This is a genomic window from Pseudomonadota bacterium, assembly GCA_011049115.1.
Taxonomy (GTDB): domain Bacteria; phylum Desulfobacterota; class Anaeroferrophillalia; order Anaeroferrophillales; family Tharpellaceae; genus DSCM01.
Map to the genome: position 1 here is coordinate 1 of DSCM01000020.1, position 42,872 is coordinate 42,872.

The window sequence follows — 42,872 nt, forward strand, 5'->3', positions numbered from 1 at the left end:
AGCGGTGTCATTAGGGAATGAGCCTCGGTTTTTGGTCACTTTACGCAGTGACATGTTCAACGATTCGATGGCATTGGTCGTGTAAATGACCTTGCGGATATCTTGAGGGTAGGCAAAGAACGGAGTGATTCGCTCCCAGTTGCGCCGCCAGGACGGGGTGGGCTTGTTGCGCTTTGTGCGGCACTCGCCTCCTTTCTCGCGTCGGAGCCTTTGCCGCGATCGGCTTTATGGACCATCGGGAGTATCGTAAAATGCGGGACGTAAGAAGGGCCGGTATGGGGTTGCGGGACCCACTCCCGCACAGGTGAGGTTGTTGTTTTCAATTGAACGACAAACTCAGTCCGGGCGCGGGCAAGCGCGGCGGAAAAGCAGAAAGGGAGGAGCATTATGTACATCGTGACGAATCGTATTGTGGATGAAAGCAAACATTCTGAGCAGGAGGCTTTCGGCAAAATCCCCGCCGCCGGCCCCAATCAATTGCGCCTGGCTGAAGTTACCCGCAAGGGGGAAGCCTGGCATGTCGATGTTTTGCCGGATCTGCTTACTTCCCCGATGGCGACCAGCGTTGGACTTGACCCCGGCAAAACCTATCCCGCCAGCGCCTATGCGGCGCGCAAGCTTCTGGAGCGCTGTTCCGGCCATGGCGGGTCGGCAAAATCACCCACGGCCGGCAAGAATCTGTTGTTGTTTGTGCATGGCTACAACAACGATATGACCGCTGTGCTGAACCGGGCCGAACAGCTTGAGACGAATTATGGCGTGGAGGTGGTCTGCTTCAGCTGGCCGGCGAACGGCGGCGGACTGCACGGCCTACTGAGCTACAAGAGCGACAAACGCGATGCGCTGGCGTCCATCGGCGCCTTGGACCGGGTGCTGGAAAAAATGGAGGAATTGCTCAAGGAGTTCAACAATCAGTATGTGGCCGAGCTGGAAGCCAAAGCCGAAAAAAAATTCGCCGATAATGCGGAAGCCTGGGATCGCTACTTTGCCAAAGAGGTCCACAAGCGCTGTCCGTTCACCGTAAATCTTATGCTGCACAGTATGGGTAATTACCTGTTCAAGCATTTGCTTGAGAGCTCCACCTACAGCGCGGACCATCTGTTGTTCGATAACGTGGTGATGGTGGCCGCGGACACCAACAACAAGGATCATGCCGCCTGGGTGGACAGGATTCAGTGTCGTAACCGCGTGTATATCACGATCAATGAAAGAGACAGCGCGCTAAAGGCCTCGCGCATGAAAATGGGCGAGAAACAGCAGGCGCGGCTCGGGCATTATCTGAGAAAACTTGATTCCAGAGTGGCCACCTATGTTGATTTCACAAATCAGCCGCATGTCGGTGATTCCCATGCTTACTTTGAAGGTTCCGCGCTCGCCAACCAGAAGGTTGAGACGTTTTTCAGGACTGTATTGAACGGCGGAATCGGGGAAAACCCGGCTCGCTTTGATTTTGCTCGAAATGTCTATCGCTTGTGAACCCCAGCCGACAGGGCCGCGCCATCACGGTAGAGGCGCGGCGGCGCTAAGTGGGAAAAGTTCAGGGGGCGGCTGCCGGAGGTCGGATATTCGACTGGTTGGGCCGTGGTCAGGTACCTGGAAATGCGATTGAGGTTCCCGACAGCAGTCGGACCGGGCCCCGGGCCGGTCGCGGCGCCGGGGCGTGCGCGGCGGGCAGAGCGCGGAGAAAGATGTCGGTAACCTTCTCCCAGGTAAAATCCGCAGCCTGAAGCCGGCAGTCCCGGCGCTTGAGTTTGAGACAGTCGAGGGCGGCCTGGCGGAGATCGTGGCTGAGAAAACCGGTAATCCCGGGCTTGACGATAGCGGCCGGACCGGTCACCGGATAGGCGGCGATCGGCAGGCCGCAGGCCATGGCCTCGAGCATGACGACCCCGAAGGTATCGGTTTTCGAGGGAAAAACAAAAACATCGCCGCCGGCTACATGTCGGGCCAATTTCTCACCCTCTTTGAAACCGCAGAAGATTGTTCCGGGATAGTTTTTTTCAAGCCGGGCCCGATCGGGGTGGCCGCCGTTATCACCATGGTTATCCTGGGCAGCGGCGCGACCCTAAAGGTCTCAAGCGATATTTCCCGACTGGGCAGTAACCTTCTATATGTGCGCATGGGCCAGTTCATGCGCGGGATGGGCGGCGCTAGCACCAGCGCCCCGGCCTTTGTCGCCGCCGATGTCACGGCCATTGAAAACAGCGTTCCCGGGCTGTTGGCGGTGGCGCCGACGGCGACGGCCACGGCGCAGGCGATTGTCGGCGGCGCCAACTGGTCGACTTCGATTACCGGGACCTCCAACGCCTTTTTCACCGCGCAGGATTGGCAGCTCAAGGAGGGGCGGGTTTTCATGGAAACTGAAATGAAAGCCGGGAAGAGCGTCTGTCTGCTGGGCCGAACGGTGCGCCAGTCTCTTTTCGGTAATGAAGCGGCGGTCGGTCGGGTGATCCGTCTGGGAAAAATTTCCTTCAAGGTGATAGGCGAGCTGCAGGCCAAGGGACAATCCACTTTCGGTAATGATCAGGATGATATCGTGGTTATTCCTTTGCGTACGCTGCAGCGCCGAATCATCGGTAATAGCGACGTGAAGTCGATCATCGTGGCCGTCCGCGACGGCGTCGCCACGGAAACCGTCAAATATGATATCGAAAGTCTGATGCGTGAACGACGGCATATCACGGAGAGGCGGGATGACGATTTTAATGTGCGCGACATGAAGGAAATCATTGATACCCTGACCGGAACGACGACGGTCATGACCGCGTTGCTGAGCGCCGTGGCCGGCGTCAGCCTGCTGGTGGGCGGCATCGGCATCATGAATATTATGATGGTTTCGGTGACCGAAAGAACCCGAGAAATCGGCATTCGTCTGGCTATCGGCGCCCTGGAACGGAATGTGTTGCTCCAGTTTCTGGTGGAGGCCGTGGTGCTCGCCTGTTTCGGCGGCCTGATCGGCATCGTTGTGGGTTTGGTCGCCGCCGGTCTCGGCTCCCGCCTGATCGGCGTGCCCTTTGTTTTGCGAACCGGAGTCGTGGCCGCGGCCTTTTTCTTTTCCGGAGCCGTAGGGGTGGCTTTTGGTTATTTCCCCGCCCGGAAAGCCGCGCACCTGAATCCTATTGATGCATTGCGCTATGAATAAACCGCTTGCGGATGTTTCCGGTGCCCGCCGCAGGTCGAAAATCATAGCCGGGCGGAAACGTTGAATGGACAAGCTGTGGTCGATGGTTTGGTGTTCTCCCGCGGGAGTGGCGGCTGTATTGTCGCTGCTCTGTCTGCTGCTGTGGTTTCTGGTCTGGTGGCGGCTGGGCCGACGCCAGGATCTGGAAGCTCTTTTGGGCCGGGAGTTTCGCTTGCATCGCGAAGAAGCGGCGGCCGCGGCCAGACTTTTACGTGAAGAACTGGCTGCCGGGCAGAGCCGGGCCGGAAAAACTGTGCTGGCTGCCGTCGGCGAGCTCGGGCGTTTGCAGGGCGAGGGTCTGGGCGCGGTGGAACAACGGGTGCGGGAGTTGGCCGCGGCCAATGAAACGCGACTAGAACGGTTGCGCGAAGCCGTGGCGCGACAGCTGCAGGGACTCCAGGAAAATAACGATAAAAAACTCGAAGAAATGCGGCGCACGGTCGATGAGAAGCTGCAGAGCACCCTGGAAAAGCGCCTGGGCGAGTCTTTCCGACTGGTCAGTGAGCGTCTGGAGGCGGTGCAGCGTGGCTTGGGCGACATGCGTAATCTGGCGAGCGGGGTCGGCGATCTCAAACGCATGCTGACCAATGTCAAGGCCCGGGGCACCTGGGGTGAGTTTCAGTTGGGCGATATTCTCGGGCAGATTCTGACTCCGGAACAGTACGCTCGTAATGTTCAGCCCAAAGCCGGGAGCGGAGAGATCGTCGAATATGCCGTGCGTCTGCCGGGAAGCACCGCCGAGGCGGTGGTCTGGCTGCCGATTGACGCCAAGTTTCCCCAGGAGGACTATCAGCGTCTGCTCGAGGCGGCGGCGTCTGCCGATGCCGAGGCCGAGGAGAAAGCGACCGGGGCCCTGCTGCGCTCGCTGCAGGGGTCGGCCCGCGAAATCGCCTTAAAATATCTGGATCCGCCCCGGACCACCGATTTTGCCATCATGTTTCTGCCCACCGAGGGGCTGTACGCGGAGGCTTTGCGCCGGCCCGGACTGGTGGAAGCCCTGCAGCAGCAGTTCCGTATTGTGATTGCCGGGCCGACCACCTTGGCGGCGTTGCTCAACAGCCTGCGGATGGGATTTCGCACCCTGGCCATCGAGAAGCGTTCCAGTGAGGTCTGGAAACTGCTGGCTGCGGTCAAAACTGAATTCGAGCGTTTCGGCACAACTCTGGAACGGCTCAAGAAACAACTGGATACGGCCTCGACGACGATTGATAAAACCGGGGTTCGCACTCGGGCCATGGCCCGGGTGCTGCGCGAGGTGGAAGCCTTGCCGGAGACGGAAGCGGAACGTCTGCTTGCCCTGGAAAACGAGGGCGGGGCAGCCGAGGTTGACCGTGAAGGCCTTTAGCCCACAGCGGGCAAGCGGGGTTCCGGTTAGGAAAAATTAATCATTTGGGGTGGCCTTGAGGCTTGACATTTATGATGATTTGATTAAAATCGGCCCTTTCCCGAGAAGGGGCGCGGGAAAATTTGATGCAGGGTGGTGGGGTTTCCGGTGGGTGCTTTCGGGAACCTCAATTATTTTGTCTGCTCAGGGATGGGCATTTTTGTTTTTTATTGCTTTAGCGGAGGTTAGCTGTATGAGTGGAAAAGGGAGAACGGTAAAGTGATTGAAATTCAGAAATTAAATAAAATCTATGGCGATTTTCAGGCCTTGAGCGACCTTGTTTTCACTATCAAGCAGGGCGAGATTTTAGGTTTGCTCGGGCCCAACGGCGCCGGTAAGACCACGACCATGCGGATTCTGACCGGTTTTCTGCAGCCGACCTCGGGCAATATCACGGTTGGTTCATACAATGTGGTGGAGCATTCTCTGCAGATTCGCGGCCTGATCGGTTATCTGCCGGAATCGGCTCCGCTCTATGGCGACATGCTGGTGTATGATTATCTGGCCTATGTGGCCGCGATGCGGGGGCTGGAAGGCTCCGCCAGGGTCACGAGAATCGGCTCTCTGATTGAACTTTGCGGTCTGAAAGAGGTGGCCCACAAGGCCGTGCACGAGCTTTCCAAGGGCTATAAACAGCGGGTTGGACTGGCGCACGCGATGATGGGCGATCCGGAGATCCTGGTTCTCGACGAGCCGACCTCCGGGCTGGATCCGAACCAGATTATCGAAATCAGAAATCTGATCAAGGAGATCGGAAAACAGAAAACCGTGGTTTTTTCAACCCATATCCTGAGTGAGGCCGAAGCCACTTGTGACCGGGTCGTGATCATCAATCGCGGGCAGATTGTCGCCGACGGCGCGACCGCCAGTCTGGTGCATCAGTTCGGGGGCGGGGACGTAGTCGAAATCGTGCTTGAAAATGTGACCGCTGACGGAGTGCGTGAAAAGCTCGGTCGGGTTGCCGGGGTGGCTCGGGTCGAGGAATCGACGGATGAGGCCGGGCAGCTGAAGTTTACGGTGTTAAGCCAGGAGGCTCAGGATATTCGTGCCGCTCTTTATCAGGTGATTCGCGAGCAGGGCTGGAATCTGCTTGATTTTCATCGCCGGACCGAGACTCTGGAGAATATCTTTGCGCAACTGACAAGGGGAAATTGATCATGAACCGGACCATAACCGTTTTTCAGAAAGAGCTTCAGGGTTATTTCTTCTCTCCGATCGCCTATATCGTGATTACCACGTTCCTGCTGCTTTCGGGGTGGTTTTTCTTTTCCACGTTCTTTCTCTATAATCAGGCCGAGCTGCGCAATTTTTTCAGCCAGCTGCCGATTATTTTTGCCTTCGTGATTCCGGCCGTGACCATGCGTCTGTTTGCCGAGGAACTTAACAGCGGTTCTTTTGAGTTGCTCGCCACCCTGCCGATAACCAGGGCCGGGATCGTTGTGGGCAAATTTCTCGCGGCCCTGGTCTTTGTCGCCCTGATGCTGCTCCCGACCCTGGCCTACGCCTTCAGCGCGGCCCTGCTTGGCGATCTCGACTGGGGGCCGGTTTTCGGTGGTTATTTCGGGGCCCTACTGTTAGCCGGGGCCTACACCGGTATCGGCTTGTTGGCTTCTTCCCTGACCAAAAACCAGATTATCGCGTTTATCATCGGCATGGCTTTTTGTTTCATGCTGACCATTTTTGACCGCATGTTGTTTTTTGTTCCGGAAGGGGTTCTGCCGGTTTTTGCTTATCTGGGGGCGACAACCCATTTTCAGAACATCGCCCGGGGCATCGTTGATACTCGGGACCTGATTTATTTTCTCAGTGTTATCTTTCTCTCCCTTTATGTCACGGCGTTTGTGCTGAAAGAAAGAAATTAGCGCCCCGGCCGACCGTCTGCCCGGTTTGAAAGCCGAAGCCCCGGCCGGCCAGGAGCCCTTGCCCGCGGGTTTTACCCGCGTTAGGAGCTTATGATCGTGAAAAAAAATCCACAGTTTCCTCAAAACGGCCCTTTGGGCCGCTATGGTAAGGTTTTGCTGTATGTTCTGGTGGTGGTTCTGATCAATCTGGTTGGGGTTAATCTCTTTACCCGCTTTGATCTGACCGCCAACCGGGTTTACTCCCTGTCTCCGGTAAGCCGCGAAGTGGTGGCCACCCTTTCCGAGCCTCTGACCTTCAAGGTTTTTTTCAGTGCCAATCTACCGGCTCCCTATAACGGGGTGGAACGCTATGTCCATGATCTGTTGCAGGAATATGCCCTGGCCGGAAACCAGTATTTCAACTATCAGTTCTATAACCCCGGCGGCGACGACGAGTCCGCTCTGATCAATCAGGAGCAGGCGCGTAGTTACGGCATCCAGCCGGTGCAGATTCGCGCGATTGAGCAGGATGAGGTTAAGTTTCAGAAAGCCTACATGGGCCTGGTCATGATTCATGGCGATCTGGTCGAGACCCTGCCCGCGATCACTTCGACCGAAGGACTGGAATACCGGTTGACCACCGCGATCAAGCGTATGAACAACAAGATCAGCCGTCTGCTGGCCTTGCCGGAAAAGGTTAAAATCGAGTTGTTTCTCTCGTCTTCGCTGCAGGCGGTAGGTCCTTATCTGAATCTTAATGGTCTGGAAGACGTGCCTCGGAGGGTGGCGGAGCTGGTCGGCCGTCTCAATGGGCGGCTCTACGAGCGACTTGATTATGAATTCCTTGATCCTTCAAGCTCAACGGCCGCGGCCACCGCCGCCGTTGACAAGCAGATTATGGAACTCAAGTGGAAAGAGTTTCGGAACCGTCAGGGGCAGATCATTCCTGAAGATCATGGTTACGCCGGGCTGCGAATCTCCCTGTCCGGCGAAAGCCGGAGTCTGCCTCTGATTTCAGCGGTCAAGGTTCCGATTTTCGGTACCCAGTACATGATGGCTTCGGTTGAGGAACTCGAGGAAATACTCAATGTCGCGGTCGAGGATGTGATCGGGATCAATGAAAAGATCGGCTACCTGAGCAGTCACGGCACCCTTCCCCTGGAAGCGATGGCCATGCCGGGGCAGCCGCGTTCGGAAGCGGCCTCGCATTTTAACGTCCTACTCAGCCGCGAGTATGCCCCGGAGTCGGTGAGCCTGGAAAAAATGAGTTCGCTGGCCGGAATCCGAACCTTGATTATCGCCCGGCCGACGGAAAAATTTTCTGATTATGAACTGTACCTGCTGGATCAGTTTCTTTTGCGGGGCAATAAACTGGCGGTCTTCTATGATCCCTTCGATGAGCTGAAGCCCTCTCAGCAGCAGATGATGATGGGACAGGGCCCAAGCTATGTGCCGGTGCAGACCGGTCTGGAAAAACTGTTGGCGCACCATGGCGTAAAGATCGAGCCGGCCTATGTGCTTGATCAGGAATGCTTCAAGCAGCAGCTGCCACAGAACCAGGGCGGCGGAGAACAGCCCATCTATTTTGCCCCGTTGATTCAGAGCCGTCATATCAATAAGGACTATCCTTTTATTAGTAACATCAAGGGCCTGGTGATGCTCAAGGCGGCGCCTCTGGAGCTTGACGCAGACGCCCTGAAGGCCCGTGGCCTCACGGCGACTCGACTTTTTTCCTCATCGGATAAATCCTGGCTCATGCGGGGGCGGGTCGATCTCAATCCGATGTTCATGCAGCCCCCGGCTGAAGCCGACGCCTTTGCTTCCCACACCCTGGCCGCTTTACTGGAGGGCTCCTTCGGCAGTTATTTCAGCGGGCAGCCGCTACCGGAGAAACCGGCTGAGAAGATCGCTGAAACTCAGGATGAAGCTGAGAACCAGGACGACAGTGCGGCGGCTAAAGCACCGTCGCAGAATCCGCTGCTGACCGAAGGGCTTTTGGAAAGCCATGGCGAACGGCTGGAAACGGGTCGGCCCGGCGCCCTGCTCGTGGTCGGCTCCGCCGATATTCTGCGGGATAATATTGTTGATGAGGCGGGTTCCACTCCTAATGCCCAGTTGCTGATGAATATGATCGATTACCTTAATGGGCGCGAGGAGCAGGCGGTGATGCGCAGCAAAACCCAGAGCTTTAATCCTCTGGTCAAAATTTCTCCGGAAAATCGTGCCCTGATCAAGGGGGCCAATCTCATTGGCCTGCCTCTGCTGGTGGTTCTGGCCGGCATCATGGCCTGGCTTAAACGCGGGGCCCGCCGCCGTAAACTGAAACAGAGGTTCAGTTAAGGGAAACAATCTGAGGCGCGGGGGTTGTTCTCCGCCTCGGTACTTCATTCAGGGATCATTTTCGTGTTGAAAAAAACAGGAAATGATCTGATGAAACTTATTTGCAACCCTCGGGAGTCGTCAGGTACGGGTCGAAAGCTTCGCTTTCGGGTTGCGGGGGCAGCCTCCGTATGAGATAACTTTAACTCTGAGCAAATCAAGGTGAAAACCATGAAAAAAGAATTTTTGCTTTTGCTGGCGGTGATTGTCGGGCTTGGCGCACTGCTTTTTTATCAGAAAAAGGGCAAAACCAATTATCAGTTGCCTCAGCTGTCGGCTTTCAGCGAGGTCGCGGACCGCTTGCTTCTGGAAAAGGGTAAGGAACGGATTGAGCTGCGCCGGGAGGATGAAATCTGGTTGATCGGCGCGGAAAAGTATCGGGCCGACGGCACCCGGGTTGCCTCGATGCTTGATAAACTGAAAGAGCTGCAACCGGTGGCCCTGATCTCTGAAAAAGGCAACTACCAGCTGTATGAACTTGATCCGGAAAAAAGAATAAGCGTGGCCCTGTATGCCGGGGATAAACTTCTGCGGCGGCTGGAGATCGGCAAGAGTAGTGCGTCGTTGCGCCAGAGCTATATACGGTTAGGTGAAGACCCCAGGGTTTATCAGGTGTTGGGCAACCTGCAAAGTAATTTTTTTACCACGCTTGATGACCTTCGGGATAAACAGGTGCTGAGCATCACCCCGGAACAACGGGAAAGCCTGAATGAAATTGTTCTGGAAAGATTTGCGGACGGAAAGTTTGAAAGTTTGAAAATGATTCGCCTGCCGCTGGAAAACCAGCCTGTGGACGAGGGCCGGACCGAGTCGGAAACCCCGGCTGAGACCGGGGCCGCAGACCCGGCCGGCGGGCTTTCCACCGCCTCCGCCCCGGTACCGGGAAGCCCGGAGTTAAGCGGTTGGCAGCTGCCCGATGGCAGCCCGGTGACGGCCTCGGCGGTGGCGGAATTGCTTGATGGCCTGGCGGGGCTCAAATGTGAAAGCTTTCTGGCTGAACGCTCCGGTGCCGAATTCAGCCGGCCTTGTTATGAATTCATCCTGCGCGGCGCGCAGGATGAATTCAGACTCGCTCTGTTGGCGTCGGAGGATGGCGGATATCCCGCCGTTTCTTCGGCCGTGGCGGAGCCGTTTCGCCTGTCTTCCTGGAAAGGGGAGCGCCTGATCAGGGATTTTGCCGTTTATACCGGGCCGCGGCCGCAATCGTCCGGCCGTTGACGGGGCCTGGGCTTTTGTCGGTTCAGAAGGGGCGCCCGCAGTTCTGCGGGCGCTTGATTGTCGGTTGGTCAATCTTGCCGCGGCCCGAATTTGAGTGATCTTGTTGCGAAATAATCCCTGGTTAATCTGGCGGGCCCGACTGGCCGGCGCAGAGTTGCCTCGATTCTGGGCTCTGGGAGCTTGGGGCGGGGTGGTTTTTCTTCTGCTTCTAGGCCTGGGGTTGTACCGGATGGGACTGCCCCTGAAAAAAGTTCCCTTGTTGCTGGCTGAAGATTTCAGCTCTCCGCTTGAACCGGCGGTCTGGCAGCAGGCGGTCACCGCAACCGAACTGGCCCAGCTGGTTCCAGACCGTTATTTCTCGGCTTCCGAATGCAAAACCACCCTGCCCGCGATTTCAGCCGCGGGTCTGCCCCTGACGGTTTACACTAGTATTGATCCTGAATTGCAGAAATTATTGCAGCTCTTGCTGCACCGCTACAAGCCTCAGATCGGCGCCGGGGTACTGCTTGATCTGGAAAGCGGAGCGATCAGCGCCATGGCCGAATATCGGCATGCGGACGAGGCCGGGCGGATTGTTGATGCCGATGTGGGTCCACTTTGTCTGACTCCGATTTTCCCGGCGGCTTCACTGTTTAAAATCGTCACTGCTTACGGGGTCATGGAAAAATCCGGCGTGGCCGGTAACGCCCGTTATCCGGTGATCGGCCGCTATCATACCCTTTACAAATATCAGCTGGGTCTGGCCACTTCCCGCTATCGTTTCCGTGAGCAGCACCTCTCTCTGGAAGAGGCCTTTGCCCGGAGCGTCAATCCGATTTTCGGGCGTTTCGGGGTTGATCTTTTCGATGCCGAAGAACTGCTTGAACTGGGCCGTAAATTTGCCTTTAACCGCCCGCTTGAGTTCGATCTGGAGCTTCCGGCCAGCAAACTGGCGGTCACCTCGAATCCCTACCGCCGGGCCGAAGCCGCCAGTGGTTTTATCAAAAGCACGACAATTTCGCCTCTGCATGCCGCCCTGCTGGTGGGGATGCCGGTTGCCGAGGGGCGACTGTTGCGTCCTTATCTGGTCGAACGGGTGGTTGCCGCCGACGGCGGCGAAATGTTTTATCGCCAGGAGGAAAGGCCGCAGGTTTGTCTGGAGGATCAAAAGGCCTGCGTCGAGCTTGTCGGGATGATGCGGGCCACGGTCAAATACGGTACCGCCAGCAAATCCTTTCAGCACCTGAAACGGAAAAAGGTTTACGCTGACTGGGATATCGGGGGTAAAACCGGCAGTCTGGACATGCCCGACAGCGGACGCCGCTGTGAATGGTTCGCCGGTTTCGGTAAGGATCCGCGCCACGGTCGGTCCGTAGCCGCGGCGGTGGTGCTCGTCCATGGTGAATTGCGCACCATCAGCTCGGCTTTCATCGCGGCGGAGATGCTGGCGGCCGCCCTGCAATGAAAAAAAGCCGGAGCTAACTCCGGCCCTTAAACCTGCAGAGTTTTAATCATGGCGATTTCGTCACAGTCGGGAAATTTGACGCAGCTCAGGCAATCGCGCCAGACCTTGTGAGGCAGGAGGTTTTTGTCGGTCACCTGATAGCCCTGACGGGCGAAGAAGTTTTCCTGGTAGGTCAGCGTGAAAACCCTTTGCAGGCCCAGACGCCGGGCCTCGGCCTCGCAGGCGCTGACCAGCCGGCTGCCGATCCCCTGCTTCGTTGCGGGCGGCAGGACCGCCAGGGAGCGGATCTCTCCGAGATCGTCCCAACAGACATGCAGCGAGCTGACCCCAAGAATGCCGTTTTCGGAATCGTCGACCACAAAATCGCGGAGATTGTCGTAGAGGTCGTTGAGGGAACGGGGCAGCAGCAGCCCTTGTTTGGCATAGTGATCAAGGGCTTTCTGAATGATTTTGACATCTTTGATCAGGGCTGGTCGAATCATTTCCGTCCTCCCTTGCCGGCTTCTGCCCGCAGAGCCCGGGCGTGGTCGAGGGCTTCCCGAGTGATCTTGCCGCTGCTGCCCATGCGGGCCAGCTCTTCAATGACGGCGGTTTCCGATGCCAGACTGATTTCGTTGAGCATGATGGTGGTTTTCTCCTCCTCGGGGCAGCTTTGTTTATTGATTACATAATGCTGGTCGGCGTGGGCAGCGACCTGGGGCAGGTGCGTGATGGTAATGACCTGGCAGTTGCGCGCGATGGCGGCGATCTTGCGTCCGACCGCGCCGGCCGCGGCGCCGCCGAGACCGGTATCGATTTCATCGAAAATCATGGTGGGCAATTCAGCGCGGGCGGCCGCGGCCGTGCGCAGGGCCAGCAGCAGGCGGGAGAGCTCCCCGCCGGAGGCGATCTCTCCGAGCGGTGCCGGAGCGCTGCCGGGATTGGCGGAAAAAAGAAAATTGACCTGGTCGGCGCCCGTGGCGCTACAGGTAGTTTTTTCCAGGCTGATTTGAAATCGTGCCTGGGCCAGATTGAGATCGCGCAGATGGCCGCTCACGGTTTCTTCAAGCAGTTTCGCTTGCGCACTTCGAGTCTGGCTTAAAGCCTCGGCCGCCGCCTCCATTTTCCCCTGCTTGGCGGCCAGCTCCCGCTGCCGGCGCCCGCTTTCCTGGTCGCGCTGTTCCCAGCGGCTAAGTTTTTCGGTAAGTTCCTTTTCCAACGCCAATAGACCCTGAATGTCGGTGGCGAATTTTCTTTTCAGACGTTCGAGCTGAGCCAGACGGGTTTCGGTTTTTTCTATGGTTTCTTCGTCAATCTCCAGACCGGCAAGATATTTCTGTTGGTCCCGGTTGATTTCCTGCAGGCGATCAATGATGTCGGTAAGCAGTTCCCGGGTGACCGGAGCCTGCTCATCCCGGCGGGAAAGTTCATCGCTGATTTCCTGCAGCCGGTAGCAACGGTCCAGGATCGAGCCCTGACCACTGTAGCAGAGCTGATCGGCTTCCCGGGCCAGTTCCTGCAGCCGGCCGATCTGCTGGTACTGGCGGCGTCGGTGCAACAATTCGGTCTCTTCTTCGGGATCAAGCTGGGATGCATTGAGTTCCGTCAGCTGATGGCTCAGATAATCCATCTGCCGGGCGGCTTCCTGGAGTTCCTGTTGCCATTGGGTAAAAGCCTGCCGCTGCCGGCGAAAATCCTCAAAAAGAAGCTTGTATTCCCGGCGTTGGCTGGTCAGGCCGCCGAAACTGTCGAGTAATTTCAGGGGTTGGCTTGCGGCCCGTAGTTCATGCTGTTGATGCTGGTCGACAAATTCCAGCAGCCGGCCGGCCAGGTCGGACGCCGTGGCGCCGGTGGTCGGTTGATCGTTAAGGTAGATGCGGTTGGTAAGCCCGCCGTCGCGCCGGCGCCCGATCTGCCGGCGCAAAATGATTTCCTCCGGCTGCTCGCCCAGACCGCTGGCTGCCAGACGTTGATGGAAGGCCGGGTTTTGAGGCGCGGAAAAAATCGCGCTGATCGTGACCGGCCGCTCTTCGGCCAGGAAAATATCAGATTCCGAAAGGCCTTCGAGCAAGGTTCTCAGGGCTCCGATGATGATCGACTTGCCGGCTCCGGTCTCGCCGGTCAAAACCGTCAGTCCAGGGCCGAATTCACATTCGATATGATCAATCAGTTTGTAGTTGCTGATACTCAGTTGTTTTAGCATGGCGTGTAGGGATGATTTTGAATGTTTATTTCAGGTTTCCAGATTCTGATAGCGTTCTCCCCATTTGAGCTTGTTACGCAGGACCTCGAAATAGGTTTTGCTGGGGGAGGTGACCAGCTTGATGTTATGCTCGGCCCGGGTGATGGTGATGCGGTCCAGAGACCGCAGGGGAAATCCGGTTTGTCCATCCAGGGTGACAAAGACATCGTCACTGTCGATTGAGGTCAGAGTGGTTTCGATGGTGACATTCGGGGCGACAATGAGAGGCCGATTCGAAAGGGTATGGGGACAGATCGGGGCGATCGTGATGCAGTCGAGGGTCGGATAGACAATGGGACCGCCGGCGGACAGGGAATAGCCGGTCGAACCGGTCGGGGTTGAGAAAATCAGGCCGTCGGCTTTGAAATTGTTGACCAGGTTGCCGTCGATGACGGTTTCAAGGTCAATAATCCGAGCCATGGCTCCCTTGTTGATGACCACGTCATTGAGAACGTTGTGAGTGGATGGCGGCAGACTCCGACGATGGAGGACCACCTTCAGAATCATGCGGGTGCTGAGGTTGAAATTGCCGTTCAGAACCTCCTGCATCACCGGAAAGAGCTCGTCCAGGGTGATCGCGGTCAGGAAGCCGAGCCCACCCAGGTTCACGCCCAGCAGCGGCAGGTCGCGACGTGAAATGTGTCGGGCGATGCTGAGCAGGGTGCCGTCGCCGCCGAGAACGACAATCAGGTCGGCGTTCCCGGTGATCGAGTTTTTGTCGGCCTTTGCCAGGTACAGCTCCGCCGCCAGTTCCTCTTCGCAGAGAACTGCAACTTTTCGCTCGCGCAGCCAGAGTCCCAGTTTGACCCCGATTTCCAGGGCCCGGGCGCTTCTGCGCTTGGTGACAATCCCGATTTTTCGCATGCCTGCTTCATAGCACAGGCCGAAAAGCGAGTAAAGCGGAAAGGCTGAACCTGAGGCTAGCGGAGATATTCAAAGGTGATGACCTTTTCCCGGTTGTCGAAAAAAAACTCAAGCGGTCCGTTGTTTTCCCGTTTGACTTCGTAAAGCTCCTGGCCGATCTTGATGACGGTTCCCGGGTAGACGCGTTTTCTGATCGTGACCCTGGATTGGAGACCGAGTTCGATCATCTTCTCAAGTTCATGCTTTTTATGTTTCAGGCGGCTGATATCGTTTTCCAGGGTTGCGTACTGCTGAAAAAGCTTTTCGGCCTGGGCGCGGCTGGCCTCCGGTACCAGGGAAATATCCTTTTTTATGAGCGCCTGCAGCCCCATTTGATCAATGATGGCGAATGACCGACTAGTCAGAGGTTCCATGAATTCCTCGATCTTTTTTATTCTGCCTTTGAGTTCCTTGTTGCCGCCGACCTCAATGCGGACGTTGCTGCCTTGGTCGCTGCCGAGTTCTGTGCAGGTGACCCCGTTAAAAGCCGTGATCCAGCAGTCGCCGGTAATCATTTCCCCGCAGGTCACGTTCTTGGCGGCGACTATCCGGCTGTTGATAATGTGTTTGTTGACGTTGAGGTTGCCGCCGGTCTGCAGATGACTGACCCCGGAAATAAAATCGCAGGCCAGATCGCCGGCCACCGCGATTTTCTGATGGTCGGCGCCGATGATGCCGCCTCGGACGAGCAGGTTACTTCGGGTGCGGACCGAGCCGCTGAGGGTGTTGCCGATGGTTACATCCGAGTTGGAGATAACATGGAATCCGGCCAGCAGATTGCCGCCGATTCTGATCGGGCCTGCGAATTCGATGTGGCCGGTTTCGAGATCGACATCGCCGTCCACGGTAAGGCTGTTTTCGATGCTCAGGACTTTGTTGTTGAGGAGCGGGCGGCCGCAGGTTTCGGCCTTGAAGAGTAGTCGATGTTCCTCGCTTTCCAGCCCAACCCCGGTGCCGGCGCTGTATTTGATCAGGGGTTGCAGGGGGGCGCAGGCGACAATGGTGCCGTCGACCAGGCGTCCGGGTGCGCCCTCACGGCCGAGAGTGACGATGAGCAGAGGGTCGCCGATATCGAAGTATCTGATGGTTCCCTTCTTTTTGTAGTCGATCTTGTCGTTACCTCGCAGTTGACCGATATTCTTGCCACTGGAAAAATGAAACTGATATTGGTGTTGAATGGTTTCTCTGACCGGTATTTCCATGGCGATGATGGTTGAGGCAGGTTGTTCCGGATTCTGATTGAAACGCACGATGATGTCTTGAAGATTTTTCTTGCTGATTCCCGAGACGATGTTGTTTAATTTAAGGGCTCCGGCCAGTTGCCCGGCGCTGACTTTCGGTTCTCCCTCCTGGTCGGGGAGGATGGTCAGCCGGGCTTCGGTTTTTGTGGCATTAACCTCGATCTTGATCATGATCGTGTTCCTTGTTCTGTCGTAGGTATACCGGGCTCTAAGCTTTATCGGTCCGGGCACCGGAAGCTAAAATATTGACATCTGGGCTGGATTTTGCTATTAATGGCCGTTATTCTGCAAAAGATTTCTCTGCGCCTTTTTCGGCCGCGGTCAAGATGGAGATATGTCGTTTCGATGAACCGAGAAGATCAATATACGCTGGTTGTTTTTCGCAGTGGCAAGGGTGTGCACCGCAAGCTGACGCTTCCGGTCAGGCAAATTAAAAGGTTTTTCTGGCTGGCGATGCCGCTGGTCAGCGCGGTTTTTATCGGGGCCCTGGTGGCGATCGCCCTGTATCTTGTCAATCTGCACAATATCAATGATTACGCTCGTTTGGCAAGTAAAAATCGAGAGCTTGAAAAACAGGTTGTTTTTTTCTCCCAGCGCGTGGCCGATCTCAACGACAAAGTTCTGCATCTGCGCCAGAGTAATGCTAAAATCAAGGTTCTGGCCAATCTCGCGGTGGTGCCGGAAAGCCTTGATCTTCGCGGCGTCGGCGGCCCCGATCCGCTGGCCAGCGCGCTGACGGTTTCCAGCCTCGACGAGGAACGCAAGGCGCAGCTTGCCGCGATGCATCGCGAACTGCAGCGGCTGGAGCTGGAAATTGCGGCGGAGGAGAATGCCCTCGGTTGTCTCAATAACCATTTAAGCGAACAACAGTCGCTGCTTAATTTTACCCCGTCAATCTGGCCGGTACGCGGCTGGATCAGCTCTCCGTTCGGTTATCGTTCCTCTCCCTTTACCCAGCGGCGGGAACTGCATAAAGGGGTTGATATCGTCAACCGGGTCGGCACGCCAGTGGTCGCGACCGCTGATGGACGGGTGGTTTTTGCCGGTCATCAGAGCGGTTACGGCAAGCTGGTCACAATTGATCATGGTCTTGGTAAAATCACCAGGTATGGACATCTCTCGCAGATCGGCGTGAAGAACGGAGATGCCGTGGTGCGTGGTCAGGAACTAGGTAAATTGGGCAATACCGGGCGCAGTACCGGTCCTCACCTTCACTATGAGGTGGTTGTGGACGGTAAGGCGGTGAATCCGGTTGAATTTCTTCTGGATTAGTAGCTTGCAGGTTATTTTCTGGTTTTTTTAACGTTTTTCAGATAACAAACACAAGAAAATGTTAAGTGCTTCACGGGTTATCCCCGAAGGGGATGTCCTGATGAAGAAACTTATCCAGCTCTGCTGGGTCTGGTAAGAGTACTTATTTGTAACCAAAGGAAATACCTTTAGGTACGGGCCGTGAAGGTCCCTTTGGGTTGCGGGATTTATTCCCGCATTAGGGCTTGACCTGAGAGACGCGCCTGGTTTTCGGGCCGCGTACAGTTGTCCTCGTGAAGCGTCGTCAGGCGTCTTTTCGCGGGGATTTTTTTTGAAAGGTAAGTGATTTAAGATGAATATTCTGAAAAAGATCTTTGGCAGCAAGAATGATCGGGAAATCAAGGGTATGCAGCCCTTGCTGCATTTGGTAAATCGCGAGGAAGCCGGCCTGAAAACCCTTTCCGATAGCCGGCTGCAGGGCAAAACCGGTGAATTCAAAGAGCGCCTGACGCGGGGAGAGGAACTTCTTGATCTGCTGCCCGAGGCTTTTGCTGTGGTGCGGGAAGCCGCTTTACGAACCTTGGGGATGCGTCATTTTGACGCGCAGATCATGGGCGGTATCGTGCTCCACAAAGGTAAGATTGCCGAGATGAAAACCGGCGAAGGCAAGACCTTGGCCGCGACGCTGCCGGTGTATCTGAACGCCCTGTCCGGAAAAGGGGTGCATGTGGTCACGGTCAACGACTATCTCGCCCGGCGGGACGCCGCCTGGATGGGAAAGGTTTATGCGTTTCTCGGGCTTTCGGTCGGAGTTATTCTGCATGAGCTCGATGACCGCGAGCGCCAGCAGGCTTATGCCGCGGACATCACTTACGGGACCAATAACGAGTTCGGTTTTGATTATCTGCGTGATAATATGAAATTTTCTCTGGAGGATTACGTCCAGCGCCCGCTGCACTATGCGATTGTCGACGAGGTTGACAGTATTCTCATCGATGAAGCCCGGACGCCGCTGATCATTTCCGGGCCGACCGACGACAGCACCGATAAATACTATGTTATCGACAAGGCCATGCGCAAGCTGGTGCAGAGCAACCGGGAGCAGGAACAGATATCCGACTACGATGTTGATGAAAAAAGCCGTTCCGTGACCCTGACCGAGGCCGGCGTCGCCCGGGTCGAGGCTTTGCTCAAGGTCGGCAATCTTTTTGAGCCGGGCCAAATTGAAACCCTGCACCATGTCAATCAGGCCTTGAAAGCGCATGTCCTGTTCAAACGCGATGTCGACTATGTGGTCAAGGATGATAAGGTGGTGATCGTCGATGAGTTCACTGGTCGTCTGATGGATGGGCGGCGCTACAGTGACGGTCTGCATCAGGCCCTGGAAGCCAAGGAAGGGGTCAAGATTGAGCGGGAGAACCAGACCCTGGCCTCGGTTACATTTCAGAATTATTTTCGCATGTATGAAAAACTGGCCGGTATGACCGGCACCGCCGATACCGAGGCGGTGGAGTTCTCCCAGACCTACGGTCTCGGAGTGGTCGTGGTTCCGACCAATCGGCCGATGATCAGGAAAGATAACCCCGATGTGATTTTCAAGACCTCCAAAGAAAAATATAATGCCGTGGTCGAGGAAATCGTCGCTTGTCACAAGACCGGTCAGCCGGTTCTGGTCGGGACGATTTCCATCGAGGATTCGGAGTATCTGGGCACCGTTCTGCGCCGGCGCGGCATCAAGCATGAGGTGCTTAACGCTAAATTCCATGAAAAAGAAGCGGAAATAATCTCCCAGGCCGGGCGCTATGGAGCGGTGACCATTGCCACCAACATGGCCGGGCGCGGCACCGATATCGTGCTGGGGGGGAATCCGGAAATGATGGCGAAGGCCAAGCTGCGGGAGGAAATGACCCCGGAGGAACGGGAGCAAGTGCTTTCCGCTTACCGAAGCCAGTGTGAAACCGAGCGTCAGACTGTACTCGCGGCCGGCGGTCTGCATATTCTGGGCACGGAACGGCATGAATCGCGGCGGATCGATAATCAGCTCAGAGGGCGTTCCGGGCGTCAGGGCGATCCCGGCTCTTCTCGTTTCTATCTCAGTCTGGATGACGACCTGATGCGGATTTTCGGGTCCGAGCGGATTGCCAAGGTGATGGATACGCTGGGTATCGAGGAAGGCGAGCCGATTGAACACGCGATGATCTCCAAAGCCATCGAAAACGCGCAGCGGCGGGTTGAAGGGCATAACTTTGATATCCGCAAGCAGCTTCTCGAATATGACGATGTCATGAACAAGCAGCGCGAGACCATCTATTCACTGCGCCGCGAGATTCTGGGTAATGATGATCTGCGGTCCCTGGTTCTCGAATATATCGAGGATGTCGTCACGGAAATGTTGCATGCAGCGACCAGTGGCTCCCGGAATGCGGGAGAGTGGGACTTCAATTCGCTCTCGTTGGGGCTGTTGCGTTCCTTTGCCCTGTCGGTGGATCTTGGCCCGGAGTCGGAACTGGCCGGGATTCAGGATGAAGAGCGTCTGCGGGAACGTCTGCAGGAACTGGTGCGGGTAAATTATGCCGCCCGGGAAGCCCATATGGGGCCGGAAACCATGCGCCAGCTGGAAAAAATCATTCTGCTGCATACCCTGGATAACCTCTGGAAGGATCATCTTTACGCGATCGATCAGCTCAAAGAAGGCATCGGTCTGCGTGGTTACGGTCAGAAGGATCCGCTGCGTGAATATCAGCGCGAGGGTTTCGAGATGTTCTCGAATATGATCGAACGAATCAAGGAGGATGTGGTCGGCCAGCTCTTTCATATTCAGGTAACTCGCGAAGAAGAGGTGGAAGAACTGGATCAACAGGCCCGCCATGAACAGGAAATGGTGCTCTCGCATGGCGGGCGCACCGAAGATGGTAAACGCAAGCCGGTGGTCAGCGGAAGCAAGGTCGGGCGCAATGATCCCTGTCCCTGTGGTAGCGGGAAAAAATATAAAAAATGTTGCGGCCAGTAAGCCCCTCCGTTTATCTTTCAGGTGAATCTGTTTCCGGCAGGCAGTGGGGTCTGTTTGCCCGGCAAGCTGCGCGTACGCAGCGGTCGCGGTCGGATTTGCCGGGCTCGGCCAAGGATCAGTCTTGTCTGTAACTTCTGGAGATAATTAATTGTCATGGAAAAAAAGATGCAAATCTGTCTGGGGTTTAAATTCGCCGGAATTCATTGCGGTCTGAAAAAGGCCGAGGATGCTCTTGATCTGGCCCTGATTCTAAGCCAGACGCCGGCGACTGCGGCCGCAACCTTTACCACCAATCGTTTTCCGGCGGCACCGGTGATTTATGGTCGTCGCCAGCTGGCGGCCGGGGAGAGTCTGCGGGCGGTGCTGATCAACAGCGGCAATGCCAACGCCTGTACCGGTTCTCAGGGTGAGATCGATGTCCTGAGCGTGGCTGAATTTCTGGGCGCGGCTTTAAATATCAAGGCGGCCGAGGTTTTTATCTCTTCAACCGGAGTCATCGGCGAACCCTTGCCGGTAACCAAGATTCTCAAAGGGATTGAAAAGCTGGTTGACGGCGTTAAGATTCCTGGCGATCCGGTGATAACCTTCGAACGGGCCGTGCGGGCGATCATGACCACCGACCGGTTTCCGAAAATGGTCGCCTGTCAGCTTGAAACCAGTCAGGGACGGGTGACGATTAACGGTTTCGCCAAGGGAGCCGGGATGATTCATCCGAATATGGCGACCATGCTGGCGTACCTGCTGACCGATGCCAAAATTGAAAAGAATACCTGGCAGGCGTTGCTGAGCCGGGTCGTGGAGCATAGCTTTAACCGGATCAGTGTCGACGGGGATATGAGTACCAACGACACGGTCCTGGCGCTGGCCAATGGGGCCTCGGGTAGTTTCCTGACGACGGCCGCCGATCTGGAATTGCTGGAAAACGCGCTTTTGCAGATGACGCAAGAACTGGCTTATATGATGGTCAAGGATGGCGAAGGGGCCACCAAGGTGGTCAAGGTTATGGTTACCGGGGCGCCTTCGCCGACGGCGGCGGAAAAAATCTGCCGCGCAGTGGCTAATTCGTCCCTTGTGAAAACCGCTTTTTTCGGTCAGGATGCCAACTGGGGACGGATTATCGCCGCGGTGGGTTACGCCGGGGTCGATCTGCGGCCTGAACTGGTTAATATCGATTTCGATCAGGTGCGGGTTGTCAGCGGCGGGGTTCGCGATCGGGATTATCGTGAGGAAATGGGGGCTGCGGTCCTGCGTTTGCCGGAGTTTTCGGTGAAAATTGACCTGCAGTCAGGTGAAGATGAGTTCCTGCTGCTGACTTCGGACCTGACCCATGATTATATCTCGATCAATGCTGATTACCGGAGTTAGGTGGTGACCTCGGTGTGGGTTGCGGCGGCGTTTCGGCGTGACGACAAAAAATACCGGTGCGGTGAAAAAATAAATAACTTTCTGGGGGTATATTTTCGCGGTATACTTTTTGCTTAGTACAGGTTCATTTGATCTGGTGGATTTTTGAGCAAACAGCGGTTTTGAGGGGGCTTTCGGCCGCAAAAAAATCGGAAATTTAACCTGAGGAGTAAGAAGAGATGAATTATGCCAATTACGCCTGTCTGCATGCCCGGCATCTGCCGGAAAAGATCTGTCTGATTGAGCGGACGCCGGCGACCGGGGCTCGTCGCACCCTGACCTGGAAAGAATTCAATCAGGCGATTAACCGGGTTGCCAATTACCTGAAGCATGAACTCGGGGTGAGGCAGGGTGACTATGTCATGCACCTGCAGAACAACAGCCTGGAATGGTTAGTCAGTTACTATGCCGTTATCAAACTCGGAGCGGTGGTGGTGCCGCTTAACTTTCGATTTGTCGGGGCCGATATCAAGTTTGCGGCCGAAGTCTCCAATCCCGTGGTTTTTATTCTGGGTTCGGAATTCCTGTCTGTGGTTGAACCAGTTCGGGAAGCTTTGGGTACGATCAGACATTACATCTGTGTCGGTGATAAAATCGGCGCCGGCATGATTGATTTTAAGCTCCCGGCCGCTTATGCCGATACGTCCGAAGCCCTGGTCGAGGTGGCAGCGGATGCCGCTCTGGCCATGATGTTTACCTCCGGGACCACGGGCAAGCCAAAGCCGGTTCTGCATACCCATTTTTCTCTGAACAGCACGGCCATCGGCAACGGCATGAGTTATTTTGTCGAGAAAAATGATAATTATCTCTTCTTTCTGCCGCTTTATCACAGCGGTACGATGTTTCTCTGGGCTCCTTTCTATGCCACCGGCGCAACCGGCACTATTCTCCGCGATCTGCGCGACCCCAAATGGATTATTGAGGCTCTGGCCGAGGAAAAAGCCACCGATGTGCTTTTCGTCGTGCCGATCGCGGTGGCGATTCTTAATGCTATTGATAAAGGTGATATCAGGTTGGATGACTATGATCTTTCCGCCTGGCGTTATATGGAAATCGGGGCGCAGCCGGTGCCTTTCGAAGTTATGAAGCGGCTGGTCGAGGTTCTTCCCTGCGGCGTTTCCAATATCTACGGGATTACCGAAGGCGGCGGCGGCGGTACCTTTAACCTCTATCCGGACGAGGTCCTGGCGCGGCCCGGTTCGATCGGCAAGCCGACCTTCGGGGTTGAGGCCCGGTTGGTTGATTTTGCCGGCAATGAGGTCGGGCCGGAAGAAGTCGGCGAACTTATCTTCAGGACTCCGCGCATGATGAAGGGGTATTTCGCCAATCCCGAAATGACGCAGGAAACCCTTAAGGACGGCTGGCTTTATACCGGGGACCTGCTGAAGACCGACGCCGATGGTTATTTTTATATTGTCGATCGCAAGAAGGACATGATCACCAGCGGCGGGGAAAATATCTTTCCGGTCGAGATTGAGGATGCCCTGATGGAACATCCGGATATTGATGATGTGGCTTGTATCGGGGCGCCGGACGATCGTCTGGTGGAAATCGTCATGGCGATTGTTCAGCTCAAGGAAGGACGGACCATGACTGAGGATGATCTTCTCAACTTCGCCAAAACCAGGCTGGCAACCTATAAATTGCCGCGGGTGATCAAATTCGATCAGGTGATGCGCAATCCGACCGGAAAACTGATGAAACCTCAGATGCGGGAGCGTTATACCGGTCGTAAGGAGGCCTTCAAAAGTCTGGTCTAGACAGATCCTTTGCGGGTCCACGGACTGGCGGGATTGTTGTTGCCGGTGTGCGGGATAAGTTTTTTGTCCGGTTTGAAAAAACCAGGAAAGCCCGGTTGTTTTTCCCGGGCTTTCCTGGTTTCAGGCGCTGCAAACGGTCCGAAACTCAATGAATGACGAGGTTGATGTCGTCGTCAAAGGAGAATTCCGGGTCGGTGTTGGGCGTGTGGCAGATGGTACAGGTTCGCAGTTCGATCTTTTCGCCATACGGCAGAGCCGGATTTTGCCGGTGGGCCTCGGCCGGGCCGTGGCACTCCTCGCACTGAACATTGAAAAGATGTGGGGTGGCGGCCGGTGAAATGAAGCCTTCCTTGTCATGGTCGCGGCTGCCGGTGACATGACAGGGAAGACAGTCAGGGCAGAAATCCTTGCATTTTTTCTGCAGGCTGGCGTAGGCCTGGGCATGGCGGGAACGGCTCCAGGCGGCGACTATCTCGGAATGGCAGGGTTCACAGCTCAGGTTGCCGATATAAGGCACCTTGATTGTCGCCTGATTCTCGTGGCTCGCTTGAAGCTGTTCCTTCTCGATGTAATGCTGACGAAGCCAGACCTCGTAGTCGGCAACCAGATTGGCGACTTTCTGGTCGGCGGCGAAATCTTCCCTGTTGACCTTAATGATCTGGTGGCTTGCCGGTTTTCGGGCGGCGAAGTCCCAGTCCAGGCAGCCGATGGTTTTGCCATGGTTGTTATTTTTGAGCAGCCAGCAGTCGTTAATCTTTTCGGCCTCTGCGAAGGTGCCGCGTTGCGTGCCGAGAATGGCGAGGTCGAGTCCGGAATGTTCGCGCAGCAGATGGCGGGCTTTACTGTCGGAAAAATGCAGTACGGCCAGCGCGAGGTCATGAGGGATTTTTAGGATTTTTCCCAGGCTGGGAATCGGATCTGTAACGAAGAGGCCATGGACGGCCTTCTTTTCGAGGTCCGGATCAACCAGGGCGGTAATCAGGATCTTGCGCCCGTCAATCTCCAGGAGCCTGTGGGTTTCAATTCCCGGAACCGGCGCTCCTCCGAGGTTGGCGCAGACAATGGCGCCTCCGGGCACGCTTTCCTTGAGGGAAAGGATAAGTTGGCGGCCGTAGATCAGTTCCTGGTTGCCGGGAGCAAAGATCTCGGCCCCCATCATCTCATAACCTTGAAGCGCGGTCTTCAGAATGCGGCGGTTGACCTCGAAGTCATTTTTCGAGTTGCCCTGGGTCAGATTGCCGCAGTTGATGAGTAAAGCCGGCCCGGCTTCCCGGCGAAGCTGGTCAACCACCGTTTTTTGCCGGGCCAGACCGCCCGCCTGTTTTTTGTGTCAGCCGCAGAGTTTGACATAGCCGGAAAGTGATCCTATATAGATCAGGCGGAGACTGCTGGTTTCAGCCGGGCATCCGGAGGGAATCAACCAGCTGCAGGCAACGGCAATTAAGAGCGTGAGGAAGAATCCTTTTTTTCTCATAGCCTACCTTCAAAGGTTGCAACGCCCGGGGCGTTTTCCCGCAAACCCGGGTTTATGAAATAGCTATGGTTTCCCGGCTGAAAGCGCGATAAAATCGTTGATTTTGTAATGCATTGAAGGACAATTTTCAAGATAAATTATTCCGGGTTGGTTTCGGGGTGTCACCTGTATCAACCTCTGCGGTGCTTTGCCGGCGGAAAACCCCGGCAACGGGCCGAGATTTTCCGTTGTCATCAAAAAAAAGCCCCTTGCGTGATATTTGCAGAGGTGATTTTTGGGGAAATACTGCTTGCTGGGGGCGCTCAATGGCATTGTGCCTCAGCCCGTTCAACCAGAAAAATGCAGAACATTATGTTGTTTCTTTATTTGCTTCTTGCAGCTGGATGTTGTGACAGAAAATCGAAACAAATACTTTTTGCGAGTCCATCACCTGAAATCTCATGAAAACGTCGCCTGAATTTCTATCTTTAAAGAATTTCCGCCTGAATTCCGTTGCCAGTTTTGCCGGGAAGCTAAGTCAGAAGGCGCAAGCGGAAGAGAGGCTTAAGCAAGTTGTGGCGAGACTGAAGGCCTTGGAGGCCGAAAAACAATGGCAGATCAAGAACGGAACCTGGGCCCACAGCTTCGATGATCTTCCCCGTACCAAGAAGGCCGGCCACCCCGGAACCCTTAGAGCAAGCCTCCAAGGATGGAAAAGAGTTGGGGAAAAGCTGAGAAACAGCCAGATGACTATGGACTAGGTGCGTCAGGCCACCCAGGCCGCCTACGGCCGCTACCAGAACAACGAAAAACTGAAAAAGGCGTTCAGGGAAGGCTTCAGTGAAGGCTCCCGGTAACGTTCAACAGTTGATGGGTGATTTCATCGAATCCATTCCGGCGGAAATCGAAGAAGGTGCCGAATGACCCTTGAAAACAAATTGAATATTACCGATCAGATGGAACTGGCCCAGGCCGAAGAAAGAATCAGCAAGCAAAAAGCCCGGCAGATGTTTGAGCTGACGATAAATCGCAGCGGTTGTCTTGATAGTCGAGAAACGGTTCAGGAAGAACCATACGCAACGGAACTTGCAGCTAAATTAGGGCAGGGGGTAAAAGAGGATGGAATCTGCGGGGCGCTGTTGGCGCTTGCGGCCTTTGCTAAAACCCAGGGATTGCCTCCGGCAATGCTGTTCTGGCGTGATTTCGCCGCGGAAATCCTGAATCGCATCTGCCATACGCCGGAGAACGCTGCATTTATTGATGAGATTGAACCGTTAACTAAAACCCAGGCCGCCGTCTACAGATTGTCACTGCCGCCGATGACCGGAGCGGAATATGTAACTGAAGCCACTTTTATCGACATCTGGAACGGCTTCAGCGCTTATCTGGGTCAAGCGGTTGCCAAAGCCGGTTCGCTGGCGGTTTTTCTTGAAAGCCGGGCCCCGCGCTGGCGGCAGGTCGGCCGGGTCTGTTTTCATCTGGCGGAAAACAAGGGTGATGGTGAGTATCCATTCGCCTTTCTGGCGACCTACGCCTCCGGCCTTGGCAAGGCCGATAAACTGCGTTTTCTGCCGATCAGCCAGGCCCTGACTGAATATGCCGGTACGAAAAACAAAAAAGCCCTGTTGCATTTGCTGGTGCTGGTCAGCAATGCCGCCAAACAAAGCGAGCTGATCAAAGACTTGCTCGAATCCGGTGAGATTTACCACCCCTATCCGCTTACCGACGGCGAAGCCTATACTTTTTTGCAAGAAATTCCCCTGTATGAAGAAAGCGGCCTGCTGGTTTGCATGCCGGACTGGTGGCGCAAACGTCCCAGAGTTCAGGCCCGGGTCAACCTCGGCGCTAAGGTACCGGGGCGTTTTACCGCGGACACCATGCTTGATTTTAATGTCAACGCCGCCATCGGTGACGAAGAGCTTTCCGCGGAGGAGCTGAAAGCCCTGCTGGCGGCGGGCAGCGGCCTGCGTTTTGTCAAAGGCCAATGGGTTGAGGTGGACGCGGCAAAACTCAACCAGGTATTGACGCACTGGCAGCAGGTCCAGGCGCAGGCGGGGGATGGAATTTCCCTGGTCGAGGGCCTGCGGCTGTTGGCCGGGGCCGCGCTCAATATGAAAGGCGGTAAAGAAAACGAAACCGTTCATGAGTGGTCTTTTATCGCGCTGGCCGCAGGCTTCAAGGAACTCATCGAAACCCTGCGGGCGCCGGCTAACGCCCGGGCGGTTTCTCCCGGGAAACTGCTGCAAGCCACCCTGCGCCCCTATCAACAACAGGGGCTTGCCTGGCTTAACTTTCTGGCGGAAGTCGGCCTGGGGGCCTGCCTGGCCGACGACATGGGGCTGGGTAAAACTATTCAGGTCATTGCTTTACTGCTCATCCGGCAAAAGCAGAAAAAATCCTCAACCCAGCCTGCGCTGTTGGTGGTTCCCGACTCGCTGTTAGGCAACTGGCAAAGTGAAATCGAACGCTTTGCGCCCAGTCTGCAATGTCTTTACCTGCATCGTGCCATGATGGACGACAAAAGTTTTGCCTCCATGCCGGATGATCAACAGGCGAAATTTAAGGATGCAGACGTCGTTTTGACCACTTACGCCATGTTTTCGCGGCAGCCGTATCTCAGCGACTATCAATGGAATCTGGCCGTCATTGATGAAGCCCAGGCGATCAAAAATCCCGGCAGTAAACAGACCATCAACATCAAGAAAATCAAAGCCCGCGCCCGGATCGCTCTGACCGGAACCCCGGTTGAAAACCGGCTCGGAGACTTGTGGAGTCTGTTTGATTTTATCAATCCGGGTCTGCTTGGCAGCGCCAAAGTCTTTCAGCATTTTGTCAACAACCTGGAAACCCGTCGGCGCGATCAATACAAACCCTTACGCGCCTTGACCGCTCCCTACATCCTGCGGCGGCTCAAAACCGACAAGTCGATAATCTCCGATCTGCCGGACAAAACCGAAGTTACCGCGTATTGCCGGCTGACGAAAAAACAGGCGGTACTTTACGAGCAAAACGTTAAAGACCTGGCTGCGGCGCTGGCTCAGGAAGCTGAGGGGCTGCAGCGCAAGGGCATGGTGCTTTCCTCCCTGATGCGCTTTAAACAGATCTGCAACCACCCTTCCCAGCTGCTCGGCGACGGTCTCTTTACCCCTGGAGACAGCGGTAAATTCGAGCGCTTAAAGGAGATCTGCGAGGAGATCGCCGCACGTCAGGACAAGGTTTTGATTTTCAGCTAGTACCGCGAAATGACCGAACCGCTCAATGATTTTCTCAGTTCGGTCTTTGCCTGTGAGGGACTGGTGCTGCACGGCGCTACCACAATCAAAAAGCGTCGGCAGATGGTGAACGCTTTTCAGGATGAACACGGCCCGCCCTTTTTTGTGATTTCGCTTAAAGCCGGCGGTACCGGCCTGAACCTGACCGCGGCCAGTCACGTCATTCATTTCGACCGCTGGTGGAACCCCGCGGTTGAAAACCAGGCCACCGACCGGGCGTTTCGGATCGGACAAAATAAGAATGTGCTGGTGCATAAATTTGTCTGTCCCGGCACCCTGGAAGAGAAAATCGACGAACTTATCAGGGAGAAAGATCGGCTGGCCGTCGATGTCCTTGATGGCTCGGGGGCGGAAACCTCGTTCACGGAAATAAGCAGTGAGGAAATCATGAAAATGGTAACGCTGGATATCAACAAGGCAATGGCGTAAGGAATTTTACTATGTCGCGCTATGGCGGATGGGCTCCCTATGTTCCGGTGGCGGTAAGAAGAGCAAACGCAATCAAAAAGATGGCGGCCAAACGTAAAAAGGGCCTGGTCGTTGAAGGGATAGAGGCATGCAAAGGCAGGAAAATCGCCGGAACTTTCTGGGGTTCGAGCTGGTGTGAACATCTCGAGGCCTTCCGTGACTTTGCCAATCGCCTGCCCCGCGGTAAAACCTGTTTGCGTAACGGCTCCGTAGTTCATCTGGGCATCAGTAAAGGCGAGGTCGAGGCTTATGTCGCGGGCAGCGGCCTCCATAAGGTTGAAATTAAAATCTCAACCCTGCCCAAATACAAATGGGCTGCCATCAAACGCAAATGCACCGGCCGGATTTCTTCGCTGGTAGAACTCCTGCAGGGACGTTTTTCCGATGAGGTAATGGCGGTGGTTACCAACCCTGGCCACGGCCTGTTTCCGCTTAAAGGTGAGATCTCCTTTGTCTGTAGTTGCCCTGACTCGGCCGGTATCTGCAAACATGTGGCGGCAGTTTTCTATGGTATCGGTAAACGGCTTGATGCCCGGCCGGAGCTGCTTTTTAAATTGCGCGGTGTCGATTCCGGAGAGCTGGTCGATGCCGAGGCTCTGGCGTCGGCAACCAGCGGGGCGGTGGTCGAGGCCACGTCATCACGCCGTGGTGCCAGCCGCCGGCGGCTGGATAATAGCTCACTGGGCGATATTTTCGGGGTTGAGATTGACGAAACAGCGGCTAAGCCTGAGAATCTGACCGGAAAAACCACTAGAAAAACCACCAGAGCAGCCGCCAACAAACCAGTAGAAAAACCGGCAGAAAAATCGGCCCCTGCAGTTGGTAAAACCCGGCCGCCAGACCCGGCCGGACACCTGACCAGTAATCGTCTTGCCGCAGGCCGTCGGCAAATGAAGCTCAGCGTTGCGGCCTTTGCCGAAAAAGTCGGAGTGACCGCGGCCACCGTTTACAATTGGGAAAGAAAACCCGGCCAATTGACCATCCGGGATGGGAAAACCGAGAAAAGGTTAATCTCTCTGTTAAAAAACGTGGCCTGGCCGGCGGTGACTCCAGCATGATTGGAGCCATGGCCGGTGATATTATCGGATCGGTTTATGAGCGGCGACCGGTCAAGAGCAAGGATCTTCCGTTGATGTTTCATGTCAGGGTTCGGTGCCGGAGGCGATCATCGCTTTTTTTGATTCTCAGTCGTATGACCTGCCTTCCCGGAAATTATAACGATGAAAATGAGATAAACAACTAAAATTTAAGAGAATAAACGCAATTTTCCCTTGCAATATTCATCGTTATACTTTGTATTGTTATAACGAGAAAAGGAGGAATTGCAAATGGTTGCCATTGTGTATCAGATAAATCAAAAAACTGGCGTTACATATGCGTATGAATCGATTTCTTGCTGGGACAAAGTCAAGCAGCAGTCCCGGGCCAAGCGCAAATGTCTTGGTAGGGTAGATCCCGAGACAAAAGAGATCATTCCCACCCTCAAACGAAAGGCTCCGATTTCTGAAAAAACCAGAAGAAGGCCGGTTTTTATTGCAAAGGCAGCCCGAAGCTTTTACGGGGCCACTTACCTGTTCGATCGTCTCGGGGAAGATATGGGGGTTGTCAATGATCTACAAAGCTGCTTTCCAGACAGCCGCCGCCAGATCCTGTCCCCGGCCTACTACCTGATCATGGAGGATAAAAACTCTCTGCGTCGCTTTCCCCGCAGGGCTACCGCCCTTCGCCATCCTCATGGCGAAGTCATATTCTCCCAGAGAAGCAGTGAATTATTTGTCCGCCATCTCTGAAGATGCCGGACAAAAGTTCTTCCACCTTCAAGGCCAACGCCGGGTGGAAAAGGAATATCCGGCCTATGACACTACCTCCGTATCCAGTTATTCAAGATGCCTGAGACAGGTCTGCTACGGCAGAAACAAGGACCATGATCCACTGCCGCAAATCAACCTGGCCCCCTACAATAGCTCGGGAATTCAGGAGATTAGCTGCCTGATCCGACTCAGAAAGTTGAGCAAGGAATATTATTATCATGTTAGATGGTAAAGATGAAATCGTAATCAGGGGGGCGCGAGAGCATAACCTCAAGAATATTTCCCTGACTCTGCCCAAGCACCGCCTCGTGGTGATTACCGGAGTCAGCGGCTCAGGGAAATCATCCCTGGCTTTTGACACGATTTACGCCGAGGGCCAGCGGCGTTACGTTGAATCCCTGTCGTCCTATGCCCGGCAGTTTCTGCAGCTCATGGAAAAACCTGATGTCGATGAAATCACAGGCCTTTCCCCGGCAATTTCGATCGAGCAGAAGAGGGTTTCCCATAACCCCCGGTCAACCGTCGGGACGGTCACGGAAATTTATGATTATCTGCGTCTGCTCTACGCTCGGGTCGGGGAAATCTATTGTCCCGGTTGCGGCCGGCCGATTAGCTCGCAGTCGGTCGACCAGATCGCCGATCTGATTGAAAACCTGCCCGTCGGGACCAAACTGTTGATCATGGCTCCCATGGTGCGGCGGCGCAAGGGAGAATTTAAGAAACTTTTCGTCGAGCTTCAGAGTCAGGGTTTTTTGCGGATTGAGGTTGATGGTGAGGTCTATCGCCTGGATTCCCCCCCGGAACTGGATCTCAAACGTTTTCATGATATCTCGCTGGTGATTGATCGCCTGGTGGTCGATTCCGAAAACCGCGCCCGTCTGGTTGATTCGCTGGAACTAGCCATGGATAAGGCTGAAGATCTGGTGGCGGTGCAGGTGGTTGACGGCCGGCGTCTGCTTTTTTCCCGGCGTCTGGCTTGCGCGGAATGCGGTATCAGCTTCGCCGAGCTTTCTCCGCGCCTGTTTTCCTTTAATAATCCGCATGGGGCTTGTCCGGCCTGCGGAGGTCTCGGTCGCGATCTGACTTTTGATGCCGACCTGATTGTTCCCAACCCCGCTTTGAGTCTGGCGGCCGGAGCGATAGCTCCCTGGCGGCGTTCGCTTTCGTTTTATGTAAGCGAGGTGCTGGAACCGCTGGCCAAACATTATGATTTTTCACTGTCCCGGCCCTTTGCCGAGCTTCCGGAGAAGATCAAAGAGATTCTGCTGCATGGTTCCGGCCAGGAAAAGATTCCCGGTTTGCTTGTCGAAGGGCGCTATCACCAGTCGTCTCGACGGTGTTACGAGGGCGTGGTGCCGAGTCTGAAGAGGCGTTACGAAAAGGCCGATGGTGAAAATGACGGTGAACTTCTGCGCTATCTTTCGGCCAAGCCCTGTCCGCTTTGTCACGGCAGTCGTCTGCGTTCCGAAAGTCTTCAGGTCAAGCTCGGAGGGCTTGATATCTATGAACTGACCTGTCTATCCTTGCCTCGGGCGCAGGATTTTTTACAGAAACTGGAGCTTTCTCCGGCGCGTCGGGCCATCGCCCGGCGGATTCTGGCGGAACTTTTCTCCCGGCTTAAGTTTCTGCTCGATGTCGGTCTCGACTATCTTACCCTGGAGCGGAGCAGTGCTTCCCTTTCCGGTGGCGAGTCGCAGCGGATTCGTCTGGCCAGTCAGATCGGTTCGGGTCTGACCGGGGTTCTCTATGTTCTGGATGAACCCAGTATCGGTCTGCATCAGCGTGATAACCGGCGCTTGCTCGAAGCCCTGTTGCGGCTGCGGGATCTGGGCAATTCCGTGGTCGTAGTGGAGCATGATCAGGAAACCATCCTGGCGGCCGACCAGGTGATCGACATGGGGCCAGGAGCCGGGCGTCTGGGAGGGGAAGTGGTGGCTCAGGGTAGCCCCGGGGAAATTCTGGCCGGGGATTCTCTGACCGGACTTTATCTTTCCGGACGGCGCAACATCGAGATTCCGGTGCGGCGCCGGCCCGATTCGAAACGGCAAATCGTTATCAGGGGGGCTCGGCGGCATAATCTGCAGGAAATCGACGTGGCTTTTCCTCTGGGACTGCTGCTCTGTGTGACCGGAGTTTCCGGTTCCGGCAAAAGCAGTCTAGTTAATGAGACCCTGTTTCCCGCTTTACATAATCATCTTTATGACGAGCGTTTCCCCGGGGGCGCCTATCACAGTATTGAAGGGCTCGAGTTGTTGGATAAGGTGATTAATATCGATCAAAGTCCGATTGGCCGGACACCTCGTTCCAATCCGGCGACCTATACCGGAGTTTTTACCCCGATTCGGGAGCTTTTTTCGGGACTGCCCACGGCGCGAGCCCGAGGTTATAAACCGGGCCGCTTCAGTTTCAATGTCAAGGGTGGACGGTGCGAGGTGTGCAAGGGGGATGGCTCGACCCGGGTCGAAATGCACTTTCTGCCGGATATCTTTGTTAAATGCGACGCTTGTGGTGGTCGGCGTTTCAGCCGGGAGGTCCTGGAGGTTCGTTATAAAGGAGCGAATATTTCCGAGGTGCTGGCGATGACGGTTAATCAGGCGGCTGAATTTTTTGCCGCGGTGCCCAAGGTGGAACACAAACTTCAGGTGCTGCGGGATGTCGGGCTCGGTTATATCACCCTGGGGCAGGCGGCGGTGACCCTTTCGGGGGGCGAGGCGCAGCGGGTGAAACTGGCCAAGGAACTCTCGCGAAGATCTACCGGGAGAACCCTGTATCTGCTGGATGAACCCACGACCGGACTTCATTTTGACGATGTCCGGCAGCTGCTCACGGTTCTGCGGCGCCTGGTGGATGAAGGTAATTCGGTCCTGGTTATCGAGCATAACCTTGATGTGATCAAGGCCGCCGACTATCTGATTGATCTCGGTCCGGACGGCGGCAGCGGCGGCGGGAGGTTGGTCGCCTGCGGTCCGCCTGAGGAGGTGGCCCGAGTCGAGGCTTCGGCCACCGGCCGTTGCCTGCGGGAAATCCTTCCGCTCAATGTCTCTTCCGGGTCAGCAGATACGCCAGGTTGTCAAGTTCACTCGTAATCGAAACGTTGCGCAGGACAATTTTCTCCGGAACTTTGACCTTGATCGGAGCGAAATTGAGAAGGCCCTTGATGCCGCCGGCGACCAGCTGGTCGGCAACGGCCTGGGCGCTTTCGGCCGGGGTCGTGATGATGCCGATGGTAATTTTTTCCCGGCTGACGGTTTTCTCGATGTCTATAGTCGGCAGAATGGTGACCCCTTCCACGATTTCACTGCCGATCTTGTTGAGGTCGCTGTCGAAAGCCGCGATGATACGAAAGCCGTGTTTGCGAAAAAACGCAAAATTGAGCAGGGCCTGGCCCAATTTCCCGACTCCGACAACTGTGCTGGGCCAGTTGTGATTGAGACCCAGAATATCCTTGATTTCATCTTCCAGTTTCTTGGTGTCGTAACCGACGCCGCGCACGCCGAACTCACCAAAATAGGACAGATCCTTGCGGATCTGGGCCGGGCTGACCTGGCAGGATTCACCCAGCATTTCTGAAGAAATCACGGGGTTGTTTTCCGCCCCGAGTCTTTCCAGACAGTTGATATAGGTGGAGAGGCGCTTAATCGTGGCCTCCGGAATCTTGTTTTCCTTGGTCTTCATGCTCTCGCCCTTTGTTATCGTTTCCGTTCCATAAAATCACGTCGTTGAACAGATCATTTTAACTGTATATTTTACAGCCGTGTGGGGGTTATCACATTGTCGTTGTATCTTCAAGTTCTATTTTAAGGATCAGCCTTGTCCGCAAGATATTTTTTGACAACTTTGTTTTTTTCCACTAGATAACCGGGGCCGGGTTCTGATTTTAATTGCGGGCCCCGGCCCCGCAATTTCGAGGCGGCCTCGCCGCCCGCAAAGCCGAGCTCGCGTCAGGCCGTTTTCTGGTTCTTCAAAATAAGGATGATCTGTTCGGGACGAAGATAATTGGTTGGGGATGAAACGGCGCGGCGTCGGGGCCGAGTGGTTTTTTGAAGCCGGATAACCAGATTATTGAAAATACTTTTGAGGCATTGTCGGCGCTGTTTTTTATGGAAACCACCCGTCATCAGAATCTTTGCAACGTCAAACTTGTCGTCGTTAAACTCGGCAGCGCCGTTCTGACCGAGAAGGGGCGCTTGAACGACCCTTTTTTTATCCGTTTCGCCGAAGAAATTGCGGTTCTGCGGAAGCGGGGCTACCGGTTTGTCGTGGTTACCTCGGGGGCGGTTGCGGCCGGCCTCGAAGCCCTTGGTTTCAGCGTGCCCCCGACGAAGATTCCAGAAAAACAGGCCTGCGCCGCCATCGGCCAGTTGCGCTTGATGCGCCGGTACGAGAAGGCGTTTGCAGATCATGAGATCGTCGTCGCTCAGATACTTTTGACCGCAGATGACATTCGTAACCGCCGGCGCTATCTTAATGCCAGAAATACCTTGAAAACCCTGCTTGAAGCCCAGGTTTTGCCTTTGGTCAACGAGAACGACACGGTGGTCGTGCGCGAAATAAAATTCGGGGACAACGACAACCTGGCCGCACTTCTGACTTCGCTGGCCGAGGTTGATTTACTCCTGTTGCTGACCGATCTTGACGGGGTTTATAATTGTGATCCCAAGACTGATGGTAACGCCTGTCTGGTCTCCCGCATCGACGAGGTTGATGAAGAGGTCACGGGTTTTGTCGGAGCTTCAAAAAGCGCGGTTGGGACCGGAGGCATGATGAGTAAACTGGAAGCGGCCCGCAAGGCCGCGGCGTACGGCATCCCGACCGTGATCGCCAATGGCCGTCGGCCCGGGGTTATGGCCCGGATTTTGGCGGGAGACGATGAAGGCACGTTGTTTCTGCCGCGGGTCAATCGTCTCAGTTGTCGTCAGCACTGGCTTGCCTTCGCGGTTGAGCCCCGAGGGCGGCTGATTCTGGACCGGGGCGCGGTCCGGGCCTTGCTGGAACAGGGGACGAGCCTGCTGCCTTCCGGGATTAAGCTGGTCGAGGGTGATTTCGGGGTCGGGGATCCGGTTTCCTGTCTCGATCCTGAGGCTAAGGAAATCGCCCGCGGGCTCGTGACCTACAGCGCGGTCGATATTCGCAAGATCGCCGGCCGCCACTCACGCGAAATTTTTGCCTGTCTTGGTTATGACGCCGGCTCCGAAGTTATTCATCGTGATAACCTGGCGCTCTTGTAATCTTTTAAAAAAAGTTAACTCCGGCAAGGTTGTGATGAACTTTTCGGATGGTTGTTCGGAAAGGTCCGGAAGGTAAGGTGAAAGATGATGGATTTAGCTCAGGCAATTAAACAGCTGGCCCGGCAGACCAAGGCCGCTGCGCGGGTGCTGGCCTCCGCCTCGACGGTGGAAAAAGACAAGGCCCTGCGGGCTATGGCCCGCGCCCTGCGCGCACAAAAGGCCTTTCTTCAGGAGCAAAATCAGCTTGATCTGGAAGGCGCCCGGGCCCATGGGTTGAGCCCGGCGATGCTTGATCGTCTGACCTTGAGTGACCCGGTGATTGAAGGTATGGCGGTCGGACTGGAGGAGGTCGCGGCTTTTCCCGATCCGGTGGGTGAGATCGTTCGCATGTGGCGGCGGCCCAATCAACTGCTCGTCGGGAAAATGAGGATTCCGTTGGGGGTGGTCGGCATGATTTATGAGTCTCGCCCCAATGTCACGGCGGATGCCACCGGACTCTGTCTTAAGTCCGGTAACGGCGTTATCCTGCGAGGAGGCTCAGAAGCCTTCAATTCCAACCTGGCGGTGCTCAGGGTTCTGCACGAAGCCTTGCGCGGTACCGCGATTCCGCCGGAAGCGATTCAGGTTGTCCCGTTTGTTGAACGGCAGGCCATCAATCATCTTCTGGAATGCGAGGAGGAGATTGATTTGATCATTCCCCGGGGAGGTGAGGGGCTGATTCGTTTTGTCGTCGAACATTCCCGGATTCCGGTGATTAAGCATTACAAAGGCGTTTGCCATATTTATGTCGATGCCGGCGCCGATCTGGAAATGGCCCGAAAAATCGTGGTCAATGCCAAGGTGCAGCGGCCCGGGGTCTGTAATGCCGCGGAAACTATTCTGGTACACAAGGAGGTTGCGGCCGCTTTTCTGCCGCTGATGGTCGCCGATCTCAAAGCCGAGCAGGTTGAGATTAGGGGCTGTCCGAAAACCCTGGCCCTGGTTTCCGATCTGGTTCCGGCCGAGGAGGCCGACTGGGGCGCCGAATATCTTGCTCTTGTGGTGGCCGTGCGGGTGGTCGATGATTTTGAGGAGGCGCTTGCCCATATCGCCGTATACGCTTCCGATCATACGGAAACCATCATTACTTCAGACTATCAGCGTTCCCAGGAGTTCTTGCGCCGGGTTAATTCCTCGGTGGTCATGATTAACGCCTCGACGCGGTTTTCCGATGGCGGCCAGATGGGCCTGGGCGCTGAAATAGGTATCAGCACCACCCGACTGCACGCCTACGGGCCGATGGGGCTTGAGGGCTTGACGACTACTAAATATATCATTTATGGCAGCGGTCAAATCAGAGAATAAACGAATCGGGATCTTTGGGGGAACCTATAACCCGGTTCATCATGGTCACTTGCGGGCCGCGGAAGAGGTGCGCCAGGCCTTCGTCCTGGATAAGGTCTACCTGGTTCCTTCAGGGCGTCCGCCGCATAAAATCGATGCCGGGGTGGCTTCGGCCGAGGAACGTCTGGCCATGGTGCGGCGTGCGCGGCGCGGCAATCCTTTTCTTGCCTGCAGCGCTTTTGAATGCCGTCGTGGTGAAACTTCCTATTCGGTGGCGACAATTGAGTATTTTCAGCGCCGTTTCCCTGCGGCCGAGCTTTTTTTTATCATCGGCTGGGATGCCTGGAACGAAATCGGAACCTGGTACGCTTTTCCCGGCTTTTTCGCGCAGGCTAATTTTGTTGTTATCTCCCGGCAGGGCCGGCAGCCCTGGCTTGAGGCCGGTCGGGACGCACTTTTTCCGTTTGCGCTGGAGAACGAATTTTGCTATGAGAAGGAGTCCACTTATCGGCATGTCTCGGGCCGCGGGCTTTATTTCATGGAGGTTACCAGACTGGATATTTCTTCCAGTCTGGTTCGCGGCGAAGCCGCAGCCGGAAGGTCTTTGCGCTATCTGGTGCCGGCGGCGGTGGCCAGTTACATTTTAAAAAACAGGATATATTTTGATGACTGATGAACGGGGCGGTGCTTTTTCAGGTGGTGACGACAAAATTTCTTTGATCAGGCGTTTTTTGGAGGAGAAAAAAGCCGAAGACCTGGTGGTACTGAATTTAAAGAGGCTTTCCTCGGTAACCGATACCCTGGTGATTGCCGGCGGCAGTTCGGACCGGCAGGTGCAGGCCATCAGTGAACATCTGGCCCAGGAAATGAAAAAACTGGGTTACCATCTTCTGGGTAACGAGGGCCTGCAGGGTGGTCGCTGGGCCTTGCTGGATTATGGTGACGTGATTGTGCATGTCTTTTACAATGAGCTGCGGCGGCATTATGATCTCGAAGGTCTCTGGCGTGACGCCCCGGTAATTGTCGATCAACGCCGGGAGGAAGTCCGGCCTTAATGCGTTTGCTGCTGTTGCTGGCCGGCAAAACCAGGCATGCGGCTTATCAGCAGGAAATGGCTGAGTATCAGCGCCGTTTAAATCGCTATCTGCCCTGTGAAATCAGGGAGTTTAAAGAGGAAAAACCGGGTCGGTCTGAGACCCCGGCGGCTTATCGCCGGCGGCAGGCGCCGCGGTTGTTGGAGGAGTTCAGAAAACCGGCCGGCTTGAAACTGTTGCTGGATGAACGCGGGCCTCGGCGCGACAGTCTTGAATTCTCTGCTTTTCTGGAGCAGGCGCTGGCTGGCGGTCAGCAGCAGCTGGTTTTCTTTTGCGGCGGTCCTTTTGGTTATGACCCGAGTTTACGTCGGGAGGCGGATTACCTGATTTCCCTGTCTCCCTTGACCTTTCCGCATGAACTGGCTCGTCTTTTACTCTGCGAGCAGCTGTATCGGGCGCTGACGATTATCAGGAATGAACCTTATCATTACTGATAATTTCGCAATAAATTACCTTGACGTGCATTCAACCTCGGGCCTTTTGTTTTCAGGTGCTGTTTTATGATTTACCGAATAATTCTTTTCGGCGGTTTGCTGGTGCTTCTCGGAGCCGCGTATCTGATCTACCTGAATCCCACTGAAACCTCCATCGCCCTGACGCATGGTTTCAGCATTGACGGGACCATGCCCTTTTTTCTGCTATTGGCAATAGTTGCCGGGGCTTTCGCCAGTGGCATATTCTTTTCCCTGTTGGCGGTCCGCCGTCAGATCAGCATTTTTTTTCTCGCCCGGCGCCTGCGGCGGATTGAAAATGCCCGTCAGGCTCTGCTTGAAGGCGTGGAAGCCGGTTTCAAGGGGGAAATCAAAAAAGCGACGGCCAGTTTTAATCGGGCGCTCAGACTGGATGGTAAAAATATCGAGACGGTTCTGGCCCTGGCGCGTCTGTATCTGCGTGAACGCCGGCCGGAAGCGGCACTGCGGACCCTGGATCAGGCGATTGAGTACAGTCCTGAAGATCCGCGTCTGCATTGGTACCGGATTCAGGCCCTGCAAAAACTGGATGACCCCCTGCGGGTGACCAATCATCTGTTGTTTATGAAGGCCCGTTATCCTCGCAACCGGGCGCTGATGGGCATGCTGGTTGGGCAGTTTTACGCCCGCGGCTACTGGCGGGAAGCCCTGGAAACCTGGCAGGAAATCAGCAAGGAAGAAGCCAAGGGCAGCGAGGAAAAACAAACAGCGCTTTCCGGAATCGCCAACTGCGCCTATGAACTGGCCCGGAGTCAATGGCTGGCCCGCCTTCCGGAGGAGGCCGCCGCCACGTTGAAGATTGTTTTCGAGCAGGATCGCGATCATCTCGCCGCCTACCTGCTCAAGGCGGAGATGGAGAGCAAGAAGGGCGAGGCTCTGAATGTTTTGAAGAGCGGCTTTCGCCGCAAGCCAAATGCCGTTTTTCTCCTTGAGTGTGAACGCTTGCAGCTTGAGGATGATCTCGAAAACAGTACGGAAAAAATTTTGAAGTTCTACCGCAAGGTTCTATCCCGCAATCCTGAGTACCGACCCGCACGCTGGCTCTATGCCCGTTTCTGTCTTGAACATCAGAAATACGACGAAGCCGAGGTCGCGGCCAAGAGATTGCGCGAAAGCGGTTTTACCGGCCCTCTGCTTGAAGTGCTGCTGGGCGAACTGGCCTGCCGCAGGGAACATCGTCTGCACGAGGCCGTGGATCATTTCAAAAAGGCGCTGGGCTGCGTCGAGCGCCTGCAGCCGGTTTTCGGTTGTGAGGTCTGTGGCCGTCTGTCGCCGGACTGGAAATACCGTTGTCCGCATTGCGGCACCTATAACAGTTATGACCTTTCGGAAAGGATCTGCTCCTTTGGCTGAACAACCTGTTGCCTTGATTATTCTGGATGGTTGGGGTCTGGCCCCGGCCGGACCCGGAAATGCCATCAGTCAGGCCTCGACCCCGGTGTTTGATCGCCTGCTTAACGAATGTCCGTGGACGACGCTGGGGGCCAGCGGTCTGGATGTCGGTCTGCCGGCCGGTCAGATGGGAAATTCCGAGGTCGGCCATACCAATATCGGAGCCGGTCGGATTGTCTATCAGGAACTGACTCGTATCGGTCTCGCGCTGGCGAATGGTTCGCTGGCCGGCAATGAGGCCTTGCAGCGTGCTTTTCTGGCGGCGGCCGCAAACGGCCGGGCTTTGCATCTGCTGGGGCTTCTGTCGACCGGCGGGGTGCACAGTCATCAGGATCATCTGGAGGCCCTGTTGCGCCTGGCGGCGGAGCGCGGCCTGCAACGGATTTATGTCCATGTTTTTCTGGATGGTCGCGACACGCCGCCGGACAGTGGGCTGAGCTATGTCAGACGCCTGGAGCTTTTTCTGGAAAAACTCGGGGTCGGGCGTATCGCCAGTGTCGGCGGGCGCTTTTATGGCATGGATCGGGACCGGCGTTGGGAGCGAGTCGAACGTCACTGGCGGACACTGGTTCTGGGTCAGGGCGAGCGTTTCCACAAGGCTTCCGCCGGGGTCGAAGCCTCATATGCCGCCGGGGTTATGGATGAATTTGTCGAGCCTTTTCCGGTGCTGGGTGCAGATTCGGAACCGGCTCTGTTGCAAACCGGAGACGGTGTGATTTTCTTCAATTTCCGGGGCGACCGGGCCCGGGAGATCACCATGGCCCTGACCAGGGATGAGTTTGCGGATTTCGCACGGCCTGTTTATCCCCGTCTGGGAGCCTATGTCTGCCTGACCGAATATGACGCCGAATTCGGTTTGCCGGTGGTTTTTCCTCCGGTGGATCTGGTCGATGTGCTCGGGCAGGTGATCGCCGATCAAGGGCTGCGCCAGCTGCGGATCGCCGAGACCGAAAAATATGCGCATGTCACCTTTTTCTTTAACGGTGGTCGCGAAGCGCCGTTTCCCGGAGAGGAGCGCTGTCTGGTGCCATCACCGCGTGAGGTCAGAACCTATGATCTCAAGCCGGAGATGAGCGCCATGACCATCGCCTCCGAGCTTTGCCGCCTGCTGGATAAACAGGTTTACGATCTGATCGTGCTTAATTTCGCCAACTGCGACATGGTTGGCCATACCGGCATTATCAAAGCCGCGGTCAAAGCCTGTGAAGCGGTGGATCAGGCTCTGGGGCTGATCCTGGAAAAATTCACCAAACTCGGTATCTCCGCCCTGATCACCGCCGATCATGGTAACGCCGAGGTCATGCTGGATGCCACGGGACGGCCGGTGACGGCTCATTCCCTGAGTCCGGTGCCGTTGATTCTGTTTGCTCCGGATGATCACGGTCGCTTGCGTTCGGGTGGGGTTCTGGCCGATATCGCTCCCACCCTGCTGCAGGTCATGGGCCTGGATAAACCGGCCGCCATGACCGGTTCCAGTCTTCTGTCCGGAGACTGAATTGTCTCTTTTCGGCGCCGGTCTGCTGGATCTTCTTTTTCCCCGGCGCTGTCTTTCTTGTTTGGTTTTTCTTGACCATCCCCTGAGCCGCCCGCGGGCCGCGCCCGCTCTGGAAAATTTTCTCTGTCCGGCCTGTCGGGAGCAGCTTCCGCCGGTTTTTGTGCCCCGAATAGAAAATTTTTCCAGCGCCCTCGATCAGGTTTTTTCTCTTTACCCTTATACCGGTCTTCTGGAGAAGCTTATTCCGGCCTGGAAATACCAAGGTCGGGCGGAATTCTTTCCGCTGGTTGAGATTCTTCTGGCCCGGGTTCTGGAGATTGCGTCAATCAGACAGACGAAGATTGATCTTTTCACCTCAGTTCCGCTCTCGCCCCGTTCTTTCCGCCGCCGGGGCTTCAATCAGGCCCATTTTATCGCGGCCGGAACGGCCCGACTGCTGGCCGGCGGCAGGGCCCGGCCCTTGTTACGTAAGGTCGTGGAAACTCCGCAACAGGTTTCCCTCGACCGGATTGCCCGGCGGCAAAACCTGCAAGCCGACAGTTTTCAGGTCTGCCGTCCGGCCGCGATCGCGGGCCGCCGGATTCTGCTTTGTGATGATGTCATGACCACCGGCTCGACCCTGAACGCCGCCGCGTTGGCCTTGCGGGCCGGCGGGGCGGTCTCGGTCTCGGCTCTGACCCTGGCCCGGGTGGTGTCGGACAGAAAGAAAGTGCGGTAGAAGGTTTACGCGCCGGAAACGTAACGGCTCCGTCACGGAAACCTTCTGCTATACGGTTGACAAAGTGAGCGCTGGCGGTAAAATCATACTTTCTTCCGATTGTGAAAGTTTGTCCCGGCGGCTATGCTGTAAATGAATGCGGGTAAAGAGAGGTCGGGTAAGAGGAGGAGGTTATGTTTAAATCACTTAAAAAAACCGGTTGGCTGGTGGCCGTGGTTCTGCTGGCGGGAGCTTTTTACGGTGCCGGTTCGGTGTTGGCCTATAATTACGACTTCACGGGTAGGGTGCTGTACGATAGCCGGAAGAACAGTAATTCCTTTGCGCCCGGTTTCAATGATTCTTTTCAAGCGGTGCTCACGGATGGAAGCCTGACGTTTACCAGCCCGACGGCGGGAACGGAGTATGGTGATTTCGGCAGCTTGGTTCAGGGTTATTTCACCCAGGGTGGGACTGATGTTTTTTTTGCCTACAGTCAGGTTGAGGCTGCGACTTCACGGATGGGGCTGATCTGGTGGTCCGCACCCCGTAATTTCTCGATAAACAACAATTTCTTTACTTCCGTCTACGGTTTGGCCTTTTATCTGGAAGGCCCCCTGCAATACACCCCGGCCCAGTTGATTGCCATGCGGCTGCAGGAATATCTGGCTTCCGGTTATCTTGCGGGAATCTTCGATCAAAACTACAATCCGCATTTTACAGGCTGCAATCTGGCTTCCGGTGCCGCTTTTTTAGGCCTTCTCGAAAGCCCGTTTATTCCGGAACCGGTTGCGGCCGTACCCCTGCCGGGGGCGATTTGGTTGTTTGGCGGTGGCCTGAGCCTGTTACTGGGTTGTCGCGGACGGAAAAGTGCAAGGAAGGGGTGACACGCTGATCATAAAAGAGGGCCTGTAAAGCATTTTGTGTAAACGGTC

General features: G+C 55.6%; 31 protein-coding genes and 4 pseudogenes. 27 read left to right on the forward strand and 8 right to left on the reverse strand.

Going from position 1 to position 42,872, the window contains the following annotated elements:
• A pseudogene (locus tag ENN66_01555) lies at positions 1-153 on the reverse strand (IS256 family transposase).
• A gap of 234 nt (positions 154-387) precedes the next feature.
• On the opposite strand from ENN66_01555, the gene ENN66_01560 reads away from it, so the two are divergent.
• Positions 388-1,476, forward strand: a complete 1,089-nt coding sequence (locus tag ENN66_01560; protein ID HDS15309.1) for an alpha/beta hydrolase — start codon at positions 388-390, stop codon at positions 1,474-1,476.
• A gap of 109 nt (positions 1,477-1,585) precedes the next feature.
• Here ENN66_01560 and ENN66_01565 read toward each other — a convergent pair whose 3' ends face one another.
• Positions 1,586-1,981 carry a glycosyltransferase gene (locus ENN66_01565; GenBank protein HDS15310.1) on the reverse strand — a complete coding sequence of 132 codons (396 nt, stop codon included), beginning with the start codon at positions 1,979-1,981 and terminating at the stop codon, positions 1,586-1,588.
• Here ENN66_01565 and ENN66_01570 point away from each other — a divergent pair.
• The 7 genes from ENN66_01570 to ENN66_01600 all read left to right on the forward strand — a co-directional run bounded on the left by ENN66_01570 (position 1,940) and on the right by ENN66_01600 (position 11,447).
• Positions 1,940-3,142 (forward strand): FtsX-like permease family protein, encoded by a 1,203-nt coding sequence (locus ENN66_01570; GenBank protein ID HDS15311.1) that lies wholly within the window; start codon positions 1,940-1,942, stop codon positions 3,140-3,142. The genes ENN66_01565 and ENN66_01570 overlap by 42 nt on opposite strands.
• Before the next feature lie 82 nt (positions 3,143-3,224).
• Complete coding sequence (gene rmuC / locus ENN66_01575; protein HDS15312.1) at positions 3,225-4,526, forward strand: DNA recombination protein RmuC; 1,302 nt, start codon at positions 3,225-3,227, stop codon at positions 4,524-4,526.
• 258 nt (positions 4,527-4,784) lie between these two features.
• On the forward strand, positions 4,785-5,720 hold the full coding sequence (locus tag ENN66_01580; GenBank protein HDS15313.1) for an ATP-binding cassette domain-containing protein: 936 nt from the start codon (positions 4,785-4,787) through the stop codon (positions 5,718-5,720).
• 2 nt (positions 5,721-5,722) lie between these two features.
• A complete protein-coding gene (locus ENN66_01585; GenBank protein ID HDS15314.1) occupies positions 5,723-6,427 on the forward strand; it encodes an ABC transporter in 705 nt (234 codons plus the stop codon).
• A 90-nt stretch (positions 6,428-6,517) separates the two neighbouring features.
• Complete coding sequence (locus tag ENN66_01590; GenBank protein HDS15315.1) at positions 6,518-8,746, forward strand: ABC transporter permease; 2,229 nt, start codon at positions 6,518-6,520, stop codon at positions 8,744-8,746.
• Positions 8,747-8,956: 210 nt separating this feature from the next.
• Complete coding sequence (locus ENN66_01595; GenBank protein HDS15316.1) at positions 8,957-10,003, forward strand: DUF4340 domain-containing protein; 1,047 nt, start codon at positions 8,957-8,959, stop codon at positions 10,001-10,003.
• Positions 10,004-10,103: 100 nt separating this feature from the next.
• A complete protein-coding gene (locus tag ENN66_01600) occupies positions 10,104-11,447 on the forward strand; it encodes a hypothetical protein (protein HDS15317.1) in 1,344 nt (447 codons plus the stop codon).
• A gap of 26 nt (positions 11,448-11,473) precedes the next feature.
• Here the strand turns inward: ENN66_01600 and ENN66_01605 are convergent, their stop codons facing one another.
• The 4 genes from ENN66_01605 to ENN66_01620 are packed head-to-tail and all read right to left on the reverse strand — an operon-like array spanning position 11,474 to position 15,983.
• Positions 11,474-11,929 (reverse strand): N-acetyltransferase, encoded by a 456-nt coding sequence (locus ENN66_01605; GenBank protein HDS15318.1) that lies wholly within the window; start codon positions 11,927-11,929, stop codon positions 11,474-11,476.
• Positions 11,926-13,629 (reverse strand): DNA repair protein RecN, encoded by a 1,704-nt coding sequence (gene recN, locus ENN66_01610; GenBank protein HDS15319.1) that lies wholly within the window; start codon positions 13,627-13,629, stop codon positions 11,926-11,928. Before recN ends, ENN66_01605 begins: the two co-directional genes overlap by 4 nt.
• A 30-nt stretch (positions 13,630-13,659) precedes the next feature.
• Complete coding sequence (locus ENN66_01615; GenBank protein ID HDS15320.1) at positions 13,660-14,532, reverse strand: NAD(+)/NADH kinase; 873 nt, start codon at positions 14,530-14,532, stop codon at positions 13,660-13,662.
• 56 nt (positions 14,533-14,588) lie between these two features.
• On the reverse strand, positions 14,589-15,983 hold the full coding sequence (locus ENN66_01620; GenBank protein HDS15321.1) for a DUF342 domain-containing protein: 1,395 nt from the start codon (positions 15,981-15,983) through the stop codon (positions 14,589-14,591).
• A 102-nt stretch (positions 15,984-16,085) separates the two neighbouring features.
• Between ENN66_01620 and ENN66_01625 the strand changes: the two genes are divergently transcribed.
• From ENN66_01625 to ENN66_01640, 4 genes are all read left to right on the forward strand, one after another.
• Positions 16,086-17,084 (forward strand): M23 family peptidase, encoded by a 999-nt coding sequence (locus tag ENN66_01625; GenBank protein ID HDS15322.1) that lies wholly within the window; start codon positions 16,086-16,088, stop codon positions 17,082-17,084.
• A 331-nt stretch (positions 17,085-17,415) separates the two neighbouring features.
• Positions 17,416-20,073: a preprotein translocase subunit SecA gene (gene secA, locus ENN66_01630; protein HDS15323.1), complete on the forward strand. Its 2,658-nt coding sequence runs from the start codon at positions 17,416-17,418 to the stop codon at positions 20,071-20,073.
• Positions 20,074-20,226: 153 nt separating this feature from the next.
• Positions 20,227-21,438 carry a bifunctional glutamate N-acetyltransferase/amino-acid acetyltransferase ArgJ gene (gene argJ, locus ENN66_01635; protein HDS15324.1) on the forward strand — a complete coding sequence of 404 codons (1,212 nt, stop codon included), beginning with the start codon at positions 20,227-20,229 and terminating at the stop codon, positions 21,436-21,438.
• A gap of 218 nt (positions 21,439-21,656) precedes the next feature.
• Positions 21,657-23,237 (forward strand): AMP-binding protein, encoded by a 1,581-nt coding sequence (locus ENN66_01640; protein ID HDS15325.1) that lies wholly within the window; start codon positions 21,657-21,659, stop codon positions 23,235-23,237.
• Between the two features lie 145 nt (positions 23,238-23,382).
• Here the strand turns inward: ENN66_01640 and ENN66_01645 are convergent, their stop codons facing one another.
• Positions 23,383-24,528 carry a hypothetical protein gene (locus ENN66_01645; GenBank protein ID HDS15326.1) on the reverse strand — a complete coding sequence of 382 codons (1,146 nt, stop codon included), beginning with the start codon at positions 24,526-24,528 and terminating at the stop codon, positions 23,383-23,385.
• Between the two features lie 623 nt (positions 24,529-25,151).
• Between ENN66_01645 and ENN66_01650 the strand changes: the two genes are divergently transcribed.
• From ENN66_01650 to uvrA, 6 genes and pseudogenes are all read left to right on the forward strand, one after another.
• Positions 25,152-25,451, forward strand: a complete 300-nt coding sequence (locus ENN66_01650) for a hypothetical protein (GenBank protein ID HDS15327.1) — start codon at positions 25,152-25,154, stop codon at positions 25,449-25,451.
• A gap of 246 nt (positions 25,452-25,697) precedes the next feature.
• Positions 25,698-28,391 (forward strand): annotated as a pseudogene (locus ENN66_01655) (DEAD/DEAH box helicase).
• 11 nt (positions 28,392-28,402) lie between these two features.
• On the forward strand, positions 28,403-29,488 hold the full coding sequence (locus ENN66_01660) for a hypothetical protein (protein HDS15328.1): 1,086 nt from the start codon (positions 28,403-28,405) through the stop codon (positions 29,486-29,488).
• Positions 29,485-29,562, forward strand: a pseudogene (locus ENN66_01665) (ADP-ribosylglycohydrolase family protein). The gene ENN66_01660 and the pseudogene ENN66_01665 overlap by 4 nt, the downstream one beginning before the upstream one ends.
• Before the next feature lie 196 nt (positions 29,563-29,758).
• Positions 29,759-30,383, forward strand: a pseudogene (locus ENN66_01670) (transposase).
• A 76-nt stretch (positions 30,384-30,459) separates the two neighbouring features.
• The gene (gene uvrA, locus ENN66_01675) at positions 30,460-33,327 is read left to right on the forward strand and encodes an excinuclease ABC subunit UvrA (GenBank protein ID HDS15329.1); all 2,868 of its coding nucleotides are present in this window, start codon (positions 30,460-30,462) and stop codon (positions 33,325-33,327) included.
• Here uvrA and ENN66_01680 read toward each other — a convergent pair.
• Complete coding sequence (locus ENN66_01680; protein HDS15330.1) at positions 33,275-33,916, reverse strand: redox-sensing transcriptional repressor Rex; 642 nt, start codon at positions 33,914-33,916, stop codon at positions 33,275-33,277. The genes uvrA and ENN66_01680 overlap by 53 nt on opposite strands.
• A gap of 425 nt (positions 33,917-34,341) precedes the next feature.
• On the opposite strand from ENN66_01680, the gene proB reads away from it, so the two are divergent.
• The 9 genes from proB (at position 34,342) to ENN66_01725 (ending at position 42,824) form a co-directional block, all read left to right on the forward strand.
• Complete coding sequence (gene proB / locus ENN66_01685; GenBank protein ID HDS15331.1) at positions 34,342-35,469, forward strand: glutamate 5-kinase; 1,128 nt, start codon at positions 34,342-34,344, stop codon at positions 35,467-35,469.
• A gap of 87 nt (positions 35,470-35,556) precedes the next feature.
• Positions 35,557-36,813 (forward strand): glutamate-5-semialdehyde dehydrogenase, encoded by a 1,257-nt coding sequence (locus ENN66_01690; GenBank protein HDS15332.1) that lies wholly within the window; start codon positions 35,557-35,559, stop codon positions 36,811-36,813.
• Positions 36,788-37,465 carry a nicotinate (nicotinamide) nucleotide adenylyltransferase gene (gene nadD, locus ENN66_01695; GenBank protein HDS15333.1) on the forward strand — a complete coding sequence of 226 codons (678 nt, stop codon included), beginning with the start codon at positions 36,788-36,790 and terminating at the stop codon, positions 37,463-37,465. The genes ENN66_01690 and nadD overlap by 26 nt, the downstream gene beginning before the upstream one ends.
• Positions 37,458-37,847, forward strand: coding sequence for a ribosome silencing factor (gene rsfS / locus ENN66_01700; protein HDS15334.1), 390 nt, complete (start codon positions 37,458-37,460; stop codon positions 37,845-37,847). The genes nadD and rsfS overlap by 8 nt, the downstream gene beginning before the upstream one ends.
• On the forward strand, positions 37,847-38,320 hold the full coding sequence (locus ENN66_01705) for a 23S rRNA (pseudouridine(1915)-N(3))-methyltransferase RlmH (GenBank protein HDS15335.1): 474 nt from the start codon (positions 37,847-37,849) through the stop codon (positions 38,318-38,320). Before rsfS ends, ENN66_01705 begins: the two co-directional genes overlap by 1 nt.
• A 66-nt stretch (positions 38,321-38,386) precedes the next feature.
• Positions 38,387-39,709 (forward strand): tetratricopeptide repeat protein, encoded by a 1,323-nt coding sequence (locus tag ENN66_01710; GenBank protein HDS15336.1) that lies wholly within the window; start codon positions 38,387-38,389, stop codon positions 39,707-39,709.
• Positions 39,675-41,243: a 2,3-bisphosphoglycerate-independent phosphoglycerate mutase gene (locus ENN66_01715; GenBank protein HDS15337.1), complete on the forward strand. Its 1,569-nt coding sequence runs from the start codon at positions 39,675-39,677 to the stop codon at positions 41,241-41,243. Before ENN66_01710 ends, ENN66_01715 begins: the two co-directional genes overlap by 35 nt.
• Position 41,244: 1 nt before the next feature.
• Positions 41,245-41,961, forward strand: coding sequence for a ComF family protein (locus ENN66_01720; GenBank protein ID HDS15338.1), 717 nt, complete (start codon positions 41,245-41,247; stop codon positions 41,959-41,961).
• Between the two features lie 173 nt (positions 41,962-42,134).
• Positions 42,135-42,824: a hypothetical protein gene (locus ENN66_01725; GenBank protein HDS15339.1), complete on the forward strand. Its 690-nt coding sequence runs from the start codon at positions 42,135-42,137 to the stop codon at positions 42,822-42,824.
• The last annotated feature ends 48 nt before the right edge of the window (positions 42,825-42,872 follow it).

Bases quoted from the DNA above. Each gene is read 5' to 3' on its own strand.
- ENN66_01560 (HDS15309.1), top strand. From the start codon at position 388: ATGTACATCGTGACGAATCGTATTGTGGATGAAAGCAAACATTCTGAG.
- ENN66_01570 (HDS15311.1), top strand. From the start codon at position 1,940: ATGTCGGGCCAATTTCTCACCCTCTTTGAAACCGCAGAAGATTGTTCC.
- rmuC (HDS15312.1), top strand. From the start codon at position 3,225: ATGGTTTGGTGTTCTCCCGCGGGAGTGGCGGCTGTATTGTCGCTGCTC.
- ENN66_01585 (HDS15314.1), top strand. From the start codon at position 5,723: ATGAACCGGACCATAACCGTTTTTCAGAAAGAGCTTCAGGGTTATTTC.
- ENN66_01590 (HDS15315.1), top strand. From the start codon at position 6,518: ATGATCGTGAAAAAAAATCCACAGTTTCCTCAAAACGGCCCTTTGGGC.
- ENN66_01595 (HDS15316.1), top strand. From the start codon at position 8,957: ATGAAAAAAGAATTTTTGCTTTTGCTGGCGGTGATTGTCGGGCTTGGC.
- ENN66_01605 (HDS15318.1), bottom strand. From the start codon at position 11,929: ATGATTCGACCAGCCCTGATCAAAGATGTCAAAATCATTCAGAAAGCC.
- recN (HDS15319.1), bottom strand. From the start codon at position 13,629: ATGCTAAAACAACTGAGTATCAGCAACTACAAACTGATTGATCATATC.
- ENN66_01615 (HDS15320.1), bottom strand. From the start codon at position 14,532: ATGCGAAAAATCGGGATTGTCACCAAGCGCAGAAGCGCCCGGGCCCTG.
- ENN66_01620 (HDS15321.1), bottom strand. From the start codon at position 15,983: ATGATCAAGATCGAGGTTAATGCCACAAAAACCGAAGCCCGGCTGACC.
- ENN66_01625 (HDS15322.1), top strand. From the start codon at position 16,086: ATGGCCGTTATTCTGCAAAAGATTTCTCTGCGCCTTTTTCGGCCGCGG.
- secA (HDS15323.1), top strand. From the start codon at position 17,416: ATGAATATTCTGAAAAAGATCTTTGGCAGCAAGAATGATCGGGAAATC.
- argJ (HDS15324.1), top strand. From the start codon at position 20,227: ATGGAAAAAAAGATGCAAATCTGTCTGGGGTTTAAATTCGCCGGAATT.
- ENN66_01640 (HDS15325.1), top strand. From the start codon at position 21,657: ATGAATTATGCCAATTACGCCTGTCTGCATGCCCGGCATCTGCCGGAA.
- ENN66_01650 (HDS15327.1), top strand. From the start codon at position 25,152: ATGAAAACGTCGCCTGAATTTCTATCTTTAAAGAATTTCCGCCTGAAT.
- ENN66_01660 (HDS15328.1), top strand. From the start codon at position 28,403: ATGTCGCGCTATGGCGGATGGGCTCCCTATGTTCCGGTGGCGGTAAGA.
- uvrA (HDS15329.1), top strand. From the start codon at position 30,460: ATGTTAGATGGTAAAGATGAAATCGTAATCAGGGGGGCGCGAGAGCAT.
- ENN66_01680 (HDS15330.1), bottom strand. From the start codon at position 33,916: ATGAAGACCAAGGAAAACAAGATTCCGGAGGCCACGATTAAGCGCCTC.
- proB (HDS15331.1), top strand. From the start codon at position 34,342: ATGGAAACCACCCGTCATCAGAATCTTTGCAACGTCAAACTTGTCGTC.
- ENN66_01690 (HDS15332.1), top strand. From the start codon at position 35,557: ATGGATTTAGCTCAGGCAATTAAACAGCTGGCCCGGCAGACCAAGGCC.
- nadD (HDS15333.1), top strand. From the start codon at position 36,788: ATGGCAGCGGTCAAATCAGAGAATAAACGAATCGGGATCTTTGGGGGA.
- rsfS (HDS15334.1), top strand. From the start codon at position 37,458: ATGACTGATGAACGGGGCGGTGCTTTTTCAGGTGGTGACGACAAAATT.
- ENN66_01705 (HDS15335.1), top strand. From the start codon at position 37,847: ATGCGTTTGCTGCTGTTGCTGGCCGGCAAAACCAGGCATGCGGCTTAT.
- ENN66_01710 (HDS15336.1), top strand. From the start codon at position 38,387: ATGATTTACCGAATAATTCTTTTCGGCGGTTTGCTGGTGCTTCTCGGA.
- ENN66_01715 (HDS15337.1), top strand. From the start codon at position 39,675: ATGACCTTTCGGAAAGGATCTGCTCCTTTGGCTGAACAACCTGTTGCC.
- ENN66_01725 (HDS15339.1), top strand. From the start codon at position 42,135: ATGTTTAAATCACTTAAAAAAACCGGTTGGCTGGTGGCCGTGGTTCTG.